This is a genomic window from Nostoc sp. NMS7, from assembly GCF_017115085.1.
GTDB lineage: Bacteria > Cyanobacteriota > Cyanobacteriia > Cyanobacteriales > Nostocaceae > Nostoc.
Map to the genome: position 1 here is coordinate 57,672 of NZ_JABXKJ010000172.1, position 49,027 is coordinate 106,698.

General features: G+C 42.8%; 51 protein-coding genes and 1 pseudogene (1 of these 52 running past the window's edge). 19 read left to right on the plus strand and 33 right to left on the minus strand.

The features are described 5' to 3' along the window. Both HWQ38_RS18850 and HWQ38_RS18855 read right to left on the minus strand, forming a co-directional pair. On the minus strand, positions 1 to 46 hold the 5' end (the start) of the coding sequence (locus tag HWQ38_RS18850) for an aldo/keto reductase (protein ID WP_292796323.1). The gene continues 1,019 nt to the left of window position 1, outside the view; only the first 46 of its 1,065 coding nucleotides appear in the window; its start codon is at positions 44 to 46; the stop codon falls past the left edge of the window. Positions 47 to 173: 127 nt separating this feature from the next. Continuing rightward, complete coding sequence (locus HWQ38_RS18855; protein WP_292796325.1) at positions 174 to 884, minus strand: aquaporin; 711 nt, start codon at positions 882 to 884, stop codon at positions 174 to 176. Between the two features lie 438 nt (positions 885 to 1,322). On the opposite strand from HWQ38_RS18855, the gene HWQ38_RS18860 reads away from it, so the two are divergent. Further along, on the plus strand, positions 1,323 to 1,958 hold the full coding sequence (locus HWQ38_RS18860) for a transaldolase family protein (protein WP_292796327.1): 636 nt from the start codon (positions 1,323 to 1,325) through the stop codon (positions 1,956 to 1,958). Positions 1,959 to 2,175: 217 nt separating this feature from the next. Beyond that, complete coding sequence (locus HWQ38_RS18865) at positions 2,176 to 2,814, plus strand: Uma2 family endonuclease (RefSeq protein WP_292796329.1); 639 nt, start codon at positions 2,176 to 2,178, stop codon at positions 2,812 to 2,814. A gap of 176 nt (positions 2,815 to 2,990) precedes the next feature. Here the strand turns inward: HWQ38_RS18865 and modA are convergent, their stop codons facing one another. After that, positions 2,991 to 3,908 carry a molybdate ABC transporter substrate-binding protein gene (gene modA, locus HWQ38_RS18870; RefSeq protein ID WP_292796331.1) on the minus strand — a complete coding sequence of 306 codons (918 nt, stop codon included), beginning with the start codon at positions 3,906 to 3,908 and terminating at the stop codon, positions 2,991 to 2,993. A 459-nt stretch (positions 3,909 to 4,367) separates the two neighbouring features. On the opposite strand from modA, the gene HWQ38_RS18875 reads away from it, so the two are divergent. Continuing rightward, positions 4,368 to 4,871, plus strand: coding sequence for a TMEM175 family protein (locus HWQ38_RS18875; RefSeq protein ID WP_292796334.1), 504 nt, complete (start codon positions 4,368 to 4,370; stop codon positions 4,869 to 4,871). Between the two features lie 28 nt (positions 4,872 to 4,899). Here HWQ38_RS18875 and HWQ38_RS18880 read toward each other — a convergent pair whose 3' ends face one another. The 6 genes from HWQ38_RS18880 to HWQ38_RS18905 all read right to left on the minus strand — a co-directional run bounded on the left by HWQ38_RS18880 (position 4,900) and on the right by HWQ38_RS18905 (position 10,032). Further along, the gene (locus HWQ38_RS18880) at positions 4,900 to 5,028 is read right to left on the minus strand and encodes a hypothetical protein (protein ID WP_292796337.1); all 129 of its coding nucleotides are present in this window, start codon (positions 5,026 to 5,028) and stop codon (positions 4,900 to 4,902) included. 152 nt (positions 5,029 to 5,180) lie between these two features. After that, positions 5,181 to 5,921 (minus strand): SDR family oxidoreductase, encoded by a 741-nt coding sequence (locus tag HWQ38_RS18885; RefSeq protein ID WP_292796435.1) that lies wholly within the window; start codon positions 5,919 to 5,921, stop codon positions 5,181 to 5,183. 140 nt (positions 5,922 to 6,061) lie between these two features. Further along, on the minus strand, positions 6,062 to 6,529 hold the full coding sequence (locus HWQ38_RS18890) for a hypothetical protein (protein ID WP_292796339.1): 468 nt from the start codon (positions 6,527 to 6,529) through the stop codon (positions 6,062 to 6,064). Positions 6,530 to 7,254: 725 nt separating this feature from the next. Further along, positions 7,255 to 8,565: an efflux RND transporter periplasmic adaptor subunit gene (locus tag HWQ38_RS18895; protein ID WP_292796341.1), complete on the minus strand. Its 1,311-nt coding sequence runs from the start codon at positions 8,563 to 8,565 to the stop codon at positions 7,255 to 7,257. Between the two features lie 117 nt (positions 8,566 to 8,682). Then, positions 8,683 to 9,294 carry a DVUA0089 family protein gene (locus tag HWQ38_RS18900; RefSeq protein WP_292796343.1) on the minus strand — a complete coding sequence of 204 codons (612 nt, stop codon included), beginning with the start codon at positions 9,292 to 9,294 and terminating at the stop codon, positions 8,683 to 8,685. A 294-nt stretch (positions 9,295 to 9,588) separates the two neighbouring features. Continuing rightward, a complete protein-coding gene (locus HWQ38_RS18905) occupies positions 9,589 to 10,032 on the minus strand; it encodes an SRPBCC family protein (RefSeq protein WP_292796344.1) in 444 nt (147 codons plus the stop codon). Positions 10,033 to 10,231: 199 nt separating this feature from the next. On the opposite strand from HWQ38_RS18905, the gene HWQ38_RS18910 reads away from it, so the two are divergent. Next, positions 10,232 to 11,884 carry a mechanosensitive ion channel gene (locus tag HWQ38_RS18910; RefSeq protein WP_292796346.1) on the plus strand — a complete coding sequence of 551 codons (1,653 nt, stop codon included), beginning with the start codon at positions 10,232 to 10,234 and terminating at the stop codon, positions 11,882 to 11,884. Between the two features lie 181 nt (positions 11,885 to 12,065). Here the strand turns inward: HWQ38_RS18910 and HWQ38_RS18915 are convergent, their stop codons facing one another. Then, positions 12,066 to 12,260 (minus strand): hypothetical protein, encoded by a 195-nt coding sequence (locus HWQ38_RS18915; protein WP_292796348.1) that lies wholly within the window; start codon positions 12,258 to 12,260, stop codon positions 12,066 to 12,068. A gap of 603 nt (positions 12,261 to 12,863) precedes the next feature. Then, complete coding sequence (locus HWQ38_RS18920; RefSeq protein WP_292796350.1) at positions 12,864 to 14,345, minus strand: GTP-binding protein; 1,482 nt, start codon at positions 14,343 to 14,345, stop codon at positions 12,864 to 12,866. Positions 14,346 to 14,576: 231 nt separating this feature from the next. Between HWQ38_RS18920 and tpiA the strand changes: the two genes are divergently transcribed. Together tpiA and folP are read left to right on the plus strand one after the other, a co-directional pair. Next, positions 14,577 to 15,308 carry a triose-phosphate isomerase gene (tpiA, locus tag HWQ38_RS18925; protein WP_292796437.1) on the plus strand — a complete coding sequence of 244 codons (732 nt, stop codon included), beginning with the start codon at positions 14,577 to 14,579 and terminating at the stop codon, positions 15,306 to 15,308. 52 nt (positions 15,309 to 15,360) lie between these two features. Next, positions 15,361 to 16,221 (plus strand): dihydropteroate synthase, encoded by an 861-nt coding sequence (folP, locus tag HWQ38_RS18930; protein ID WP_292796352.1) that lies wholly within the window; start codon positions 15,361 to 15,363, stop codon positions 16,219 to 16,221. Here the strand turns inward: folP and HWQ38_RS18935 are convergent. Beyond that, positions 16,212 to 17,057, minus strand: a complete 846-nt coding sequence (locus HWQ38_RS18935; RefSeq protein ID WP_292796354.1) for an SPFH domain-containing protein — start codon at positions 17,055 to 17,057, stop codon at positions 16,212 to 16,214. The two genes, folP and HWQ38_RS18935, sit on opposite strands and share 10 nt — an antisense overlap. 514 nt (positions 17,058 to 17,571) lie before the next feature. On the opposite strand from HWQ38_RS18935, the gene HWQ38_RS18940 reads away from it, so the two are divergent. Beyond that, positions 17,572 to 17,916, plus strand: coding sequence for a hypothetical protein (locus tag HWQ38_RS18940; protein WP_292796356.1), 345 nt, complete (start codon positions 17,572 to 17,574; stop codon positions 17,914 to 17,916). 233 nt (positions 17,917 to 18,149) lie between these two features. Here HWQ38_RS18940 and pth read toward each other — a convergent pair whose 3' ends face one another. The 3 genes from pth to psbH form a co-directional block, all read right to left on the minus strand. Next, positions 18,150 to 18,791, minus strand: coding sequence for an aminoacyl-tRNA hydrolase (gene pth, locus HWQ38_RS18945; protein ID WP_292796358.1), 642 nt, complete (start codon positions 18,789 to 18,791; stop codon positions 18,150 to 18,152). A gap of 31 nt (positions 18,792 to 18,822) precedes the next feature. Next, positions 18,823 to 19,095 (minus strand): TatA/E family twin arginine-targeting protein translocase, encoded by a 273-nt coding sequence (locus HWQ38_RS18950; protein WP_292796360.1) that lies wholly within the window; start codon positions 19,093 to 19,095, stop codon positions 18,823 to 18,825. 150 nt (positions 19,096 to 19,245) lie between these two features. After that, positions 19,246 to 19,449 (minus strand): photosystem II reaction center protein PsbH, encoded by a 204-nt coding sequence (gene psbH / locus HWQ38_RS18955; protein ID WP_292796362.1) that lies wholly within the window; start codon positions 19,447 to 19,449, stop codon positions 19,246 to 19,248. An 85-nt stretch (positions 19,450 to 19,534) separates the two neighbouring features. Here psbH and psbN point away from each other — a divergent pair, with 85 nt between their 5' ends. After that, entirely contained in the window at positions 19,535 to 19,666 is a 132-nt protein-coding gene (gene psbN, locus HWQ38_RS18960) for a photosystem II reaction center protein PsbN (protein WP_292796365.1), read from the plus strand. A 76-nt stretch (positions 19,667 to 19,742) separates the two neighbouring features. Here psbN and HWQ38_RS18965 read toward each other — a convergent pair whose 3' ends face one another. After that, positions 19,743 to 19,985, minus strand: a complete 243-nt coding sequence (locus HWQ38_RS18965) for a glycosyl hydrolase-related protein (protein WP_292796367.1) — start codon at positions 19,983 to 19,985, stop codon at positions 19,743 to 19,745. 77 nt (positions 19,986 to 20,062) lie between these two features. Beyond that, positions 20,063 to 20,307: pseudogene (locus HWQ38_RS18970) on the minus strand (hypothetical protein); the annotation flags it as partial. 112 nt (positions 20,308 to 20,419) lie between these two features. Here HWQ38_RS18970 and HWQ38_RS18975 point away from each other — a divergent pair. The 4 genes from HWQ38_RS18975 to HWQ38_RS18990 all read left to right on the plus strand — a co-directional run bounded on the left by HWQ38_RS18975 (position 20,420) and on the right by HWQ38_RS18990 (position 24,898). After that, positions 20,420 to 22,033, plus strand: coding sequence for a hypothetical protein (locus HWQ38_RS18975; protein WP_292796369.1), 1,614 nt, complete (start codon positions 20,420 to 20,422; stop codon positions 22,031 to 22,033). 579 nt (positions 22,034 to 22,612) lie between these two features. Next, positions 22,613 to 23,533, plus strand: a complete 921-nt coding sequence (locus HWQ38_RS18980) for an alpha/beta hydrolase (protein ID WP_292796371.1) — start codon at positions 22,613 to 22,615, stop codon at positions 23,531 to 23,533. 179 nt (positions 23,534 to 23,712) lie between these two features. Next, positions 23,713 to 24,726: an NAD(P)-dependent alcohol dehydrogenase gene (locus HWQ38_RS18985; RefSeq protein ID WP_292796373.1), complete on the plus strand. Its 1,014-nt coding sequence runs from the start codon at positions 23,713 to 23,715 to the stop codon at positions 24,724 to 24,726. Between the two features lie 16 nt (positions 24,727 to 24,742). Further along, positions 24,743 to 24,898 carry an NAD(P)-binding domain-containing protein gene (locus tag HWQ38_RS18990; RefSeq protein ID WP_292796376.1) on the plus strand — a complete coding sequence of 52 codons (156 nt, stop codon included), beginning with the start codon at positions 24,743 to 24,745 and terminating at the stop codon, positions 24,896 to 24,898. A 174-nt stretch (positions 24,899 to 25,072) separates the two neighbouring features. On the opposite strand, the gene HWQ38_RS18995 is transcribed toward HWQ38_RS18990, so the two are convergent. From HWQ38_RS18995 to trpS, 8 genes are all read right to left on the minus strand, one after another. Next, positions 25,073 to 25,387, minus strand: coding sequence for a hypothetical protein (locus HWQ38_RS18995; protein ID WP_292796379.1), 315 nt, complete (start codon positions 25,385 to 25,387; stop codon positions 25,073 to 25,075). Between the two features lie 70 nt (positions 25,388 to 25,457). Next, entirely contained in the window at positions 25,458 to 25,787 is a 330-nt protein-coding gene (locus HWQ38_RS19000) for a hypothetical protein (protein WP_292796382.1), read from the minus strand. 50 nt (positions 25,788 to 25,837) lie between these two features. Continuing rightward, positions 25,838 to 26,608, minus strand: a complete 771-nt coding sequence (locus HWQ38_RS19005; protein ID WP_292796384.1) for an SDR family NAD(P)-dependent oxidoreductase — start codon at positions 26,606 to 26,608, stop codon at positions 25,838 to 25,840. A 6-nt stretch (positions 26,609 to 26,614) separates the two neighbouring features. Beyond that, the gene (locus tag HWQ38_RS19010) at positions 26,615 to 26,881 is read right to left on the minus strand and encodes a GNAT family N-acetyltransferase (protein WP_292796440.1); all 267 of its coding nucleotides are present in this window, start codon (positions 26,879 to 26,881) and stop codon (positions 26,615 to 26,617) included. Between the two features lie 21 nt (positions 26,882 to 26,902). Beyond that, positions 26,903 to 27,079, minus strand: coding sequence for a hypothetical protein (locus HWQ38_RS19015; RefSeq protein ID WP_292796386.1), 177 nt, complete (start codon positions 27,077 to 27,079; stop codon positions 26,903 to 26,905). A 134-nt stretch (positions 27,080 to 27,213) separates the two neighbouring features. After that, positions 27,214 to 28,632, minus strand: a complete 1,419-nt coding sequence (gene mnmE, locus HWQ38_RS19020; RefSeq protein ID WP_292796389.1) for a tRNA uridine-5-carboxymethylaminomethyl(34) synthesis GTPase MnmE — start codon at positions 28,630 to 28,632, stop codon at positions 27,214 to 27,216. 307 nt (positions 28,633 to 28,939) lie between these two features. Continuing rightward, a complete protein-coding gene (locus tag HWQ38_RS19025) occupies positions 28,940 to 29,860 on the minus strand; it encodes a methylenetetrahydrofolate reductase (protein ID WP_292796392.1) in 921 nt (306 codons plus the stop codon). Between the two features lie 58 nt (positions 29,861 to 29,918). Further along, complete coding sequence (gene trpS, locus HWQ38_RS19030; protein ID WP_292796395.1) at positions 29,919 to 30,929, minus strand: tryptophan--tRNA ligase; 1,011 nt, start codon at positions 30,927 to 30,929, stop codon at positions 29,919 to 29,921. Between the two features lie 747 nt (positions 30,930 to 31,676). On the opposite strand from trpS, the gene HWQ38_RS19035 reads away from it, so the two are divergent. Then, a complete protein-coding gene (locus tag HWQ38_RS19035; RefSeq protein WP_292796397.1) occupies positions 31,677 to 33,257 on the plus strand; it encodes a B12-binding domain-containing radical SAM protein in 1,581 nt (526 codons plus the stop codon). A gap of 21 nt (positions 33,258 to 33,278) precedes the next feature. Next, on the plus strand, positions 33,279 to 34,544 hold the full coding sequence (locus tag HWQ38_RS19040; protein WP_292796400.1) for a DNA cytosine methyltransferase: 1,266 nt from the start codon (positions 33,279 to 33,281) through the stop codon (positions 34,542 to 34,544). 145 nt (positions 34,545 to 34,689) lie between these two features. Here HWQ38_RS19040 and HWQ38_RS19045 read toward each other — a convergent pair whose 3' ends face one another. Together HWQ38_RS19045 and HWQ38_RS19050 are read right to left on the minus strand one after the other, a co-directional pair. After that, positions 34,690 to 35,556 carry a calcium-binding protein gene (locus HWQ38_RS19045; RefSeq protein WP_292796403.1) on the minus strand — a complete coding sequence of 289 codons (867 nt, stop codon included), beginning with the start codon at positions 35,554 to 35,556 and terminating at the stop codon, positions 34,690 to 34,692. A gap of 89 nt (positions 35,557 to 35,645) precedes the next feature. Then, positions 35,646 to 36,905 carry a glycosyltransferase family 4 protein gene (locus HWQ38_RS19050; protein WP_292796406.1) on the minus strand — a complete coding sequence of 420 codons (1,260 nt, stop codon included), beginning with the start codon at positions 36,903 to 36,905 and terminating at the stop codon, positions 35,646 to 35,648. Between the two features lie 151 nt (positions 36,906 to 37,056). Here HWQ38_RS19050 and HWQ38_RS19055 point away from each other — a divergent pair, with 151 nt between their 5' ends. After that, positions 37,057 to 37,788, plus strand: a complete 732-nt coding sequence (locus HWQ38_RS19055) for a DUF429 domain-containing protein (protein WP_292796442.1) — start codon at positions 37,057 to 37,059, stop codon at positions 37,786 to 37,788. 268 nt (positions 37,789 to 38,056) lie between these two features. Here HWQ38_RS19055 and HWQ38_RS19060 read toward each other — a convergent pair whose 3' ends face one another. The 3 genes from HWQ38_RS19060 to HWQ38_RS19070 all read right to left on the minus strand — a co-directional run bounded on the left by HWQ38_RS19060 (position 38,057) and on the right by HWQ38_RS19070 (position 42,155). Then, positions 38,057 to 38,350 (minus strand): hypothetical protein, encoded by a 294-nt coding sequence (locus tag HWQ38_RS19060; RefSeq protein ID WP_292796409.1) that lies wholly within the window; start codon positions 38,348 to 38,350, stop codon positions 38,057 to 38,059. A 374-nt stretch (positions 38,351 to 38,724) separates the two neighbouring features. Continuing rightward, positions 38,725 to 41,289, minus strand: a complete 2,565-nt coding sequence (gene glgP / locus HWQ38_RS19065) for an alpha-glucan family phosphorylase (protein WP_292796411.1) — start codon at positions 41,287 to 41,289, stop codon at positions 38,725 to 38,727. A 542-nt stretch (positions 41,290 to 41,831) separates the two neighbouring features. Next, positions 41,832 to 42,155, minus strand: a complete 324-nt coding sequence (locus HWQ38_RS19070; RefSeq protein WP_292796413.1) for a hypothetical protein — start codon at positions 42,153 to 42,155, stop codon at positions 41,832 to 41,834. 529 nt (positions 42,156 to 42,684) lie between these two features. Between HWQ38_RS19070 and HWQ38_RS19075 the strand changes: the two genes are divergently transcribed. Continuing rightward, positions 42,685 to 42,813 carry a hypothetical protein gene (locus HWQ38_RS19075; RefSeq protein WP_292796415.1) on the plus strand — a complete coding sequence of 43 codons (129 nt, stop codon included), beginning with the start codon at positions 42,685 to 42,687 and terminating at the stop codon, positions 42,811 to 42,813. 645 nt (positions 42,814 to 43,458) lie between these two features. Continuing rightward, the gene (locus HWQ38_RS19080) at positions 43,459 to 44,154 is read left to right on the plus strand and encodes an acyltransferase (RefSeq protein ID WP_292796417.1); all 696 of its coding nucleotides are present in this window, start codon (positions 43,459 to 43,461) and stop codon (positions 44,152 to 44,154) included. Here the strand turns inward: HWQ38_RS19080 and HWQ38_RS19085 are convergent. Beyond that, positions 44,141 to 44,314 (minus strand): hypothetical protein, encoded by a 174-nt coding sequence (locus tag HWQ38_RS19085; RefSeq protein WP_292796419.1) that lies wholly within the window; start codon positions 44,312 to 44,314, stop codon positions 44,141 to 44,143. The two genes, HWQ38_RS19080 and HWQ38_RS19085, sit on opposite strands and share 14 nt — an antisense overlap. A gap of 650 nt (positions 44,315 to 44,964) precedes the next feature. Between HWQ38_RS19085 and HWQ38_RS19090 the strand changes: the two genes are divergently transcribed. Both HWQ38_RS19090 and HWQ38_RS19095 read left to right on the plus strand, forming a co-directional pair. Continuing rightward, on the plus strand, positions 44,965 to 45,081 hold the full coding sequence (locus tag HWQ38_RS19090) for a photosystem II reaction center protein I (protein ID WP_292796444.1): 117 nt from the start codon (positions 44,965 to 44,967) through the stop codon (positions 45,079 to 45,081). 197 nt (positions 45,082 to 45,278) lie between these two features. Beyond that, positions 45,279 to 47,960, plus strand: a complete 2,682-nt coding sequence (locus HWQ38_RS19095; protein ID WP_292796421.1) for a DUF3769 domain-containing protein — start codon at positions 45,279 to 45,281, stop codon at positions 47,958 to 47,960. A gap of 138 nt (positions 47,961 to 48,098) precedes the next feature. Here HWQ38_RS19095 and HWQ38_RS19100 read toward each other — a convergent pair whose 3' ends face one another. Beyond that, complete coding sequence (locus HWQ38_RS19100; RefSeq protein WP_292796423.1) at positions 48,099 to 48,404, minus strand: hypothetical protein; 306 nt, start codon at positions 48,402 to 48,404, stop codon at positions 48,099 to 48,101. Positions 48,405 to 48,624: 220 nt separating this feature from the next. After that, positions 48,625 to 48,828 (minus strand): hypothetical protein, encoded by a 204-nt coding sequence (locus HWQ38_RS19105; protein WP_292796424.1) that lies wholly within the window; start codon positions 48,826 to 48,828, stop codon positions 48,625 to 48,627. Positions 48,829 to 49,027 lie beyond the last annotated feature (199 nt).

The window sequence follows — 49,027 nt, forward strand, 5'->3', positions numbered from 1 at the left end:
CCGAAGCGGAGGCAGCTTTCAATAAGCTACGTCTACTGATATCCATAACTATCTTTTACAAGTAACAATCGGAAATGAGTTGTATCGTAGCACGACAATCTCGCAAAAAAATTCTAACTCAGGTGTGTTTTGAGACATTGGACTTCACAGACAAAATACGCCTGTGATTCCGATTAGATGTCTGGTTTTTGCAGCCATCGGGCAACCATACCCGCCAAAACTCCACCTAAAATGGGGAAGACGATGAAAATCCAAAGGTCAGTCAATGCCCAGCCGCGAGTAAAGATAGCTGTGGCTAGCGATCGCACCGGATTGACGCTGGCATTGGTAATAGGAATCAGGATAAGATGGGCCAAGATCAGCGCTAAACCTATGGGGATTGGTGCAGACAGCTTGAGAGCGCGAAAAGATGTTACGCTCAAGATCAGCAGCACAAAGCCACAGGTAACGATGAATTCGGCTAATGCACAAGCCCACCAGCTATAGTTACCAGGGGAGTGAATTCCCACCCCATTAGAACCAAAGTTGGCTGTTGTAAACTCCGGCTTGCCCATGCAAATCAAAAACAGGATAGTAGTCCCCCAAATTCCGCCAAGAACTTGACTGCCGATATATGGCAAAACGTCTCCGAAATAAAACCGATTGGCTACCCAAAAACCAATTGTGACTGCGGGGTTGACGTGACATCCACTGATCGAACCAAAAGTATAGGCGGCAGTCAACAAACTTAAGCCAAAAGCGATCGCCACCCCAGTAACTCCAACCCAAGGTACTGCACTAGAAATCACCGCAGTACCCACGCCCATCAGAACCAACCAAGCTGTACCTAGAGCTTCCGCCAAACATCGTTTTGCTAAGGAGTAACGATTCATGATAACTGCCATAACTGGCTAGACGTGATTAATACTTGCATACATTAGCCGAATGACATTAATATCAATACTCGCTTCTGGATTATTAAGTATAAAAGGTAACAACATACTATTGATTGGCTGATTTAAAGGACTTCCAAAAAATAAATCATCCTAAATTATTTGTATATTTGTAGAGGGTATTGCAATAGGCCCCAACGATGAGATATTTTGTTAATTGGAAGACCCTAAAAACTTGATGAAAAATTAAATTTATTCCCTTTGTACATAGCTTTAGACAAATCTGGCTTTTCCTTACAGCACTTTTCATTTCCATAAACTACAAAGCAGATAGTAGCACAGCAATGCTGTACCATAGGGCGTGATCTTATTTACCTGAAAACATTGGTGTGCTTTACAGTGTACCAGAGATGAATGCAGAGTTATCGCCAGACAATTAAGGGGAAAATGATGGCTATTTATCTAGACAGTGCGATCGCATCTGAAGCTGAAGTTGTTAAGCTTTGGGGATGGGTAAAAGGGATTACAACAAATCCCACGCTGTTGGCTCAAAGCGATACCCCACCGGAAACCACGCTCAAAAAATTGGTTGCCTTGACAAATGGCCCGTTATACTATCAACTTGTGGCATCTGATAAAAATGGGATGCTAGCTGAAGGTAGAAAAGCTTTCGAGATTATTGGTTCACAAACAATTTTAAAGATTCCCGCAACACCGTTAGGTTTTGAAGTGGTGGCGAGTCTATCCTCAGAAATTACCTGTGCGGTGACAGCAATTTACAGTGCAGCACAGGCAGCAGTAGCACGGGAAGCTGGAGCTAAAATTGCCATAGCTTATGTCAATCGCGCTAGCCGGTTGTTAGGTGACGGTATTGCTTTGGTGCGGGATATGGCTAGCGTACTCCAAGGTAGCGATATTGAAATCTTGGCAGCTAGTATCAAATCTCCTGAAGAAGCAGCCGCGTCGTTGCAAGCTGGAGCGGCTCATTTGACTTTACCACTGGCAATGTTGCAGGCGATCGCTACTGATGAATTTTCCCAAAAAACGGTTGAAGAATTTGCTAAAACAGGCATTGGCTTAAAATAATTCGTAATTAAATATGAGTTTGTCAGATATCCCTAATCTCTGGGTTCCTCTAGCACTTTTAGGTTTAATTGTTATAGCTGCTGTATTTTTCAGTCGCAGCAGTTGATATTTCAAGGATTAGATAAAACTTTTGTTTGCAGCGCTTAACAGTTATTATCCTCGAAGTATAGCTACAGTTTATCTAAAGCATTACAGTTGAGGTGGAGGTATCAGTTCTATGTTCGCTGTTGTCACACCCAATACAATCCATTTGTCCCCAGGCGCGGTAGTCCGTCTACTCGGAAGTTGGCAAGACTATCAAGCACTGAATGAACAACTAGGCGATCGCTCTTCCCCTCGCATTAAGTATCGAGATGGAGAAATTATCTTGATGGCACCGCTACCAGAACATGGGCGTAAAGTAAGTGTAATTGCAGATGTAGTCAAAGTTTTGCTCGATCATCTGGGACGAGAATACGAAGCCTTTACCCCAATCACAATGGAACTGCCACAGGAAAGTGGTATTGAACCAGATTACTGTTTTTATATTGAAAACTGGGAGGCAATTGCAGGTAAAGATCGCATCAATTGGGGCGTTGATCCATCACCCGATTTGGTGGTGGAGATAGACATCACCAGCTACACGGATGTGAATGACTACCTGCCTTATCGAGTACCAGAAGTTTGGTTGTTGAGGAAGAACCAGCTGATGATTTACAGATTGCAAGGCGATCGCTACACTGTTGAAACCAGTAGCCGCTATTTCCCCAACATCAATGTGTCAGAGATAGTCACAGAGTGTTTGCAAATTGCCTACGAGCGTAATACTAGCACCGCCATTCGAGAATTGCGGCGGAAATTGCCGAGTGAGAATTAAATCTCGGCGATCGCTTCAATGTGAGGATAAATGGCTGCCAAAGACCTATTCCATGATGCTGTAAAACAAGCACTTTTACATGAGACACAAGAGCAAAAAAAACCCAGGTATAATCTGGGTTGATTCCTATTTGCAGTTGTGAATCCAATTTTGATTGAGAATACAGCCAAAAACCTTTAATCCACTGCTGCTTTAGCTTTGGCTTTTGCCTTTACCTTTGGCTTCATCATAAGGCCGACTATACCTACTGCTATTGAGCCACCAGTAGTCATAGGTTCGGGGATAGGCGTGAATCCAGATACCTGAAACACAGATAATGCTTGAGGGGTGACCAGAAAGGAGTTGAAGTCCCTAGCTGCGTCTGGGTTTTGAGTTTGTTGGAGTACAGCAGAGCCATAAACAATCGGAGAGTAAAGGTTGATAGGCGGAGTGTATGCAATTTTGACTTTATTAAGTGCTGTTAGAGCGTCTGTGGTGTAAACAACGCCCGCATCTATAGTATCGGTGGTGTCGCTTGACACTTTATTTAGTACATCACGCACATCCGTGCCCAAGACAAGTTTGGATTGGATTTGCTGCGATATCCCGGAATTGGTAAATAATTGCTGGGCGAATACTCCTGCTGGAACAGACGCAGGATCACCAATAGCCACTTGACGCAGTTTTAATAGGTCTTCAACCTTTGATATAGATATGGTTGAATTTATCGGCGTGATTATAGCCAAGGTGTTGTTTAGTATGTCTTGCCTGGTTCCTGCTATTAGTTTGTTATTAAGTTGCAGATTATCTAACGGTGCTTGGGATACTGAGAAGAAGATATCTACTGGCTTTGGATTTGTTCCCATTAGGTTTGTTCCCATTATGATTTGATTAGCGAGACCAGTAGAACCCCCAAAGGTATTCATAAAGGTGACGTTGGGGTTGCTTCGCTGGTAAAGTTCCTCAACCTGGGGTAGGGTGTCGGTCAAGCTGGCAGCAGCATAGATGTTAATCGGACCACTAAATGTAGCAGCTTGTGCTGGTTTAGCTTGGATTATACCAAAACCCAAAGCAATGCTAGCGGTAGCCAATGCTAATTTGTACCTTTTCTTCATGAAATATTTCCGTAGATTTAATGTGCGAGTTACTACAATTTTTGAAATTCCAAATTTTGCACCCAGCCTTGAAAGTTTGCTTTTCACTCCATCCAGAAGACAGGGTAAGAAGAAGTCATAGCTGGTAAGCAATCTTTGTTAGTTATGTATTTAAACCTACTTTAATGTCCAATCAATTACAACTAGTTTGAAAGCATCTTTATATATAAAATACAGTCATCTATGTACTTATACTGCCATAAAACCGCTTCAAATACCAAGAAAGTAGGTTAATGCATCTGTACTATAGAGAAAATTTGTATAAAGTTATTTTAAAAATATAATTTTTCTATTTCAAAGAAGTATATGCATCTGACTTTTGACGGCAACTGTTCAAAAGCAATCTCTCAAACGGATTCTATATTAAGTATATTCACTGATAGTACAGTTGGTAAAATTGGGTGTTCAAGGAAACAAACAATGTCGCGCTGGTGGTCAAAAAATTTTGCTTTGTCTCAACTGGGCGATCGCAGACTAAATCGACGCACCACAGAAACTGATAAAATATTCAGTCAAGGATTTGGCGCAACTTACTTTCAAGTAAACAGAAAAGGAGTACCTGCACAGATGGGAAAAGGGAGGTTAGAAGCATTCAGCGATGGGGTGATTGCCATCATCATCACCATTATGGTGCTAGAAATCAAAGTGCCGCATGAATCTGATTTAGCCGCGCTACGTCCGCTGATTCCGGTATTTCTGAGCTATGTCCTGAGTTTTATTTATATCGGTATCTACTGGAACAATCACCATCACCTATTACAAGCAGTCCGACACCTTAATGGGCGTATCCTTTGGGCTAATCTGCATTTGCTGTTTTGGTTGTCGCTAATTCCCTTCGTCACTGGCTGGATGGGTGAGAATCACTTTGCCGCCTTGCCAGTTGCCCTTTATGGTACGGTGTTGTTCTTGGCTGCGTTGGCGTAGCCCGCCGAAGGCATCGCTTACTTCATCCTTACCCGCGCCCTGATTTCTTACCAAGGTAGGGATTCGACTCTAGCGATCGCAGTCGGTGGAGACTTGAAGGGAAAAGTATCGGTGGTGTTCTATGCTGTGGCAATTCCACTTGCCTTTGTGAACTCATGGTTTACCTATGCATTGTACGTTTTAGTTGCAATTATGTGGCTGATCCCTGACCGTCGCATTGAGAAGACTCTCACTTCTTGAACGAATTACGTTACTAGCTTAAATTTTGAAACAGAAAATATCGCGTTTATCAGGAGAAGGTTGATCATCTCACGCGATTCCACCGTTTACACGGATGTTTTGCCCAGTGATCCACCTAGCTTCGTCGCTAGCGAGAAATGCTACGACATCGGCGATTTCTTGCACATCTCCCAGTTTGCCAAAAGCAGCCATTTGGGCTAATCGGTCTATCTGTTCTGGTGTTTTGCCTTCTCGAAATAGTTCTGTATCGGTGGGGCCAGGAGAAATAACATTAACTGCGATCGCCTTTGCACCCAATTCTTTAGCTAATACCCGTGTGATTTGTTCAACAGCACCTTTGGTTGCGACATAAGCACTATAAGTTGGCAGCATCATCACCGTGGTTGATGAGGAAAAGTTGATAATCCGTCCCCCTTCTGCGATATGTTGCGCGGCTTGTTGGCAAGTAAAATAGGTGCCTTTGACATTAATGGCAAAAATCTTGTCAAACTCTTCTTCTGTCACTTGAGTAATTGGTTTATAGAAGGCGATTCCGGCATTGTTGACCAAAATATCGACTTTACCGAAGCGTTCAAGTGTTTGCTCAAATAACCGTTGGATGTCGGGTACTTTACTAATATCTGCTTGGATAGCGATCGCCTCTACTCCCAATTTTTCAATTTCCGCAACAACTTCCTGTGCTTTGCCTGCATTACCCGCATAATTAACGACAACAGACGCACCGTTACCAGCTAACTTGAGTGCAATCGCTCGTCCAATTCCCCGCGATGCACCTGTGATAATTGCAACTTTTCCTGCTATAGATGTCATCATGTAAACCCAATCACCCTACTGAATTTGACAGAATTTAAGTGCTAATCACACAGGTATTGTCTAAAGACATCTTTCATAAGGTGTCTGTCTTCCTTAACCAAAAGCTTATCTAGTTTATCAAATCTGCGTAGATTAAATTATTCTAAGAAGGGATTTCCGGGAGGTCTCCCGAATTGAAGATTTGTTGGACTTAGCGGCAATTGAGCCGGACATATTGGCTGAGATAACACTGTTCCATTAAATGTAAAAGTAGTGCCGTTAGAATTGAGAGCAGTACCACTTATCGCCCGAGCTGCAACAAAGTCTCCTTGTACTACACCCTTAAGTGCGATACTTACTAATGGTGAAGGTGGTTGTGTGACTGCTTGCCAACTTATCTGATCGGTACTAACGTTATAAGTAGCGTTTTGTCCCAGAAACTCTAGGGTACCGTTGGGATCAAATTGAAAACAAGCAGTAAAATTATCTCCCCGACTCGAATAAACATTCATATTATAACTTTTGCCCTGCACTCCAGCTTGTACTGGCGCAGCAAATAACATTATCTGTCCAAGTAAAAAAGTTAAAACTAAACCATATTTAGATTTGATGATTTGCACTGACATAATTAGACATCTCCTTTACGTAATTGTCGAATTGTTTACCTTTACCCGTTGGCGACAAGTTAAGGTCATTAACCATTTGTCAATAAGTAATGCTGCTTAAAATTTAGTCAAAATCGAGGTTATAAACACAAATTTTCAGCCTGCGATCGCTAAGTTGGGCTACGCCGAAGCATCATCGGGAAAATTATCGTTCATTCTTGTCTTAAAGCTTAATTAGATAAATCCTCGATAGCGTGGATCATTTATAGCCTCATCACTACTGACAAAAGGAATTATACCCCACTTCTGCACTTCATTTTGTAATATACGAAGATTTCCAATATTTGGCAAATGGTGGTTAGATATCAATCAAAAACCAGCATAAAGTCTCAGTATTAATACTTAATGATTAACTTTTATTAGGAATTATTCTTGAAGATCGATGTATTATATCTGGAAGTGCGGAATATGGCTTATAGCTTAAGCTGTCACGAATGCTCTTTTTTTAACAGAGAGGTCAGAGTGTATTGCATACAAAGGAGTGTAGACGCAGAGCGGCTTGTCGTCAGACATCGCTATATATAGATAGCAATCCGATTTGATTTGCTCTCCACCTACAGCCTCAGATCCCCGACTCTTCAAGAAGTCGGGGATCTTTTGTTTGTAACTCATTTAGTAGGATTGCTATAGTTAACGCTCTTGGCTGGGCATTGGTAGCAGACAAAATTGAGGACTGCTCCCCTTAATTAAGATTCTGGAACGATCGCCACACCATCCCTGAGATTGAGCAACCCTGAGATAATAACTTTATCTTCTGGCTGTAATCCTTCAATAACTTGATAACTATTACCTTTAATCTCGCCTAGCCTGACTCGCTTTTGCCGAGCTACTTGTTGGGATACACCTTGGGGAGAATTTTCGGTTTCAACTACATAAACAAAAGTATCCCCAGCTATACGAGTCATTGCTGTTGTGGGGATTAAAACTCCGGGGCGCTGATTCCAGAACAATCTAGCTCTGACCAATTGATCTGCACGTAGCTGACCATTAGGGTTATTAAACAGTGCTTTGATCAGTATCCCTGGTGTTTCATTACTGGGATTAGGCGCAATAAAAAAGACCCTACTTCTACCAAGCTTCTGACCTTGTGTGTTCATCACCTCCACTGGCATTCCCTTACGCAATTGGGTTCCTTGCTCTAGTGGTACAGAGATATTGACTTCTAAAGGTCGATTTTGGGTGATATTAACTAATTGTGTGGAAGTATTAACTAAATCACCGACTTTCACCGCAATGTCGCCAATTGTGCCACTAAAGGGAGCGGTAATTTTGTCATACTCGATCTGTTGTTTTTGAGTATTTACATTACCTTGCTGCAAGGCTTTTTCAGCTTGCAATATGATCGCTCGTTGTGCTTGAATTCTAGAATTAATTGCATCAAGACTAGTCTTAGTAGTGGCGAGCCGATCAGCATACTGATTGCGAGTCTGTCGAGACACGGCTCCTTCCTCAGCTAGGGTGACATACTTTTGGTAGTTCTGCTGGTATAATTGCACATTCGCAACGTAGGATGCTCGTTCTGCTTCCAGAGATTTGAGTGTAGCGCGGGCATTTTCCAGTTGCACTAAAAATGCTTGAGGTACAGGATTGTTAAGAGCGATCGCAGCTTGTGGCGTATGATCTACTTGGATAATTGTCGCTCCGGCTGCGACTGGATCTCCCGATTTGACAAATATCTGGGTAACTTGGCCTTGAATCTTCGGCTGGAGCCTGACTGAGCGCTGGGACTTTAGGCTAGCAATAAAATCTGAACTTTCCTCAATTATGCCGCTTTGTACTGTCGATATTTTGACTCTTACCCCTAGAGGTTGAGCCTTAGCAGTTGAAGGTGCTGAATTTTGCGGAGTCACCAAACGCCAAACTAGAGCTGCTCCGCCTCCTAACAATAGTAGTGCAGCTAAAAACAGCCAAAGCCACCGCCGTTTTCCAGAAGGTGGCTCAAATGAGTTTTGTGGAGGTTTATCTCCAAAATCAGTTTGAGGCTCAGGGGATGTCATGGCTGATGAGGAACTTAAGGAACAAATTAACTATAATTCTATTAAAAATGCTGTGTCAGCACCATATTGACACAGCAGTAGTTAGTTAAATTAAACAACCCAAAGAAAAATAGATGCTTATGCCTTAACTGGGACTTGTTGTTTACGCTTGCGAACAGAAGTAATGCCCAAAGCACCTAAGCCTAAGATACCGATCAGAGAAGCGGGTTCGGGAACAGAAATGGGTTTGGGAATAGAAGCAGTCTTCTTATTTAGGGTGATAGAGTAATCGCCAGAAGACAAACCAGGAATAGTACCATAATTAATACCAAATTGGTCTAGGTCAAAGTTGGGGAAGGATGATATTCCCAAGAAGTACTCACCAGTATCCAAAAATTGATTGATAGTGGATTGCGCCGTACCCTTAGAATCGTCCTTCAGAGCGATTACCGTACCTGACGAATCAAACAGTTCTAGTAGGGTATCGAAGGATGCACCATCGACTGTTGTAGCTTTGAATCGCCCACTATCCCAAAAAAAAGAAAACAGGTCAGCATCCTTTTTAGAAGAGATAGTTCCTTTGATGACATTAATGCCACGAGGAAGATTTTGGGCGGTTTTTAAAGTCTTACCTGCATCACCTAGTTCAGTATAAGTCGCAGCTTGTGCGGTTCCTCCTGCTCCCAGTGCAATAACTGCTGCTCCCACTGTAGTCAGTGATAAATTTGTCAAAACATTTACAGTAGCCATTCGGTTATTTACCCTAGAAACGAATCTTTTTGTCTACCTTTAACGTTTCGATACTAATATGTGTCTTTAATGATTGAAAAATTTTTTACCTACTTTACAGAAAATTCACTGAGAAATAAAGCTATTAATGTGGGTAAAAAAACGTAATAACACTTACTTTCAAAGGCTTCTAACCCCATCTACAAAGGTTAGAAGCCGTGTTTATACTTAAGGGAATGATGAAGCACTATTCTGCTATATAAAAAGTGGCCATGAACGAAAGTTCATAGCTAGTTCATAAGACCAATGAGTGAATTATTCTTGTTCTTCTGCGACTCGTTTGAGGCGGTGCAGTTGGGCTTGCATATCTTCTTTTGTCCAAGATGCAGCAAAGGTGTTGAAACCCCAACTCACTAAAGGGTTAGGGATATCGTACTCAAAACGGTTGATTAGGCACGTTCCCCTTTCTGTTGGCTGACATTCCCAGCGATCGCGCCCTTGAAAAAATCCCTGAAATTCCCAGACTATCAAACCCGGTTCGCGTTCCACAATTACGCTATTCAAGGTGGGTTTTAGTAGAGGAATTTGAATGATAAAACGACTTTGACTGCCGACATCAGTACTCCAAGCTTCGTCCACAGGTTCGCAACGGAGAACGGGGTTGAGCCAACGGTGCATGAGGTTTAAATCGCTAATACAGCGCTCCACCACCGTAGCTGTAGCATTAATTTGAATCGATTGTGACAAAACTTGGGACATTCCACATCTTTGATGCTGTTGCTGCAATTAGAGTAACGCAAAATTCCGCACTGACAGTAGAGTGAAGCAAATATCAGTAACAAACTCAAAAATTATTCTTGATCTCAATCCCATATATCTATATTTTTACTGCTAAATTGATAGGCGAAACACTGACTCAGTGTTTGCGGCAAATACTTAAGCTTAATTCCCGAAAACCATGAACACAACTTGGCAAGGAATAACCCAGGTGATAGGAGTTGCTTTGTCTACGAGCGGACAGCTATTTTTGGCACAATCGCCTAACCTGCAACTGACACAACCAGCAGTCAATCAAGGAATCGCTGATGTGCAAGGTATTGTTCAACAGTTGATTCTATTTACACCCAGGCTGCTGGCGGCAGTGGCAATTTTGTTAGTAGGTTGGCTAATTGCGTTGGGCGCAGCAGCACTGACGCGAGGAATCCTGAATCGCACAAACATAGATAACCGCATTGCCGCCGGGATAACAGGTCGTCAAGATGTTCTTCAAGTGGAGAAATTAATCTCCAGCTTAGTCTTTTGGAGCATTATCCTATTGACGGCGGTAGCTGTTTTACAGACATTGGATCTGGAGGTAGCCTCTCGACCACTGAATAATTTTCTCAATCAACTTATTGGCTTTTTGCCAAAGTTGGTTGGTGCGGGAATTCTTTTGGCAACCGCCTGGTTTTTGGCGACCATTGTGAAGATTATCACTGTACGCTCATTACAGGCATTTAACTTGGATGAGCGTTTGAATCCAGAACCACCAGACAGGGCACCCAGCCTGAATCAGTTGTCTTTGAGTGAGACGATTGGTAATGCTCTGTATTGGTTTATATTTTTACTGTTTCTCGCCCCAGTTTTGGATGCTCTCGAACTCAGACAGGCTCTACAACCAGTACAAGCTCTAATTACAGAAGTTCTGCTAATTCTGCCGAAGATTTTAGCGGCGATATTAATTTCTCTAGTTGGCTGGTTCATCGCTAATGTGGTGCGGCGGATTGTGACGAACTTGCTGGTGGCAACAGGCATTGACCGTTTAGGTAGTCGGTTGGGATTATCTTCAGCTGCCGGGGTGCAACCTCTATCGAGTATTATCGGCACAATTGTCTATGTTTTGATTTTGATTCCTGTGGCGATCGCAGCGCTGAATGCCTTGCGAATTGATGCGATCTCTATACCTGCGATCGCCATGCTGCAACAGGTTCTTAATGCGCTACCTGCGATCTTTACAGCTGTGGCAATTTGGATTGTAGCCTATTTTGTGGGGCGGTTTGTCGCAGATTTGGTTACAAGTATCCTCACCAATTTAGGCTTTAATAACATTTTCACTATTTTGGGTCTGACAACACCCACCAGACAAATCGTAATTTCTAGAGAATCAACAGCCCCCCAGACTCCAAGCCGCACTCCATCGGAAATTGTCGGCATTATTGCCTTAGTAGGTATCATGCTATTTGCGACGGTGGCGGCGGTGAATATCCTGAATATTCCAGCCCTGACAGCATTAGTGTCTGGTATTGTGGTCATCTTCGGGCGGATTTTGGCGGGATTGGTGATCTTTGCCATTGGCTTATTCCTGGCAAATCTAGCTTTTAACATCATTACCAGTTCCGGCGAACGCCAAGCCCAGATTTTGGGTCAAATAGCGCGGATTGCGATCATTGGCTTAGTCTCTGCAATGGCACTGCAACAGATTGGAGTTGCCAGTGATATTGTAAATTTAGCCTTTGGACTTTTACTAGGTGCGATCGCTGTTGCTATTGCCCTAGCCTTTGGTCTTGGAGGGCGCGAGATTGCACGAGAGCAAGTTCAAGAATGGCTAAACTCTTTCAAAGGTAGAAACTAGAAGTTGATGAAGGTGCAATTTTGTCTGTAAATCTCCGAAAGTGCAGCCGTGAGCATCAATAGTGAAAAAAATCTATCGGCAATTTTGCTTAAGAGGTTGAAAGTTAGAGTTGAGAATCTCGGAGTTTGAGTGTAGAACTTGACATATCGAGTTCAGAAGCTTAAGTTCCGAGTTCTGAAGCTTAAGTTCCGAGTTCAAAGGTCGAAGTTTCGAGTTCAGAAGTCAAAGTTCCGAGTTCAAAGGTCGAAGTTCCGAGTTCAGAAGTCGAAGTTCCGAGTTCAAAGGTGGAAGTTCCGAGTTCAAAGGTGGAAGTTCCGAGTTCAAAGGTCAAAGTTCCGAGTTCAAAGGTCGAAGTTCCGAGTTCAGAGAGGCGCAATCGAGTATCTACAATATTTTTGTAACTTGAAAAAATTAAATTAATAAATTTTAAAAGGGTAGTTCACTGCCGTTAACTGCGTTGGCGTAGCCCGCATCTAGGAGACGCTGCGCGAACGACAAAGCTCAGTGACCATCGTAGATATCGCATCAAGGAAAGTTCTATCTGGTAGCAGAGTAGGATCACAGAAAGGAGCAACCCTCATAAATTTTTAACTTACAGCTATTTTCACGTAAATAGACCACGCGGTAGGGGCACAGCATTGCTCATTGGTGTCAACTTAACGTGAAAGCCAGTCTATAAGCAGCTTTTAAGATTGTCTCGTTACTGGGAATGCTCGTCCTTGAGGCGGAGCCTCAAGACTTGCGGCAGAGCCGCAACGAGCAGCATTTCCAGCCTCTGGCTGGAAACGAGGTTTTAAAAGGGTTTTGGCTTAAGTTGACACGTATGAGCATTGCTGTGCCCCTACGACAGATGTGGTTCAAATAGATGAAAACTGCTGTAAGTAAGTGGGTCCAATTAAATATAAAACCTCACCCTGCCTCCGGCTTCCCTCTCCTTACCAAGTAAAGGGATTGAGGGTGAGGTTTGATCTTATATGCATCACTTTTTGAGTTTTACTTTATACAGCAATTCATCTTTAATCCGGTTGAGAATTGAAGCCTCATCCAGGTTTGCCAAAATCCGATTAATCACTGCTTTCGGCCCATCAGGACCCCAAGTCGCACCATTGGCTAAATAAACTTTGGTAACTTGTCCAATACCGTAAGAAGAAACACCAGCTACTCCCGCTTGGGTGAGTGCCACCGATATATAAGGGCCAAGCGCAATGCCACCCGTAGCTGTTGCAGAGATTCCAAGTAAAGTTTTTAATCCACTCAAGCCCAAATTTGCTAACAATTCACTAGCACCGATGCCGCCCATACTCAGGGCGATTTTTTGTAGCAATTGTACAGATCCGGCTTCAGTCATTGAGAAACCATAGAGTTTAGATAAACCCAAAATTAGAGCAATATCAATCACCACACTACTGAGAATATCTACCACAGTTAGGGGATTAAGTGTGATCGCTAATGCCTTAGTCATCACAGCCTTCCAAATCAACTGATTGGCATTCTGTTCCCGAATCATCACTTTTCGCTCTATCAATTGCTCATTTACAATGTCGGCATAAAGCATGGTATTGAGAGCAACCAAAGCTTTACCCTCACGGTGCAGAATCTCCAAGATTTTCAGCTTCAGTTCCTCGACTTTCGCGTTCCCTGTACGCAACTGTATGCCCCTACTACCATCAGGGCGACGAATCGCCGTCTTTACTAATGGCGATGCCGCAGCCATAACAATTTCTAGAGGTGTGAGTAATTCCCGCACCCTTTCATCTCGGATTTTGTGATAAATTGCCATCCGGTCAGCTTCTGGATACTGGTCTACTTTGTTAAACACCAGAATGATCGGTTTACCTGCTTCCCGCAATTGAGAAAGAGCCATGTATTCTAGCTTCGTCATGTCGCCAGAGATCACAAACAGAATCAAATCTGCTTGTTTGGCAATCTGTTCAGCTAATGCGGCACGGGTTGCACCATCTACTTCGTCTAACCCAGGAGTATCAATTAATTCAACTTGAGATTGACCTACACCAGGGAGAGTGACTCGCAAAGCCCGTTCAGTTTCCCCAATCGCTTCCTCACTAATACTCCAACTAACTGTTTGTGCAGCACGGGTGACACCATGCAGTGGCCCAGTTTCAAATACTGTTTGCCCAACCAAAGCATTCAGTAGCGAAGATTTGCCACGTCCCACCATGCCAAAAGCCGCAATCTGCACCACCATCCGGTCTAACTTCCCCAGCATGGTTTCCAAATCAGCAATTTCCGCCTCTAACCCGGTTTTTTCTTGGGGGGTGAGGTCAAGATTAGCTACCAAGTTTCGCAGCGCCGTTTGCGCTTGTTTATAGTTCAGTTCTGTTTGAATATCTTCAAAACTGAAAATAGCATTATCCAGTTCTTCCTCCCAGCTGAGAGAATTTCCATCAGTGTTAGCAGAATCGCTTTGATCAGGTTCAGGCAAAGGCAATGTCGAAGTCATATCAATTTTAGATTTTAGATTTTAGATTTTAAATTTTAGATTTTAAATTTAAAATACGCCCCATTCACTATCCTAGTTATTTTGAGGAGCGGTTTGGCGAGATGAGGCAGACAAACCAGACAAGGGGGGATAAGTATTCCCAATGCCCAATTAGTAGACTAATGGCTAACAAAAAGTCATAAACTGAAAAATGCATCTAAATAACGCGTTAGGATCTTGACTAAATTACCTGTGCGGAAAATCGTTATTGCCGGCAACTGGAAAATGTACAAAACTCAGGCAGAGACCCAGGAGTTTTTACAAGGATTTCTGCCTCACTTAGAGGAAACCCCGCAAGGGCGAGAAGTGATATTGTGCCCTCCGTTCACTGATTTAAGCCTTTTGTCCAAGAGTTTGCACGGTAGCCTCATCCAACTGGGGGCACAAAATGTCCACTGGGAAGAATTTGGAGCCTATACGGGTGAGATTTCTGCCCCAATGCTGACAGAAAGTGGTGTGCGCTTTGTGATTGTCGGTCATAGTGAACGACGGCAATACTTTGGTGAAACGGATGGCACCGTTAATCTGCGCCTCCGAACTGCTCAAAGGTTTGGTTTGACCCCAATTCTCTGTGTTGGCGAAACTAAACAACAACGAGATGCCGGAGAAACTGAGTCAGTGATTATTCTCCAACTTGATAAAGGCTTGCTAGATATTGATCAAAATAATTTGGTAATTGCTTATGAACCAATTTGGGCCATAGGCACGGGTGACACTTGTGAAACAGTGGAAGCTAATCGGATAATTGGCTTAATTCGTAGCCGGTTGAGTAATCCGAATGTATCAATTCAATATGGCGGCTCAGTTAAGCCGAATAATATTGATGAGATCATGGCTCAACCAGAAATTGATGGTGTTTTAGTGGGAGGAGCAAGTTTAGAAGCTGAAAGTTTCGCTCGGATTGTGAATTTTAAATCAGTCTGATGTGCCTTCTTCTCGTTCCCATGCAGAGCATGGGAATGCCTAATGTAGATTTATGCCAAAGAACTTGATAATTCGAGGACGCTATTTCGATTGGGGACAGCGAACTTATTTGATGGGGATTTTGAATGTGACACCTGATAGCTTTAGTGATGGAGGTGAGTTTAACACTACCTCTGCCGCTTTCGTACAGGCGCAAGCACTGGTAGCTGCTGGTGCTGACATCATTGATGTGGGCGGTCAATCAACTCGACCAGGGGCAAAGCAAATAACTCTAACAGAGGAACTTGACCGAGTAGTATCAGTGTTACAAGTAATTAGACCAGAAATTTCAGTCCCGATTTCGGTAGATACTACCCGTGCTGCTGTAGCTAGGGCATCTGTAGAAGCGGGAGCGGATATGATTAATGATATTTCTGGTGGCACTTTTGACTCAGAAATGTTGCCAACAGTGGCAGAGTTAGATGTGCCGATTATTTTAATGCACATCCGGGGAACACCACAGACAATGCAACAACAGACTGATTATCAAGATTTGCTCACGGAGATTTATAGTTTTTTGGCTAGGCAAATTGAGGTAGGAACTACTGCGGGCATTGATCTAGATAAAATTATTATTGATCCTGGTATTGGCTTTGCTAAGAATTATGAGCAAAATTTAGAAATTTTTCGCGGCTTGCGATCGCTCACAACACTAAACTGCCCTATCTTGGTAGGGGCATCTCGTAAAAGTTTCATTGGTCGGATTTTAAATCAACCAGATCCCAAAGCACGAGTTTGGGGAACCGCAGCAGCTTGTTGTGCTGCTATTTTTAATGGTGCTGATATCCTCCGAGTTCACGATGTTCAAGAAATGCGCGATGTTTCACTAGTAGCCGATGCAATATTCAGACAAGCCGCACAGTCTTACTGTTGAGCATTGCCGTTTTCGGATTTTTTGCCGTGGCCTTCTGTAATTGCCGACTCGGCTATCAACTCCTGAAACATTTCAGTTGAGTTGGATGGGTCTACAAAGACTATTTTGGCATTATTGCTCTCACCGAGTTTTTGACTGGCATCTACGTAATCTTGAGCCACGAGATACCGCAAAATGTCCCGACTGTGATTGGAACGTAGCGCTTGAGAAATGATTTCCACTGAAGCCATAGTTCCTTCTGCTTTTTTAATCGCCGCTTCTTTTTCCCCTTCTGCTTCGGTAATCAGCGCCCGTTTTTTGATTTCAGCGGCTTGCTCTTCTTCTCTTGACTTTCGTACACTCTCAGGTAATGTAATATTCTGAATATCTAACCGGAGAATCTCAGCTCCCCAATCCGTGGTTATATCATTTAACTGCTCTGAGATAGCTTGGTGCATTTCTGCTCTAGAGACATTGGTCTGCTCTAGAGTGTTCTGGGCAATGATTTCGCGGAGCGTGGTTGTAGTCAGGTTTATCAGCGCTCCTTGGAGATCCTCAATAGCGTAAAAGCTTTTCTCAATATCTCGAATGCGCCAGTACACAACCCCATCTACTTCCAGATAAATATTATCTTTGGTAATCACATTCTGAGGCTTGATGTCTAAAATTTGCTCTCGTGTAGTATCTTCCATCACAACCTGATCTACCAAGGGAACAATAAAGTTCAGCCCCGGCTTAAGTTTCCGATGATACCGTCCCAGGCGTTCGACTAGGGCTTCATTACCTTGATTAATCAGTTTTGCAGAACCTAAGGCATAACCTATAAGCACTAAAACTATAAAAATGATTGGCTCCATATATGCTCCTATTCAGCTTTGGGGAGAATTTAATGTCAAGGATATGCTACTACCTTGTCATATCTTTGAGTTTAATGTTTTGAGTCTGTAATTTTATGAAAACCAGCAGCGATGTCTGATGTCGAGTCGCTGCGGGTTTTCTACATATTCTATAAGTAAAACTGTTTTGGGGAATGCGTAGAAGCTCTGCTTCTTATCGTCAGACATCGCTATTAAAGCACCTTGATAAAACCCTGGCAAGGACTACTTTATCTAATCAACATTACCGAAACAGTACCTTTAGCAGATAGCTAGGGTTTAGCCCGTGCCCAGTTTTGAGTGCTGAGAGTAAAAAAATATAAGTATTCGTTATGACTCAGTACTCATGAATTGTACTGACATCTTCAGACAATCGGGACTTTTATTCAATATATTCACTTAATTTAAAGTATTTAACGTAAAATATAGCACAAGATAAAATCCTCCAGTATGATCGGATTAAAATTAGCTTCAGCATTAAAAATGTAAAAATATTATGAGCAGGCTGTTAATCAGACTTATTGGTTTAATCTTACTTATTACAGGCTTATACTTTTTTGGTCAAGACATCATATTTGTTAGCGGTTACTATTCATATTTTTACCGTAGCTTACCTGCTACAGCTTCAGTTATCGCAACTATGATAGGTGTATTTGCATTAGTTTTTTTTCGTAGAGAAACTGGTAACTTGGGATGGATTTTTCTAGGCATTGGTATAGTACTAGTTTTCTTAAGCGGTGGAGTTATTTTTAAGCCAACTAGCTTATGGGATTTCATCATTGCTTTTACAGCATTAGCATCTGGATATAAATTACTAAATGAGGGCAGAATCAGCTTTTAAAATCTGTAAATATAATCATATTTTTTCACAGATGAGAAAGAATATTCTTGCTCCCTCTCCTTACCAAGGAGAGGGTTGGGGTGAGGTTTTACAAGGCTTTTTACGAAAGCGAGATACTTGCGTTAAGGGCTTTATCTTGGTTGGATAGAGTAAGCTGAAATCGCTGCCCATCAACCAAAATAAGCGCCTTTAAACTCCTTTCTTCTAGCTGATAGGGCAGTATTCATCTAACCCTAAGACTCAGAATTATTAATGGTGCGGCTATTACAAAGATTCATCGCCTTTTCTACTCCCTGCTTGAGACTTATTTCAACACACTCAACCACAAACTGAAGTAGAAGAGGCATCAACTGATTTTCGGCTGCGGAAAATCGCCCCAGCACATGGGAGATAGCATCGGAATCATCGTTATTAGCTGCACCTTTGGGTTTACCAATACCGATTCGCAAACGCGGAAAGTTTTGGGTACTAAGATGTGCGATCGCACTTTTCATGCCGTTATGTCCCCCAGCCGAACCAGATAAGCGCAGACGAGTTTTTCCCAAGGGCAAATCCATATCATCATAAATTACCAGCACAGATTCGGGGGGCAATTTATACCAACTTGTCACCGCTTGTATTGCCTGTCCTGAGCGATTCATATAAGTTAACGGCTTTAGCAAGCGAATCTTACCTCCACCTGAGGCCATACCCTCGCCATACTCACCTTGAAACTTGCGGTTTTCCGCCAAAGGAATGCGCCAATAACGGGAGAGAGTTTCTACAGCAGCAAAGCCGATATTATGGCGTGTTTGGTCGTACTTAGCTTCTGGATTCCCCAATCCGACAATTAGCTGGGGAATTACCAAAGCTGGTTGCGTAACTGGTTCTGTCATTTTGCCTACAGTCACATTGATATGCAGCATCCTAGCTAGGTTGGGAAGAACTAGCGGCATCCTGCTCAGATTTAGCAGGGTGGATTTGCTTAGGTTCCAACTCAGCAGTAGTCTTTACAACTTCTTCTAGCTGTTCTGCTTCTTTTTGAAACTCGTTTTGAAAGTCCTTAGAAGCCTCTTGGAAACTACGAATTGTTTTGCCCACACTCCGACCAATTTCTGGCAGCTTCTTTGGGCCAAAGATTAACAACGCCACTACCATAATTACAGCCATTTCCGGCAGACCGATACCAAATATATTCATTTTTGTCTCCTGTAAACTATAGAACCACTACAGAAACTCACATATTATGTAGTCTACTCAATAGTTAGTGTGCATTGAACTTTGACAAAAAAACCCGGAAAAACCGGGTGTAACTTAACTTGTGATCCAAACTTGATAGCTGTGTATCCGTTAGCGTCCTAAACTCCGCCAATCAACAAGTACATCCTGAATCAACAGTGATTTATTGTAAAGTTGCAGAATAATTAGCAGAAACACAAAAAATAGCGAAATAAAAACAGCCATTACAGGGGTAGTACCCCATCCTGGAGCCACCTTTCCATACTCAGAGTTCAGGGGTTTCAGGATATCTCCCAACCAAGTCCTTTGTGCCATAGTTCACCCAAGATTACTTACCAAAGCTTTTTTTAATCTTCTGTAATATTCTATAAGAATAGCACTCATAATCTATCCCTCAATTATGGAACCCGCAATAGTTCTTAGCATTTCTGTGGCTGTCGTGGTGATTGCCATCACCGGACTGTCGATTTATACCTCCTTTGGCCCTCCTAGCAAGCAATTGAACGATCCGTTTGATGACCACGAAGATTAAATTAGTCATTTGTCATTAGTCATTTGTCAATGGTCAGTGGAAAACCACAACTGACCACTGACAGAGCAATAGTGGCTCACTCTAGCCTGGGATTAATCGTTGGTATCACCTTGAAACTAGCGATCTTCCAAGGCTGTATCGTCAAGATTTGTTGCTGAGATGAAAATTCGGTGCTACAGGAACGCTCTAACAAATCTACTGTATCTCCTAGATTCAACCCTAAATCACTTTGCAAAGATAACTCGGCTGTTTCTGAGTGACATTCATAACACCCCAGAATTAACTGCTGTGGGTCATCTTCTGCTGGTTTCAAGGCCATCAAGATTAAATTTTCAGCTGATAAATCTAGGAATCTCACCCCTTCAATAATGCTGTTAGCGGAGGATTATTATCAACAGTAGACTGATAAACTAGGAGCGATCGCACTAAAGCACCAAATGTCCCGGACTGACTAACCGCAAAGCCACAATAAACTCTTCCCCTGGCTTTATCCCTTGACTGAGAAGCACTCTAGGCGAACAATCAAATAAATCACCCTCCTGCACTAACTCCCCATTCACATAAATCTCAGCAGAATCTGCCCACCAAACCAGCGCCAGCCGCAAAGATAACCCAGCTAAGGGATAACCTTGTAAATCTTGGGAAATATTTTCGCTAAGATAAGGTCACTTACGATAATTAACAGTTAGTCGTTTTTATTGTTTGGCGGGAGTCTCACAACTTATACAAGACTTGAACTAAAAAATTACTACTATGTCTTCTGGTTCCTCTGGTCGTTATCAAAGCAGACTATTTAACTTTGTCCACCAGCAATCTCGGCGGGTGACACAACAGTGGGAACACACCTATCGGCATTTGCAAGTTGCCACTAAGTGGGGTGTAGAGGTACTACTTTACCCAGTGTATCTACTGTTTCAGTCATCTGAATCATTTGGGAAAACGCTACACACCCAAGAACCACAAACTAAACTAAAGTTACAACCAAATGATCCCAATTTCCAGCCCGAAATGCCAAATGTTGATAGTCCCATTCAACATGTATTAGAGGCAGTCAATGATCTATCATCTGATGAACCCGCCTCTACTCTTCCCAAAATATCTGAACCTTTCAAACCCTTGGCTTACTTGGGAGTTTTTCGGCTGAAATTCGGTGTTCATAACGCTAATCTTACTCAATCATCAAATATTATAGAAAATAAAGCGGAAAATCCCCTTCAACAGCATCTTCCAATAGTACGGGGAATTGCCACAAATTTGCTCAATCGGAATTTAGTACTTGTGACTGCTGATAATGAAATTCTAGATATTTTGACACCCCAACAGCAGGCAAAATTAGAAGACCGGATTATTAACGAAGTTGCTAATTACTGGCAGTATTGGCGGTTGATTGAAGCTAAAAAGGAAACGCAGCTATTATTACAAATTGACCATTTATTAGCAAAACTCACTGACGGAAATACAGCTAACATTCCAGTTTTAGCCGAGGGTAGACCAAAAGATTTACCTAATACAGATAGATTATTAGCATTTTTAGATATAGCCGTTGCTAAGTTGGAGTCAAACGCTTTAGTACCTGTGCAAGAACGTAGCCAGGAAATTCTCCAAGTTGCCCAAACTCAGTTAAATATATTTCTTTATGGCAAAGAGCAATTAGCTGGTAAGGGAGAAATTGCAACCACTGCTGATGGTTTAGAAACTCATATAGTGAATCTTGAGACTTTGATTGAGGCGGCGCTTAATTACTTTTTTGGTGTTGGTAATAGAAAAACACTTGAGTCAACAACTAATGATCGGAGATTGCCGGGTAAACTATTATCATCAAGCTCTAGAAAAGCCTTATCCAAAAACCCTCAGTTGGAGAACCAGGATTTAACAGATGATTCTTGGCTAAAATGGAGTGATTTATTTGGTGACACCGAAACAGTTGTGGAGAAGCCAGTTCCACTTTCTCAAAGGAAAAATCATGGTTTAGAATCAAGTTTATCAGCAGCACATTTTCCCCAAAAGAATTTGAGTGTAAAACAACCTCAAGTCAAATCTGGTTTGGTGCAAAGGAAACAATCAACTAGTAATCTCGCTTCCAGTCAAAAAACATCGGCAAAAGTTGCCTCTGCAAAACAAACACAAGCCCGCATTTCCCAAACTAAAAGCGAGAGTCGTAAAGGGGAAATTTTGCAACAGCAATTTCACCAAAGCAGTCAAGTCGAGGCACAGCCAGACTGGATAGAAACCAAAGCAACTTCAACGGGCTATGAGAAGCACCCTTTAGAACAACTTCTGCAATGGCTTGATGATGTTATGCTCTGGCTAGAAGAAGTATTTGTAAATATTTTTCAGTCGTTGCGGCAGATGTGGCAGGGGAAATAATACTAATTCGTAATTAAGAAGCGTTTGAATTCATGAACTAATCATAATTCTTGAGGTCATATTATTAACCAACCCACGGTTAGAAGCTCTTGTGATTACCAACATCTTTATAAATCTTCCGCTTCGTTGTCATCCCGCCTGGGAATAAATTCCGAGGCTAATAGCTAAATTCCTCTCAAGAGGACTAAATATAAGATTTTAAGTGATGTAAATAGCTATACTCTGTAAAAGCGAAAATTTCAGTCTACTTGAGCTATTAGCCCCGAACTTCAGTTCTGGGAAGGATTGCAGGGTAAGCGCTACACTTTGATTGTTATAAAAATGTGGTTAACGACAAGGGTTAGAAGTCTTTAAATAAGTCGGAAGTCGGAAGTACAGTTTTGTAACGGGGATAAAAACAAGAGCCACAAGACTTTCTGCCTGTAGAGGCAGGGGAATTAAACTGAACATACTTTGTTAAAAAATAGGTAAGGGTAACTAAATTCACTGTAATTACTCCCATACCTCGAAGCTATTTTTACTACAATATATGTTGACATATTAGTAGCTTGCTGGGAAAATACGTAAAACATTAACTCTATGATTGAGCATAGCGATCGCCTAGTGTCTCATAAAGAAGGCACATTCCAAGGTGTTGGAGGACTTGACCTGTATTACCAAAGCTGGCATCCAGAGGGTAAAGTACGGGCAATATTAGCCATTTTGCATGGACTCGGAGGACACAGCGATCGCTACAGTAATGTAATTCAGCATTTGATACCCAGACAATATGCTATCTACAGCTTAGACTTGCGTGGTCATGGACGCTCACCAGGTCAGCGAGGCTATATCAATGCTTGGAGTGAGTTTCGTGAAGACTTGCGAGCCTTTTTAGAATTAATTCAAACTCAGCAGCCAGGATGCCCAATTTTTATTTTGGGTCATAGTTTAGGCGCAGTGATTGTCTTAGATTACATTTTGCGCTATCCTCAACAAGCATCAGTATTGCAGGGTGCGATCGCTTTAGCGCCAACCTTGGGGAAAGTTGGGGTTTCACCAATTCGCGTACTTTTAGGAAAAATGCTCTCGCGGGTGTGGCCGCGTTTCACCCTGAATACAGGCATTGACATCAGCGCTGGTTCACGAGATCAGCAGATTTTAGCCGCCTATGTCCAAGATAGACTGCGACATACCCGTGCTACTGCCCGTCTAGCTACAGAATTCTTTGCAACAGTTGATTGGATTAATGCTCACGCAGCTGATTGGCAATTACCATTGTTGATTCTCCACGGTGGCGCAGACCGAGTGGCTTTACCAGTGGGAAGCGACATTTTTTATCAACGGGTAAATTGCAAAGATAAGCTGAGAATTGAGTATCCAGGAGCCTATCACGATATTCAGAATGACCTCAATTATCCTGAGGTAATGGCTGATTTAGAAGATTGGTTGGAGCGACACCTACCATCTGAGGTGGTGCAGTTAGGACGGGGAAGTGCTGAGTTAGAGTTTCCTAATTCTTAGCAGTTTAATACCTGCTAAGAGGATGTTTGAAAGGTCTAATTTATTACTAGCCAGGCGACTAGAAGTCGCGGCTACACAGACAAAACCCACCTCCGTGGGTTAAAAACCTTGATTTTTCCTTAGTCCACGGAGGTGGAAAGATGTGATTTTTACCAAATTCAATAGACAGGATCATATTCATGAAAGCTTGGCAACTCAAAAACTTCGGCCTCGACAATCTGCATTTGGAAGAGGTCGCAACGCCTACTCCCAAAGCCAACGAACTGCTGGTGAAGGTTTCAGCGGTGTCTCTCAACTTCCGCGACAAAGCCATCGTAGACGGCATTTATGAGCCGGATATGATCCCAAAGCCCTTAATTCCCGTTTCTGATGCTGTGGGCGTTGTGGTCGGGGTCGGGGCAGGGGTTAGTCGCTTCAAAGAAGGAGATCGTGTTAATTCCCATCTCTATTCGCGCTGGATCGATGGCGCACCTAAACCCAATGAGCCTGACTTCTGCTTCGGCGCGCCCCTTCCCGGCGGCTTGGCTGAATACATGATTATTCATGAAGACAGCGCAGTTAAAGCACCGGATGCACTTTCTGACGAAGAGGCATCGACGCTCCCCATTGCTGCGCTGACGGCTTGGTTCTCGATGATCGAATACGGAAATCTTAAGTCCGGCCAAACGGTTTTAGTTCAAGGCACAGGCGGTGTCTCGATTTTCGCGATCCAGATCGCAGCCGCTTTGGGTGCCAAAGTGATTGCAACCTCCAGCCGCGGCGAGAATTTAGAAAAGGTAAAAGCTCTGGGCGCGTGGGAAGGTATCAACTACCGCACCCATCCAGCTTGGGAGCAACAAGCGCTCAAACTCACGGACGGTAAGGGTGTCGATCAACTGCTTGATGTGGTTGGGGGAGACGGTCTTAATCAATCGGTCGCTGCAACCAAGGTTGCGGGCCATATCTCCGTGATTGGTTTCCTGGCGGGTCAAACGGCAAGCCTGAATTTAATGCCTGTCATCTTCCGCCAAACCGCAATTCGCGGCATCGCAGTTGGACATCGCATGGCGTTTGAACGAATGAACCAGTTTATCAATGAGCGTGAAATCAAACCCGTCATTGATCGCGTTTATCCTTTCGGGGATGCTGTCAAAGCGTATGAACATCTCGCTCGTGGGGCCTTCGGTAAGGTCGTTATCAAAGTAGCGGGTTAAAGGAAAAAGGGGAAACATGAAAATCGGAATTATTGGCGCTGGTTACATGGGCGCAATTCTTGTACGCAAATTGAGCGCAGCAGGTCACAGCATTTTGATCGCCAATTCGCGCGGTCTGGAAACACTCAAATACCTTGCGGAAGACACAAATACTTTTCAAACAACCTCTTAGCTCGACTTTATCCATTTTTTGGCAACGCTCAAGCTATCGCTGTAACCTTTGTGGGACAGTAGTTTTACTTTTTTCACTTCATTGATAATCTGTGACGTGGAAAAAGTATTTGCCAAAAAGCCAGTGTTTTTGCCAGATAAAGAAAACCAGTTCTTAATTTTGGATAAAGTCGAGCTAAGGATGATCCTCATAAATACTCTCACGAGTCACAGCATAATCTGATAGAATATGAAAATTTGAGCCAATGTTTGCAGCAAACTCCTCAGCTAACTTATCTGCAATTAGTTCAAACTCCTGATTATTCAGTTGACCTTGTGTCTGAAGCTTCGCCATCAACTGAGCGCGTTTTTCTTCTTGACCTTTGCGTTGTTGGTCTTGAAAGATTAGCTCTTGAAAATATTCACTGGTTGAACCATAACCGCCTTTAGCAACTTGTTCTTGCACAAAGACTTTCATCGACTCAGGTAAGGAAATCTGAATGTTAGTCATACCTTGAGAGTTCGGGTGAACTGATTTTATCTACTATGCTACCAGCGCGATCGCACCTTCAAATATAGAGTCAGTTATTTACAATATCTGAAAAATATGTTGCTGAGGATTCAGAGTTTTTTCCAACCAAAATAGGTTCTCCCTTTACTCCTCCCCGGCTAAGAGTACCAATCTTATAAAGGTTTTCACACTCAAAGATTGCCAGAACTAGCTCTTTCCCTGTTTGGTAAGAAGGTGGTAAAGGTTTACCAACCTCGGATTCCAGAGCAATTTCGTTGTCACGCCACTGTAACTTCCAAATGCGCTTTTCGGTTATTGGTGCTTTGAGAGACTGACCAAGAGCGCTATACACCTGCTCCGCTTTAATATCATCCTTAGCAGCTGGCACAAAAAACTTCATCGGCTTTGATTACAAGTAACGTGAGTTTCATTAGCACCAGCGTAACGCAGTTACCAAGGCAATCTGCTCCCATTCCATGATAAAAACTGTCCACTATCGCCTTCTTGAAGCTGTTCGATTACAGCCAATAATTGGATAACAGTACGTTCCACTGAAAATAATTGTTCCGCAGGTACATTTACCTGGAAAGGACGGGAAAGCCGCGTATCAGTTGTACCAGGATGCAATGTCACTATTAATGCTTTCGGACAACTTCTTTTATACTCAATTGCCGCAGTTCGCATCAACATATTCAGTGCTGCTTTAGAAGCGCGATAGCCATACCATCCACCAAGTTGGTTATCCCCAATACTACCCAATTTAGCAGAAATAGTGGCAAACACGCTGCGTTCTCCATGACGAAACAGAGGCAATAGATGTTTAGCCAACAAGACAGCACCAATACTATTGATCTGAAAGTAACGCAGCAAATTTTCTGAATTTATCTGTCTTAAGCTTTTTTCAGGTTGCAAATTATCCTCATGCAGCAGTCCTACACAGTTGACTACCAAATGCAGTTTGTCAACTTGGGAACGTATTTTTTGAACAGCTTCAACAATCTGCAACTCGTCAGTAATATCCATCTTTAAACAAATTAATCGCTCAGAATGTTCGCCTGCAAGAGCTATTAAATCCGAGGCTGATTCCGGTTGACGAGAAGTTGCATAAACTTTGGCTATTCTGTCATCTTGCAGCAATTTTTTCACAAAACCCAAACCAATACCTCGGCTGGCTCCCACAATCAATGCGTTGACAGGATTAATTTCATCCATAAAAGACATATAAATTTAGCTGACTTGTGGAGGTATTTCATATTCGTAGCGAGAGACAAAACAAGCACTAACTTGTCTGTCGCTGTGATGACGGAAACCAAAGTTTTCATATATTGCTCTTAGGCGCGATCGCGAAGCCTCACAATCTAGACGTAAATAATGTCTACCAAGTGTTTGTGTATGCTCGACTGCCCAAGTAAGCAGTGCTGAAGAGACTTTACCACCAGAGTAATCTCGTCGAACTGCAAAGCGATGTACAAATGCTGACTCCTCCTGAGAAATGTCAGGCCAGAAAAGTAAATCCTAAAGCTGAAACTTGATTGTACCAGCTGGTTCTCCTGCCCATTCAGCAATGAAAAACAAGCCGTTACCAACATCTTCCGAGACACTTTCTGGCGAAATCTCGCTATCACGCCACAGAGGTACACCACGCTGCTGGAGCCACAAAGCCGCTTCTAACAATATATCCGAAACTATCACCGTATCTTGTCTGGTTGCTTGGCGAATTCAGATATACATTTAGTTATCAATTGCAGGTTAAGTTGAATAATAGTGAAACTTCACAAAGATTAGTATAAATGTTGGGTTGCATTTTGTTTTTGCCAATCTACGCTTTATTTACCAATACAAAACTTGCTAAAAATTATATCTAAAACTGATTCTGTAACCTCTTCTCCGGTAATTTCTCCTAGTGCTTGAATCGCACCCCGTAAGTCAATTGTCCAAAAATCAAGGGGGAATTGCTCAGTAATTGTTGTTTGTACCTGTTCCAAGTAAATTTTAGCTTGAGTTAAGGCTGCTGCTTGCCTTTGGTTAATAGCTAAATCCAGATCAGCAGCTTGCACTTTTTCGGCTTTAACCAACTCTAAAATTGCTGTTTCTAAAGCATCAATACCTTGATTTTGGGCTGCTGCTGTGACAATTTTAGATTTGGGACTTCGGCTTCGCTCAGTCGAACGATTTGGGATTTGAGATTGAAGAGTTTTTCTTTCGCTTTCTTCTACTAAATCGATTTTGTTAATCACTAAAATTAACGGACGGTGTTGTACTTGTTCGTAAATTTCTCGATCGCCTTCCGTCCAACCTGCTGAAGCGTCGATGGTAAGCAAGACTAAATCAGCTGCATTGGCAGCACGACGCGATCGCTCCACACCAATTTTTTCCACTTGGTCTGTTGTTTCCCGAATCCCCGCAGTATCTAGTACTTGCACGGGAATTCCCCCGACAACTAACTGAGATTCCACTACATCGCGGGTTGTACCGGGTAAATCAGTCACGATCGCGCGATCGCTCCGGCTCCAAGCGTTCAATAAACTCGACTTTCCCACATTCGGACGCCCCACAATTGCCACTTTTAAACCAGTGCGTAGCAACTCACCTTTATCTTTGGTTTCCAATAATCTCGTGATTTCGGCAGCAATTTTCTCGATTTCTGATATTATGACTTTATCATCCAACGGAGGAAGGTCTTCCTCAAAATCAATTCGAGCTTCGATTTCTGCCAAAATATCCAAACAGTTGGCGCGTAACTGCCGGATTGGATGAGCTAATTTTCCCTGTAAACCAGCTAAAGCACTTTGAGCAGCTTGGGGTGATTTAGCTCCCACTAAATCAGCAATACCTTCAGCTTGAGTTAAATCCAATCGTCCATTCAAAAAGGCGCGGAGAGTAAATTCTCCCGGTTGCGCTAGTCTTGCCCCATTTTCCAAACACAGTTGTAACACTTGCTGCACTGCCATAATTCCGCCGTGGCAATGGAATTCTACTACATCTTCACGGGTGTAAGAACGGGGTGCTTTCATCAGCAGTAACAGAGCTTCATCCACCAGTTGTTGCGTCTGGGGATGGCGAATGTAACCGTAGAGAATTCGGTGACTTTCCCAAACTTGTTGCCCTGGTGCGTGAAAGAGAGTTTGGGCTAGAGCCATTGCTTGGGAACCCGATACCCGCACAATACCAACACTACCTTGTTGAGGGACAACAGCAGTAGCGATCGCAGCGATGGTTCCAGTAGTAGCAAAAACTTCTGACATGAGCGCCCTTTATAAGAGTGAGAACTAAATGGTAAGTATTTAGACTAATAAGATGCCAACTGGCAAGATAAAATTTACTTGGAGGTAATGCTTAACAACCCAACTTGCTAGTTATGCATTCGGGCGATCGCAAAACTTTTCGGTCTAGTGAAATTGGCGGTTAGAAACCGCGTCTACACGAAGCTTTACCCACCTCCGTAGGTTTAAAACCTTAAATTTTTCCTTAGTCCGCGCAGGTGGTCACTGAGCTTGCCGAAGTGCGGACTTTGCCTGTGTAGCCGCGAATTCTATTCACCTTGGCTTTGCTTTACTTCGATACCAACTGATTCACGGGAGCAATCCCAGCCAAATCTAGAATTGGTGCGATCGCATCTTCCCGTTTCACCGCCATCATGTGGACACCTTGACATAATTGCCGCGCTATTTGCACTTGTTCGGCGGCAATTTTTATCCCTTCCTCAAAAGGATCTTTGGCTTTTGCTAATCTATCAATAATATGTTGGGGAATATTTACACCCGGAACACATCTATTAATAAACTGGGCATTTTTTGCCGATTTCAACAGAAAAATTCCTGCCAAAATCGGTTTTTTATAGCCAGCAGCAATTAAGTCCATAAACTTTTCTAGCCGCTCAAAATCGGTAATTAACTGACTTTGAAAAAACTGCGCTCCGGCTTCGATTTTGCGTTCAAATCGACTTTGCAAACCCGACCAACTCTTAGACTGTGGATCTACCGCGGCACCCACAAATAAATCTAAGGCTCCATCAGTCAAAGGTTTCTCGTTGCAATCAACGCCTTGATTCATCTTCCGAATCAGTTGCAGCAGTCGCACAGCTTCCAAGTCAAACACTGCTTTGGCATCTGGATGATCGCCTGCTTTTACTGAGTCGCCAGTCAAAGCTAAAATGTTATGTACGCCCAAGGCATGAGCGCCCATCAAATCAGCTTGTAAACCAATGCGATTGCGATCGCGGCAAGCAACTTGACAAATCGGCTCTATACCGTTTTGTGACAAAATCACCGACGCCATTAAGGAAGACATCCGTAATACTGCGCGGCTACCATCAGTAACATTGACAGCATGAACCCTTCCCTTAAGAGTCGCCGCCATTTGAATCATGTGCGCTGGATCTCCCCCTTTCGGCGGTGCTACCTCGGCGGTAACGAGAAATTCACCTGCTTGTACAGCTCTCTTGAAGGCTGTGGGGCTATGGGTGTGATGCATAAAATTAAGAATTTCAATTTCTTAAATGGTATAGCAAATCACACCTAAAAGTGAAAACTTAGAGAGGAAGAGAGAAGCCTAAAGCAGCTTTTACTTGTGATAAAGTTTGATTTGCGATCGCCCTAGCTTTTTCCCCTCCATCCCGCAACACAGACTCCAAATAGCTTTTGTCTGCCGTTATCGCCTGATATTTTTCTTGAATTGGTTTGAGAGACTCAATAATTGTCTCTGTCAATAATGGCTTAAATTGTCCCCAGCCCATATCCTGACACTCAACTGCGACATCTTGCTTTCTTTTACCAGAAAGCAATGTATACACCGTTAATAAGTTATTACACTCTGGACGCGCTGGATCATCAAAAGTCAGTCCACGAATCGGATCGGTTTTACAACGCTTAATCTTATATTGAATCTGTTCTGGCGAATCTAGCAAACTGATCCGGCTTAAGTCGGAAGGATCAGATTTCGACATTTTGCGTGTACCATCTGCCAAACTCATCACCCTTGCCCCTTCCTTACGAATCAAAGGATCTGGTAACTTTAGAACTGGTTGATCTGGTTTACCAAATTGGTGATTTAACCGAGCTGCAATATCCCGTGTCAATTCCAAGTGTTGCTTTTGGTCTTCACCCACTGGCACTTTATCCGCTTGGTAAAGCAAAATATCAGCCGCCATTAGCACAGGGTAATCTAATAAACCTGCACTCACGTTTTCTCCCTGTTTCACAGCCTTTTCCTTAAACTGGATCATGTCTTGCAGCCAGTTTAGGGGTGTAATGCAGTTGAGCAACCAGGTGAGTTCACTGTGGGCTGAAACGTGGGATTGTACGAAGATAGTAGAGTGATTTAAATCAAGACCACAAGCTAGATAAAGAGCAGCAAGGGTGTAGGTATCAGCTGCCAACTGTGTTGGGTCGTGTGGCACTGTAATCGCGTGCAAATCAGCCACAAAAAGGTAATTTTCGTATTCGCTCTGACCTTCTACCCAGTTGCGAATGGCTCCCAAGTAGTTACCTAGATGGTAATTGCCAGTTGGTTGAACTCCAGAAAGAACACGTTGCTTGCCCATAAATTCCAACTTAATTATCTCAAATCCGCGTTATGTGAAGTGGCGATGTCTAGCGACAAGTCGCTTCTCTACCAGACGCTAGGCGTAGCTTGCTTCTCCATAGAAGTATGCGCCTACGCAAAACTCATTTAATTTTGACATTTTCCAGGTTAACTCGCCGTTACCGGATCAGATATTTTAACTCAATAGGCGGGAAGGAAAGCGCTTACCGCCTCGGAAGCGGTGGGATCTAAGCGATTTATCACCTTTTCTTTACAGAAATAGACAAAATTTAAGTTTTTCTCCAAGAAAGTACAGTAACCTGGGAATTGCGAGTTAATTTTTCCACTCCGGGGAGTCTGGTAATGAAAGCTTTACTACTCTGGCTCATAATGCCCAATTCTTTCTCGTCTTACCAAAAGACGTTTGATCTAGCTAGCAGTTTTTCGCTCCACAAATCCTTTATTAGCTTTGATTACAACGATCGTAATACTGCCAAGTAACTCCAAAACCAGATTTGCAAATTGCGCGATGTCTGTCTTTAGACAAATAAATAAAGAATGAAGATGGTGTAATCTTAGGCATCATGTAAAAATAAGTTGTACAAATTTTGTTTCAAACGGATTGCAAATCTAGCTTTCAGATAAAAATTGTTCAGGTTATTTTTACACAAATCCTTAGCATCATCTCTGCAATCCTGATCAAAAAAAAAGGATTTCTCAGAAGTATAAAATATCCGAATCCAAATTTAGTTAGAGGATTACAGGAATGAAAGCACTCTTACTTTACCCCCGCTTTCCCAAAACCTTTTGGTCTTACGACGAATTTATGAAAATAGCGGGACTTAAGGCATCTATTCCGCCGCTAGGTATTCTGACTGTTGCCGCGATGCTACCAACAGACTGGGAAGTTCGGTTTTATGACCGCAATGTTAAACAAGAAACCGATGCTGATTGGCAATGGTGCGACATAGTGATTGTTTCTGCCATGCTTGCACAGAAAGAAGACTTTCTTGCCCAAATTCACAAAGCAGCGCAGTTGGGGAAAAAAGTGGCTGTGGGTGGTCCTTATCCAACCTCAGTGCCAGAACCTGCCCTGAAAGCAGGAGCTAACTATTTGATTTTAGATGAAGGGGAGATTACAGTTCCCCAATTTTTAGATGCGATCGCCAAAGGTGAAGAACAAGGAACCTTTCGCGCCCTGGAAAAACCAGATATAACCCAAAGCCCCATACCTCGCTTTGATTTACTCAAGCGAGATGATTACTTAATGATGGCAATCCAGTTTTCTCGCGGTTGTCCTTTTGAATGCGAATTCTGTGACATCATCAATCTATACGGCCGCAAACCACGTACCAAAGAACCCAGTCAAACCCTAGCAGAACTCCAAACCCTCTATGACTTAGGTTGGCGCGGATCTATATTCATAGTGGATGATAACTTCATTGGCAATAAGCGCAATGTGAAACGCCTCTTACAAGAATTAATTCCGTGGATGCAGGAACGCAATTATCCCTTCACCTTCATGACTGAAGCTTCCATCAATCTAGCAGAAGATACTGAGCTATTAGAACTAATGGCTAAAGCTGGGTTCTACGCAGTCTTTTTGGGTATTGAAACACCAGATCAAGACAGCCTGCAAAGCACTCGCAAGTTTCAGAATACCCGCAATCCCCTGTTAGAAGCTTGTCGTATTATCAATCAAGCTGGATTGTTGATCTATGCAGGATTTATCATTGGTTTTGATGGAGAAAAGGCTGGCGCTGGAGAGCGAATTCAAGCTTTTGTTGAAGAAACTGGCATTCCTCAACCGATGCTAGGTATACTGCAAGCCCTTCCCAATACTGCCCTTTGGGAAAGACTAAAACGAGAGGAGCGATTATTAGAAGGATTTAGAGGTTTGGAACTGGGGGATCAGAATTCTTTAATGAATTTTGTTCCTAGCCGGCCGATGGCTGAAGTTGCTAAAGAATATTTAGAGGCAATTTGGAGAATGTACGAACCTAAAAACTATCTCCGACGCTGTTTTGAACAATGCCTGAAGATTACACCTAATCCCCAACTACAGCAGACGATGTATTTTCCTCCTGGCAAAGGGCTGCGACTACTTGCAAACTTGCTCTGGCGTCAAGGCTGGCAACGGCAGGAAATTCGGGGTCAATTTTGGCAACAGCTTTGGGTTATTCTCCGCACCAAGCCGCAATTCGTGAATATGTATTTAGGTTTATGTGCTGCTGGTGAGCATTTTTGGGAATACCGTCTTTTGGCCAGAGAGCGCATTACTGAGCAGTTAGGATTTGATCCCCTAACCACGCCTACCCCTGTGGAAAAACCATTAGTCAGAATTTAAGTATTCAGTTTTTGGTGGCAATTGGTTGCGATCGCTTTTGTGGGTTTCTGGAAAAAGACTATATGTCATACTGAAGCAGACATCAATATCAAGCAAAAAATGCCAGGAACCCAACTTTCTTTTTTTCCTAAGGAGGAAAATCACTCTACTATAAAGCAAAAAAAACCCAAATTAGAACGTTATGAACGTATCAAACGAGAACTAGATCAAAATGACTCCGATCCAAACAAAATATTTATTGATGTTGATTCTGTGCCAAATCTACCATCTAATTACACCTTCATCGATCTGTTTTGTGGAGCAGGGGGCATAACACAAGGACTAGTTCAAGCTGGATTTAAACCCTTAGCTAGCGTTGAAATCAACCCAATCGCTTCTGCTACCCATAAAAATAACTTTCCCCAATGTCATCACTTTTGCGGAGATATCGAACAGTTTGATTCCCGCAATTGTCTACAACAAATCGGCTTACCTGAAGTAAATCTTGTTATAGGCGGCCCACCATGTCAGGGTTTCTCGGTGGCGGGAAAACGTGACCATAAAGACCCCCGCAATCGTTTATTTTATGAATTTGTGCGTGTTGTATCAGAAATACGTCCTTGGTATGTTGTTATGGAAAACGTTCCAGGCATTCTGACTATACAAAACGGAGATGTAAAAAAAGCAATTATTGAAGCTTTTGAATCTATTGGTTATCCTAATATATCTGTTGCAATTCTTGAATCTGCTGCTTACGGAGTACCGCAAATTCGGCCAAGAGCTATCTTTATAGCTAACAGATTTGGAATGCCAAATCCCTATCCCAAGGCTAAGTTATTACCTGAAGAATACAAACCTATTGAATCAGCTATTTCCGATTTACCAGCATATACCCCAATACCAGAGATAAACCATCAGTGGACTAAGCATTCACCTGAGTATATGGAGCGAATTTCTAAAGTACCTCCAGGTGGTTCTTTATATACAAAATATGTTGATGCTTTCAAACGACAATATCCTGGTAAACCAAGTATGACTGTTAAAGAGAATCACGGCGGTACTCATATTCATCCATATCTAAACCGGGTAATTTCAGCGCGTGAAATGGCAAGATTACAGACATTTCCAGATTCATTTATTTTTCAAGGTTCTATGAAAAAAGCTATGTGGCAAATTGGAAATGCTGTACCACCACGTTTAGCAGAGTGCATTGGCCACGCGCTTATTCCTTATCTAACTGATATTGCTCTTAATACTAGAAATAAAGTTAATGCTAGTCAATGGCAGCACGTTTTGATGCCTAACTGAAATCCCCGTATTTCGACTTCGCTCAACACAAGTCACAAAACTGAATTACGAATTACGTAGCTTGCTTCTCGCCTTTGGCGAGTATTACGAATTATTTAAAGGTAGCGATCGCACTAATCTTTCTCACCAAACTCTTAAACTCGATTTAGCTCTCTGCCAAACCCACCTGTCCTCCAATTAGCCCCAGAAATCCGGTTCCAAAGTGCTGAATCTCCAAAAAACTTGCTTGCTGCGGTGAAGTTTTATAAATTCGGAATGTCTTCATAATTCCCAAAGTAGCAGCACTTTCTAGAGAACCAACAAAGCTAATATCTCGGTCGAGAAAATATGTTTGATTAGCCCAATGAGCCATTTGATTTGCATTTAAAAAGTAGCAGCCAGCATGAGGGTTAAGGGCACGACGAAAGATAATTGGTGTATTCAGAATTGTACCGTTGAGTTCCTGTTGCTCCTGCACATTTTGAAAGGGAGCAGTTACTCGTAAAGCCAAATCCCCATCAATGTAAGCTTTGTGAACCAAACCGTAAGGCGAGACTTCATAACGATTTGGCTGGAGCAAGTTTAAGTCACCAGCTTGTTGGGTAAACCAGTTTAATTTTATAAAAAACCAAGGGTCATGAATAATTAGGTCATCTTCAATAAAGCAGTAATAATCATATTCACCGAGACAACTTTGCAGAACAGCTTGGCACTCAAACCCCAAAAGTAGAGGTTCTACATCAGTAGAATGATGCCTATATAAATGGGATGGCAAGGGAAGCTGATTCAGAAGATGATTATCTTTGGTTGTACAAATCACAATATCTAGTTCGTGCAACTGCGGCTGATTAGCAGGGAAAGCTAGTCGTTGAGCAATGTTGATGATACTTTGAGATTTCCCAAATAATTGATATAAGGCGGTAAGACTTTTAGTTAACGCCTGTAAACGGGGTTGCGGATCTTTGTGTTGGGAAGCATGACGACCGTCACTGCTAGGTTTGAAAAAATGGGCAATAGTAAAAATAATTCGCATTTTAAATATCGCTTTTATATTTCTCTGTCATTTGTCCTTTGTCCTTTTTTGGTTGTAACTAATGACCAATGACCAATGACTAATTTCATCTAATTTCTCCCAAATCCTTTAGAAGGTGGGCGCTTTTTCAAGCTATTAGAACTTTTACCAGCAAACATCCATTGCAAATGCTGTGGTAAGAGTTTTGCTAAATCATAACGCTTGATAATTGTCTCTCGCGCATTCGCCCGAATTGCGTTCATCTCTTGAGGATTGTTCAGCGCCTCTTCAACCCTATTAGCAATATTCCGAGGAGAAAAGAAATCTACCAGCAGTCCATTCACCCCATCCTGTATGACCTCCAATACTGGCGGAGTCTTAGAAGCTACTAATAAACATCCTGCGGCCATTACTTCTAACATTGACCAGGATAAAACAAAAGGACGGGTTAAATAAATATGAGCAGAAGAAGCTTGCAAAACCTGGAGGTACTCATTATAAGGAAGCCTATCTGTAAAGTGCAGCCTCGATAAATCCAAAGATAATTTTTCCAACATTAATTGTTTATAAGTCTGACCATCGGGGAGATTTTTACCATAAGCAACCCGATCTTCTCCCACAACTACTACATGGCACTGAGGTCTTCGCTGCTGAAGTAAGGCCACCGTTTCCATAAACTGTGGAAAACCTCTATAAGGTTCCATCCCCCGTCCCACATAAGTTACCAACTCTTCCACATGGGAAAGATCAAGATTTATTCTTGGTAAAACTAACTTTGCACCTGGTTTGGGAGCAAAATATTTGGTATCAATGCCATCATGAATTACAGTGAGTTTGCTATGATATTCTTTAGGAAACTGCTGGCGCTGCCAATTAGTCGGAGAAAGTCCGCGATCGCAGCTATATAAATCAGTCAAAATCGGCGTATTTTTCACGCGGATGCGACATTCATCATCAGCATTCAATGGGTCATTGGGATCAAAATCTGCATCCGAACCATGAGCATGGTAAAACCACTCGAAATAACACAATAATTCCGCTTTGGGGAAAACATCTTTCATAAATAAAGTCGGTCCCCAACCAGAATGACCATAAACTATATCTGGAACGAAACCCTCAGCTTTTAATTTTTCTGCCACGCGATAGACAGCCTGCGCGGTGAGAACAGCATTTTCCAGGCTGCGAACATAGTGGTGGGTTTGGGGAGCAGGTTCACGAGAAGGAGTGTAAATAGCTTTATAAACACCAGGTATTTCCCCTTCACGACGATTTGTCCCAAAGACGACTTTGTAATTCTTATCCTTACCTAAAACTGTCGCTAAGTTGCGAAATTGCGAAGGAAAATTGGGATGTAAAAATAAAATCTGCATCGGAATAATCTTGATTAACTTATCGCCAGATAAAATAAATTAAGACAAGCTTCTTAAGATTATAGGATTATTTTCCCTAATTTTTTACAAGTAAATTTAGGTTAATCCTTGCTGCCAAATGGGAAAATAAGTGCAAATTCGTGTTATGAACATGAAATTTATTGGCATTGATTTAGGCTGGCGATCGCAACCAAGTGGACTATGCTGCCTAGAATGGATAGATGGACAACTGCAACTACTTGATTTAGATTGCAAAGAAGCCATTGCAGACATTCTCACCTGGATTGATCAGAGTGTCAAACCAGACGAACCAGCCATCATCGCTGTAGATGCACCCACGCTCATACCCAACGCTACTGGGAGTCGCCTCGCCGACAAACTCAGCCAGAAGTACTTTGGTAAATATCATGCGGGATGCTACCCAGCTAATCAAAACCTACCTTTTGCAGAGCGCACCATCAACTTTGGCTTAGAATTAGAATCACGCGGTTTTGCACACGCACCCACCATCGAACCGCAAAAACTTGGCAGATATCAAATAGAAGTCTTTCCCCACCCAGCGATTGTTAACCTATTCAACTTAGAACGCATCCTCAAATATAAAAAAGGCCGCCTCAGCGATCGCCGCCTAGAACTAATCAAACTCCAAAATTATATTATTGATATCCTCCCCTCCTTCTCTCCTCCTCTGCGCCTCTGCGGTTCGTTCCTTCTTGAAATTCCCACCACAGGCGTAGCCCTCAAAGCAGTTGAAGATAAACTAGATAGCTTAATTTGCGCTTATGTTGCTGCATACTGGTGGTATTGGGGAGAACAACGTAATTTAGTATTAGGCGATAGCACCATTGGCTACATTATCATCCCCCAAAGAATGTTAGCCTAAAATTGTAATCTCGTAAGATTTAAGAATTTTGATGTTAAACATAATACTTTTCAAGCAACTTCTCTCAGTGCTTGATTTTCCTGCCCCAAACATGAAGTTTACAGAGTGAAATTAGAAGAATTTGGGTTACTGCACGCACAAGAAGCGATGTCTAAGGTGGTCACTGAGCTTTGCGATGCCCTGAGCCTGCGCCGTACCACTCACTTCGTGGAAGCAAGCTACGCGCAGCGTCTCGTAGAGAAGGGTCGAAGTGCGGCAAGCTACTCAATCAAATTTCTGATTTAATCTGGTTCTTGGCCAGATAGTGTTCATCAAGAGCGCGTCTTAGCATCATTTTAATTACAGCTTGACGGCTAATATTGAGTTCGGTTGCCATTTTGTCCAGTTCGTTGAGCATCGGACTAGGAATTTCAAGGTTTGTCGTCACTATATCCTGTCCTCTTCGTGAGGTCATTTGACGAGGCGTTCCGACTCTGGTTGTCGTGGAGTCAAAATAACGATCAATGACTTCCTCTCCTACCTCAATTTCTTCCTCAAGTTCTTCAATAGAAATATTGTTCATAGATTTCTCTCTCCCGCCTCGTACTTTTCCAATAAGTAATTAACCAAATATATTCCCCTTCATCATCATAACGAACTTCGTAAATGACCGACAAAAGGGTATTTACCAGATATCCAATAGCAATAAATTGTTCTAGGATCATCTCGTTTTATTCGTTCTACATAGTCGCCTGCCAAAATAGTAGCGACCTCTTCCAAAGAATATCCGCTATTTTGCTTAAGAAGGTGACTTTTGTGATTATCCCAGTCAAATCGCATTTTCTTTATAATTAGCAATCATTATTTTCGGGGCGTGACTGATCGCAAAATAAAAGGCGTTGCTAAACTTAAATCAGCAACGCCTAGTCTGGAGTATTCAATAAATACTCAGTCCTCTTATTCTGCCCAAGCAATTAACCTTGGTTCATAGGGATTAGCCAGGTTTTGATTTTTCGGCAATACACGCAAAGACAAGCCTTGCAAACCAGAAGCCGTATAGGTGATATTACCCGTGTAAATACTCAATTTCTGTGTATCCTCCCCTTGGTAATGCATCACCACTGGCAGAGCGTTGACAATCTCACCATTGGCATCGATCGCACCTTGATATAGCTCCACCTGTACATCATTATTTGTCAAAGTTGCCAAGTCAACCTGGGCTTTGACAGCAACAGTTTGGTTAACCTCAATGTCTGAAGCTGCCGAGATGTCAATATCTTTGATTTTGATGTTGAACCAGTGTTCGCCCAGTTTTTCTTTCCAAGCAGCTAGTTCTTTAGCTGGAGCATAGTTATCAACAGTCAGGGTATGATAGCGATCGCTAGCCGGAAAATAAGCTCTTTGTGCATATTCTCCTACCATCCGCGCTGTATTAAAGAAGGGACAATTCAACCGAATTGCATCCTTCATTTTGGCAACCCACGGACGGGGTAAGCCATCACTATCCCGATGTTCATAAAATAGCGGTACAACTTCCTTTTCTAACAACTCGTAGAGAGCATTTGCTTCTACTTCATCTTGGTAGTTAGGATCGTCGTAATTCTCTCCATGTCCAATTGCCCAGCCAGTGCGAACATAATCAGCTTCATCCCACCAGCCATCTAGTACACTTAAATTCGGCAATCCATTCATTGCGGCTTTCATCCCACTGGTACCAGAAGCTTCCCGTGGACGACGCGGTGTGTTTAACCAGATATCGCAACCTGCAACCATCAACCGGGAGATGTAAATGTCGTAATTGGGAACAAACACTACCTGTTTTTCTAAATGTTGTTCGCGGATAAAGTGATTGATATCGCGGATCAGTTCTTTACCGGGAATATCCTTGGGGTGTGCCTTACCAGCAATCACGAATTGCACTTTTCGGTCTTTGTTAGCCAGCAAAAGCCGCTTAATGCGTTCCAAATCACGCATCCAGAGGGTGGCACGTTTGTAGGTAGCAAAGCGACGGGCAAAGCCAATGGTGAAAGCGTAAGGATCTAAAACTTCTTGGGCCTGGGTAATTTCCGAGGCGGAAGCGCCGCGATCGCGCAAATGCTTGACTAAATGCTCTCGCACATACAAAATCATATCTAAGCGGCAGCGTTCGTGATTCCGCCACAACTCCTCATCGGGTATCGCATCCATTCGCTCCCACAATGGGCTATCTAGTGGTGCTGATGACCAGTTTGGCCCCAAGTAGCGATCGTATAACTCTTGAGTCGATTTCGCCACACAACTCCGAGCATGGACACCGTTAGTAATGGCGGCGATCGGCACTTCCTCTACTGGCACCTTCTTCCACAAGCCCTGGAACATTTGCCGCGACACCACACCATGCAGTTGTGCTACACCATTAGAAAATGTTGCCATCTTCAACGCCAGCACCGCCATACTGAAAGGCCCAGATAAATCGCCTGTATTCTCGCGCCCCAGTCCTAAAAATTGCTCTTTGGGCAACCCAAATATCTCTGCATAGTACCCCAGGTAGTACAACATTTTATCAGGAGCGAACAAGTCAATTCCCGCCGGTACTGGCGTGTGGGTGGTAAAAATATTACTAGAAGCCACCACCTGTTTAGCTTGGGGATAATTCAGTCCCTCTTCCTGAATCAGCAAGCGGATGCGCTCTAGGGCTGAGAAGGCGGCGTGACCTTCATTCATGTGGTAGGCGGTGACTTTCAGCCCCAAGGCTTTAAGCATTTGCACACCACCGATTCCCAGCATGATTTCCTGGTGGATACGCATATCGATGTCGCCACCGTACAGCTGATCTGTGATGTCGTGGTCGTAAACATTGTTCGGTTCAATGTTGGTGTCCATCAAATATAGAGGCACCGTTCCTACCTGTACACGCCAAACTCTGGCATACACCTTGCGTCCTGGATAATCTACGGCAATCCGCAGTTCTGAACCATCGGCATTGCGCTCTAGATGCAAGGGCATATTGTAGAAATCGTTAAGCAGGTAGCGTTCTTGCTGCCAGCCATCAGCATTGAGATACTGAGCAAAGTAGCCTTGCTGGTACAGTAAACCTACACCTACAAGCGGTAGCCCCAGATCACTGGCAGATTTGAGGTGATCCCCCGCCAGAACGCCCAAGCCCCCAGAATAGACGGGTAAACAATCTACAAGTCCAAATTCCGCCGAAAAATAGGCGTAGCATTCTTTTGGTTTCTGCTCCCGTTGTTTCTGATACCAGGTGCGCTCTTGCAAATAATCATCTAACTGACGGTCAGCTCGATCCATTTGCGCTAAGAAGCCTTCATCTTCGACAACTTCCAGAAGCCGCGATTGAGAGATAGTACCCAGCATTAACACTGGGTTATGATGGCTAGACTCCCACAGATCTGAGTCTAAGCGACGAAATAAATCTTTAGTGTCAACGTTCCAATCCCAGTGCAAGTTATATGCTAGCCGCCGTAATGGTTCAAGTCGCGGCGGTAGTGAAGGGGATACGTTAAATGTGCGAATTGGCTGCATAGGTTGGCAAAACTCCAAGTTTAGCTATGGTTATTATTTACTCTCTTTACCCAATGTTGCCAATTCTTTATACTGTAGTTTGTGAAAAAGCGATGACTTTGTTAAGCATTGAGAATTCTTTTTAACCTCGTTGCTAAAGTTTACACCAAGGTGTTTCTAATTCTATGCGTTACCCTCAGCCATGTACTTGGTATATTAAGATTTAATCATTTACTGGCATATATCACTCAAAAAATCTGGTTTTGAATAAATAATTTATATTTATTTTAGTATTTATTCCGGGGATCAATTCTCTGGTCTTGGCTGAGGCTGAAAAGTCCTCATAGCTCTGTCCAGTAAAGTTAAATTTTTAATTATTTTTTAATAAAATTGCCTTGGCAAAGAAGCAGTCTAAGATTAAGGTTACTTTAAGGTGATCCGAATCACCTGAAATTAGATCCGATGAAAACTTTACCAAGCAGTTAATCAGGAAAAGCGAGCGCTAACTACTTGGTATTAAATCTTCACACTAAACCAGGAAAATAACTTACGAAGGTGTTATTTTATGCACCTAATGAGGGCTGATCGTGAGTATTTTTTGTCATCGTCAGAGCTACAGCTGCTGCATAAGCCATTTCTGCTGCCATTTGATAAGCAAGTTTGATACTTGATGAAGTGTCCTTGGCTTTAGGAGAGAGAGAAGCTTTTTTTCGGCGCGACTCTTGTTTGATATCACCTGCTACAATAGCTCGCTGCAAAATGATCCAGGCATCTAGGTCTTCTGAGTCATAATTACTTTGAAGTTGCGATCGCACTTTCTCCTCAGCTACAACACTTAGATAGCCAGTAGTTAGAGCTTGTTGCACAATTTCTTTAATTAAAGCCATAATAATTTAAACCAAGTGTGTGAGTTAAAACCGATACCTCAATTTGGGCATTTGATCTTCTTTTCTGGACTTCTCCTGAAAACTAAGCTACGTTTTAGCTCTCTTTCAATAGAATTTATAATAAGTAGTATTAAGAACGCATCCCCCGCTTGGCTCACCCGAATGGGTGATTTACAAATTTATACACCAAAATGCCAATTAACGACTGAGAGCATTTTTAAACTTGCCGTTTTCAAGGGATTTTATCTAATTGTATAAAATTATTTGAGGGTAGCGTAGGCTTTGCCCATACTTCTCTACCAGACGCTGCGCGAACGACAAAGCTCAGTGACCACCGTAGGCATCGCTTGAGTAAAAAAGTTAACTGATTTCCCCCATTCTCATCAACAAGCAACCTGGAAATCAACTTATTTATTCAGAGTGTTCCACTAAAAATAAAATGTGTTATCGTTAAAAACAATTGTTATTAAAAACCATTCATCTAATTACAAGCGTGAATCGGTTAGTGTGTAAATCATCCGAGTGCAACATGATTGGAGCAGCATACTCGAAAAATTCGTTGCAAGAAAGCCGTCATAGCAGTCGGGGAAGCGCTTACTTGTTTGCACCGATGGTTAACTTCAATGTGATGGCTGATGTGGGAGATAATCCACCATAATTGGGTTTTATTTGGGCAAAAATACCCAAAAAAATCCAACAATAATTACATTGTCACGCTAGGCAGAAATTTTATCTAAATCTTTGAAATAGTCTAGTTAAATGTATTTTTTGTTGCAAAATAGCTTGTGGAACTGAGTTGTTTCAAAAGACTAAAACCGCTTGAGAGAAAGTAGCCTCAAGGGAAACAACTCTATCCCTAGTTGCGTAACAAGCTTTGCAAATTTGCCGCATAACTAAAACAGTAGCCTATCTAAACCAGCAAATTTTCCCATCAGACAATTTAATAGTCTGAGTTTTGACGCTGCAATGCACTGAAATTGTTTTGTTAATTTAGCTGATGAAAAAGAAGCCAAATTTTTACCTATCTATGGTACCAAAGCTTCTAGCGACTTAACGCAATTGTGCAGATAAGTTGAGTGATTCTACACACCTAAGCTAAAGAATTGCTCACATAGTCAAAGCCAGACTCTGGTTTTTCAAACATTGGAAAACCATCTAAAAATCTGGGCAAATTTTGGTAATGCTGCCAATTTACCTTCTGTGTCAAGGAATATTAACACTGTTGGGATTGGCAGAAGATGAGGATAGAGCCAAAACAACTTTCAACACTGCCAACAACAATTGATTAAAGAGATATCTAGCCATGCCTAACGAGCAATATTTTTCAAAATTGCAGCGCGTGCAAGAACTTTTAGTAACTACAGTGTTAGGAGATATTCCCACACTGATTCTGGGGCCAAAGTTGCGTAATTTGGGATATCGTAGTATTTTTGCCCAGATCGGCAGCCCAGTGTATATTCAAAATGGTGTTGAATTTAACGGTACTTCTTGTATTGAGATCGGCAGTGGAGTCTATATTTTCAAAGGTGTACGCATGGATGCTAGAGGACACAAAAATAATAGAATTCATCTAGGAAATAGAGTCGCTATTGAGCGTAACGTTGATATAGGGTCTTTGTCAGATACGTATATACATATTGATGAAGACACCTTCATTGCTCCCAACGTGTCTATTGAGGGGCCAGGAGACATTAAAATTGGTAAACACTGTATGATTGCTGCCCACTCAGGGATATATGCCAATAATCATAATTTTGCCGATCCGATAGAGCCGATTAAATACCAAGGGGTTAGTCGCAAGGGAATTGTGATTGAAGATGATTGTTGGCTAGGGCATGGAGTAACAGTATTAGATGGCGTTACTATCGGCAAAGGCAGTGTTATTGGTGCGGGAGCAGTTGTCAATAGAGATATTCCTCCTTTCTCCGTTGCTGTAGGCATACCTGCACGAGTAATCAAAAACCGAATTAGCAAAGACTTAAGCATTACTTCAAGCTGAGAAATAGGGCATTGGGCACTTGTACTGACTTGTACTGAGCGGCGCGTTGCCCTGAGCTTTGCCGTACCACTTCGTGGAAGCAAGCTACGCGTAGCGTCTCCAAGAGTTGGGTCGAAGTAGCATTGCCGTTGGCGCAGCCTAAGAAGAGAAGTATGGGCATAATAAACTTCATCTAAGTTTATAAGCGTAGTTTTCGCCCTCACCCTAAATCCCTCTCCCATATCTGGGAGAGGGACTTTGAAATTCTGGCTCCCCGAATCCCAAATCTGGGATTCGGGGTTAGGGGATGAGGGCAAATCCTTTTCATCACCCAAGAACTACAGGTTTCAAGATAGACGTGGTTTAACTATCCTTTTGTAACCTGTAAGCTGTTCCCTTTTTTTAAGAAACCTTTGCCGTTAGTCAGCGTCACAAGAGTAAATAGTCTCTGAATACCAATTTTAAAAATGATTGCGACAGATGGAAACCTGAAACGCCTATCCAATGGATGTTTCATAATCCAAAATCGTTCGACTGACTTGTACTGAGCTTGCCTGCCCTGAGCCTGTCGAAGGGTCGAAGTAGCGCTCACGCCGAAGTCTAAAATCTAAAATCTAAAATGGTATGAGTTATTTTTTAAGGGCATCTAAAAGTCAGACAACTGACATCTTGCACCATTATCAATAACCGTAGGATAGGCACTGCCAATCCCCAATCCCCAGAGTTCTCTAAAAAATGGACGAGATTTGGGTAATATAAAGGAGCTATCTTTTCTGCATGGCAGATTCTCAAAGAAAAGCTCTCTTTGTCTTACCCGTTGGAGATATTTCTATGCTGACTTTAAAAATCGCTGTTTATATTGTTGTTGCCTTCTTCGCCGCTCTCTTCGTCTTCGGATTTTTGTCGAACGATCCCGCTCGTAACCCCGGCCGTCGGGACTCAGAGTAAAAGAACGATAAATCATCCGCGACTTTGGAAGGCGGAAGATACTAAACGCCACGGAAACTTACTAAACTTTCAAAGTGGTAAGTTTCCTCTTCCCAGTGGCTTGCTCCAGGTAGCAGAAGGCGACAGTCGGAAGGCAAAATGTATATTTATCCTTCCGTCGGTCATTTGGCTGTTTGTTAGCCCGATTTTGCTCAAATATGCTTCATCCAGTTCTGCCGCCCAATCCGCCTCCGATCCTCGAATCTTTACAACCTGTAAATCCTGCCTCATCTTTTAGTCATACAAAGTTTCTTTCAGGTGTAGAAACTGGAATACACGAAAAGACAGACAAATCCCAGCAGCCCAAGGATTTGGCTCAGTTGGCAATTGCGGGTGACGCTAAGATTGATCCGTCATTGCCAACTCCGATAAACTCAACTCAGGATGACTTGGTAGTTGCCAAAACTTCCTCTATACCTCATTCATCAGAAACCTTTCCACTAGAATTTTCCCCCCTTACCGCTTCTAGGAGTGCTGCACTTTTGGGGCAGCCGGTGGTAGTTGGTTATCCGATGCAGGAAGTTCTAGCCCCTAATCGCCATCAGACCAGTAAGACTCAAAACCCCTACGGAGTGCGAATTGGGACAGATGGGGAGAAACTTCCCCCATTCTCCATGCTCTCTGCTCCCCTGTCTTTGCTTGACGTTGCTCCAAGTGTCACAAACACTGACAAGTTAGTTGAGTCGAAGGCGGAAATTTTAGCTGAGAAGTTAACCCAACAAAAACAGCAAAGTGATATTACTGCACAACAGTCTCCAGGACAAGAGAATATCTCTGTATCTGCTACTGATCTTGCACCGAGTTCTCAATCAGTACAAAATTTTATAGAATTCAAGTCTCGCAGCCCGACAAACCAACCCTCAAGGCCGATCATTGTAGAATTCAAGTCTCAAACCCAGCAACAAAGCCAAGTACCACAGGGTGATACCACTAATCAGCCACCAAGTCAACTATCTCCTACAACCGCGCCAGCTAGCACGCCGCCAGTCAGACCGAGAACTGTGGAAGTCACTTCCGATCGCCAAGAGTATGACGAGCAACGGCGAATTGTTACAGCTGTAGGTAATGTAGTTGTGCGATTTGATGGGGCGGTGGTGGATGCCGATCGCCTGCAAGTGAATTTGGACAACTTGATCGCTGCGGGCTACGGCAACGTAACTTTAACCCGGGGCGATCAGATACTGCGTGGACAACGCTTTACCTATAACTTTGTTCAAGATAGTGGGGAACTGGAAAATGGTAGAGGAGAAATTTATGTACCCTCAGCCCAAACAGATTTTGCTTTCTCGCCCAGCAATGTAACTACTGGTGGAGTCTCAAAAAGCCCGCCAAGCGATCGCATTCTAGCCAATCAGCCCCTTTCCGGTGTGAGCAGCCCTGGAGGAATTGATGTGACAATTGGTGGCCAGGCAAATGCTACCAATATCCCGCCACCGAAAAGTGGGGGTGTAGTCAATCGGCTCAGGTTTGAAGCTGAACACATTGACTTCTATTCGCAAGGCTGGCAAGCAAGCGATGTCCGCATCACCAATGATCCTTTTTCGCCCCCAGAACTAGAATTACGCGCAGATAAAGTAACTCTGACGCGAGAATCACCCTTGGTAGACCGCATCAAGACACAGCGTCAACGTTTGGTATTTGATCAAACACTCTCCTTACCAATTCCGGTGGATGAGCATACTATTGACCGCCGGCCGCGGGACGTTACACCCTTTATAGTATCCCCCGGCTTTGATGGAACTGATCGGGGTGGTTTCTACATTGAGCGTGGCTTTTCAGTGATCAATACAGACCAGACTCGCTGGACAATCACGCCCCAGTTATTATTAGAGAGAGCTGTGGAAGAAGGCACGGGTGACTTAGGCGCACTATTTGCTGTCAAGACAAAGATAAATTCCGTTTTGAGTCCACGGACAACATTTCAGGGGACTGGGCAGTTAACCAGTCTTGACTTGAGCCAAGTGGAAAACAATTTGCGGGCAAATTTTGCATTGCGCCAGACATTAGGCGATCGCCTTCCCTACATCTTTAATCTGCAATATAACTACCGCGATCGCCTTTACAATGGTAGCCTCGGCTTTCAAACTGTCCAAAGCAGTTTTGGCGGCATTATTATCTCTCCTCTGATTCCTCTAGGAAAAAGTGGCATCAACCTCAACTATCAGGCAAGCGCTCAGTATATCGATGCCAACACCGATCGCCAAGACTTACTAAAACCGCAGAGGCAAAACGATCGCATCTCACTAAGTCGTTTACAAGCCAGCGCTACCCTCAGTCGCGGGTTTTTACTGTGGCAAGGGAAACCATTACCACCCACTCCCACTGAGGGATTACGATACACGGCTAAACCTGTAGTTCCTTACTTGCAAGCGAGCGCTGCCATCACAGGCACTAACAGTTATTACAGCAATGGTGATAACCAAAGCATCTTAACTGGTACAATTGGCTTACAAGGTCAAATTGGTCATTTTTCTCGACCTTTTTTCGACTATACCGCCTTTAATATTAGTTATTCCCAAGGCTTAAATAACGGATTATCGCCCTTTTTGTTTGATCGCTCCGTTGATAACAAAGTGTTGAGCGGTGGGATATCACAGCAAATCTACGGCCCTTTTCGCTTAGGCTTCCAAACATCTATTAACTTGGATACTGGTACACAAACTAGCACCGACTACATTTTGGAATATAGCCGTCGTACCTATGGCATCACCTTGCGTTATAATCCGGTGCTGGAGTTAGGCGGCTTCAGCATCCGAATTAGTGATTTTAACTGGGGTGGCGGCACTGATCCATTTTCGGAAGTTAAGCCAGTAGTAAATGGCGTGCAGCAGGAGAATTAGTCAAACAGTTATCAAACAGAATTCAGGAGCGGAGCCGGAGACGCTCCGCCTCCGATCAGGAGTCAGAAGGAAAACAGACTTTATACCTAGCTTTGAGACGAATCGTTGTCTACTTCACCTTCCTTGAAATCTGCTGTATCAGTGATCAAAGGAATCACTCTCACGCCTGGGAAACTTCACCGTCCTAGCTTCCGAATAAGTTGATGCAGCACCAGGTATTCTCAGCTTGGCATAGTCGCCGCTTAGTTGAACACTTGACGGTGGTTGGTGTAGGGTTGCACAGCATCTTTGCACTGCGGCTTGGTACTCTCGCCATTGCTTGCGGATTGCAATACTTGCAGCATCCTTACCTAAGTCTGAAAATCTTAGCCCCGCTCGAATCAGCCAAGATTCCACGTCAGTTGTTTCACCAACTATTTCTGGAATGGGATTAATGTTTTCCATGAGTAATATTTTTTATGCGTATTTAAAATTGGTTATTTCACTTTAAGAAAAACTATTGATAATAGCCAATATAATTGTTTATCAAAATCATAAATAAAAATGATTAAAAAAATGGCTCATATCTGAGTATCCATACTCAGATATGACAGAAGGAATTACTATTAACCCAAGTTGCTATAGGAATCCAGTTTGAATTTTGAAAACATACTGAGACTTAAATCTAAATACAGCAAGGATTTTTCTCTAAATAGTTTCCTCCAAGAATGGGGAGAGCGATCGCTATGCATCCTCGCTTGAATGATGAGTGATCTCTACGACGGCAAGCTACGCTTTGGCTGTTATCGCTGCTCTCAAAAATTGGTCGGGCGCGAAGGCGGTCAAATACCTCACCTGGACAGCTAGAATTGCCAAATTTCAGGCTCAATAACTTTCATGCTGATCTCCTTTTAAATTTATACAAAAAATTTGATGGATCAATGTTGTACAAATTGTGGTAATGATTTGCGATTTGTGATATGAATCGAGCCTTGGCTTAACCCAAGTTCTTCAATACTTTCAGACGGAACTGTTTCAGGCGGAACTGTTTCAGGCGGAACTGTTTCAGGCGGAACTGTTTCAGGCGG

Bases quoted from the DNA above. Each gene is read 5' to 3' on its own strand.
- HWQ38_RS18950 (WP_292796360.1), bottom strand. From the start codon at position 19,095: ATGAATATATTTGGTATCGGTCTGCCGGAAATGGCTGTAATTATGGTA.
- HWQ38_RS18975 (WP_292796369.1), top strand. From the start codon at position 20,420: ATGTCTTCTGGTTCCTCTGGTCGTTATCAAAGCAGACTATTTAACTTT.
- HWQ38_RS19075 (WP_292796415.1), top strand. From the start codon at position 42,685: ATGATTGGAGCAGCATACTCGAAAAATTCGTTGCAAGAAAGCCGTCAT.
- pth (WP_292796358.1), bottom strand. From the start codon at position 18,791: ATGACAGAACCAGTTACGCAACCAGCTTTGGTAATTCCCCAGCTAATT.
- HWQ38_RS19100 (WP_292796423.1), bottom strand. From the start codon at position 48,404: ATGGAAAACATTAATCCCATTCCAGAAATAGTTGGTGAAACAACTGAC.
- HWQ38_RS19055 (WP_292796442.1), top strand. From the start codon at position 37,057: ATGAAATTTATTGGCATTGATTTAGGCTGGCGATCGCAACCAAGTGGA.
- mnmE (WP_292796389.1), bottom strand. From the start codon at position 28,632: ATGTCAGAAGTTTTTGCTACTACTGGAACCATCGCTGCGATCGCTACT.
- HWQ38_RS19080 (WP_292796417.1), top strand. From the start codon at position 43,459: ATGCCTAACGAGCAATATTTTTCAAAATTGCAGCGCGTGCAAGAACTT.
- HWQ38_RS18855 (WP_292796325.1), bottom strand. From the start codon at position 884: ATGGCAGTTATCATGAATCGTTACTCCTTAGCAAAACGATGTTTGGCG.
- HWQ38_RS18890 (WP_292796339.1), bottom strand. From the start codon at position 6,529: ATGTCAGTGCAAATCATCAAATCTAAATATGGTTTAGTTTTAACTTTT.
- HWQ38_RS18905 (WP_292796344.1), bottom strand. From the start codon at position 10,032: ATGTCCCAAGTTTTGTCACAATCGATTCAAATTAATGCTACAGCTACG.
- folP (WP_292796352.1), top strand. From the start codon at position 15,361: ATGCCAAAGAACTTGATAATTCGAGGACGCTATTTCGATTGGGGACAG.
- HWQ38_RS18985 (WP_292796373.1), top strand. From the start codon at position 23,713: ATGAAAGCTTGGCAACTCAAAAACTTCGGCCTCGACAATCTGCATTTG.
- HWQ38_RS19060 (WP_292796409.1), bottom strand. From the start codon at position 38,350: ATGAACAATATTTCTATTGAAGAACTTGAGGAAGAAATTGAGGTAGGA.
- HWQ38_RS18865 (WP_292796329.1), top strand. From the start codon at position 2,176: ATGTTCGCTGTTGTCACACCCAATACAATCCATTTGTCCCCAGGCGCG.
- HWQ38_RS19095 (WP_292796421.1), top strand. From the start codon at position 45,279: ATGCTTCATCCAGTTCTGCCGCCCAATCCGCCTCCGATCCTCGAATCT.
- HWQ38_RS18920 (WP_292796350.1), bottom strand. From the start codon at position 14,345: ATGACTTCGACATTGCCTTTGCCTGAACCTGATCAAAGCGATTCTGCT.
- psbH (WP_292796362.1), bottom strand. From the start codon at position 19,449: ATGGCACAAAGGACTTGGTTGGGAGATATCCTGAAACCCCTGAACTCT.
- HWQ38_RS19085 (WP_292796419.1), bottom strand. From the start codon at position 44,314: ATGCCCATACTTCTCTTCTTAGGCTGCGCCAACGGCAATGCTACTTCG.
- HWQ38_RS18900 (WP_292796343.1), bottom strand. From the start codon at position 9,294: ATGGCTACTGTAAATGTTTTGACAAATTTATCACTGACTACAGTGGGA.
- HWQ38_RS19050 (WP_292796406.1), bottom strand. From the start codon at position 36,905: ATGCAGATTTTATTTTTACATCCCAATTTTCCTTCGCAATTTCGCAAC.
- HWQ38_RS19070 (WP_292796413.1), bottom strand. From the start codon at position 42,155: ATGGCTTTAATTAAAGAAATTGTGCAACAAGCTCTAACTACTGGCTAT.
- HWQ38_RS18965 (WP_292796367.1), bottom strand. From the start codon at position 19,985: ATGGCCTTGAAACCAGCAGAAGATGACCCACAGCAGTTAATTCTGGGG.
- glgP (WP_292796411.1), bottom strand. From the start codon at position 41,289: ATGCAGCCAATTCGCACATTTAACGTATCCCCTTCACTACCGCCGCGA.
- HWQ38_RS18935 (WP_292796354.1), bottom strand. From the start codon at position 17,057: ATGGAGCCAATCATTTTTATAGTTTTAGTGCTTATAGGTTATGCCTTA.
- modA (WP_292796331.1), bottom strand. From the start codon at position 3,908: ATGAAGAAAAGGTACAAATTAGCATTGGCTACCGCTAGCATTGCTTTG.
- HWQ38_RS18880 (WP_292796337.1), bottom strand. From the start codon at position 5,028: ATGAGTTCACAAAGGCAAGTGGAATTGCCACAGCATAGAACACCACCG.
- HWQ38_RS18875 (WP_292796334.1), top strand. From the start codon at position 4,368: ATGTCGCGCTGGTGGTCAAAAAATTTTGCTTTGTCTCAACTGGGCGAT.
- HWQ38_RS18990 (WP_292796376.1), top strand. From the start codon at position 24,743: ATGAAAATCGGAATTATTGGCGCTGGTTACATGGGCGCAATTCTTGTA.
- HWQ38_RS18885 (WP_292796435.1), bottom strand. From the start codon at position 5,921: ATGACATCTATAGCAGGAAAAGTTGCAATTATCACAGGTGCATCGCGG.
- trpS (WP_292796395.1), bottom strand. From the start codon at position 30,929: ATGGGCAAGCAACGTGTTCTTTCTGGAGTTCAACCAACTGGCAATTAC.
- HWQ38_RS19035 (WP_292796397.1), top strand. From the start codon at position 31,677: ATGAAAGCACTCTTACTTTACCCCCGCTTTCCCAAAACCTTTTGGTCT.
- HWQ38_RS18860 (WP_292796327.1), top strand. From the start codon at position 1,323: ATGGCTATTTATCTAGACAGTGCGATCGCATCTGAAGCTGAAGTTGTT.
- HWQ38_RS18910 (WP_292796346.1), top strand. From the start codon at position 10,232: ATGAACACAACTTGGCAAGGAATAACCCAGGTGATAGGAGTTGCTTTG.
- HWQ38_RS18895 (WP_292796341.1), bottom strand. From the start codon at position 8,565: ATGACATCCCCTGAGCCTCAAACTGATTTTGGAGATAAACCTCCACAA.
- HWQ38_RS18980 (WP_292796371.1), top strand. From the start codon at position 22,613: ATGATTGAGCATAGCGATCGCCTAGTGTCTCATAAAGAAGGCACATTC.
- HWQ38_RS19005 (WP_292796384.1), bottom strand. From the start codon at position 26,608: ATGTCTTTTATGGATGAAATTAATCCTGTCAACGCATTGATTGTGGGA.
- HWQ38_RS19025 (WP_292796392.1), bottom strand. From the start codon at position 29,860: ATGCATCACACCCATAGCCCCACAGCCTTCAAGAGAGCTGTACAAGCA.
- HWQ38_RS19045 (WP_292796403.1), bottom strand. From the start codon at position 35,556: ATGCGAATTATTTTTACTATTGCCCATTTTTTCAAACCTAGCAGTGAC.
- psbN (WP_292796365.1), top strand. From the start codon at position 19,535: ATGGAACCCGCAATAGTTCTTAGCATTTCTGTGGCTGTCGTGGTGATT.
- HWQ38_RS19090 (WP_292796444.1), top strand. From the start codon at position 44,965: ATGCTGACTTTAAAAATCGCTGTTTATATTGTTGTTGCCTTCTTCGCC.
- HWQ38_RS18995 (WP_292796379.1), bottom strand. From the start codon at position 25,387: ATGACTAACATTCAGATTTCCTTACCTGAGTCGATGAAAGTCTTTGTG.
- HWQ38_RS19000 (WP_292796382.1), bottom strand. From the start codon at position 25,787: ATGAAGTTTTTTGTGCCAGCTGCTAAGGATGATATTAAAGCGGAGCAG.
- HWQ38_RS18940 (WP_292796356.1), top strand. From the start codon at position 17,572: ATGAGCAGGCTGTTAATCAGACTTATTGGTTTAATCTTACTTATTACA.